This is a genomic window from Nitrospinota bacterium, assembly GCA_027619975.1.
In the GTDB taxonomy this organism is placed as follows: domain Bacteria; phylum Nitrospinota; class Nitrospinia; order Nitrospinales; family VA-1; genus JADFGI01.
The window spans coordinates 1-57,671 of the sequence record JAQCGX010000004.1; the positions used below are offsets into that span (position 1 = coordinate 1).

The following is a 57,671-nucleotide window of genomic DNA, read 5'->3' on the forward strand; positions in this document are numbered from 1 at the left end:
ACTAAAACAAAAGACGCTTCTTTGAATTGGCGATTCGGCGTCGTTGTCAATTTTTAGAGATGCCCTTAAGAAATACCCAATGGAACGTTTAAAAAAAGAACGAACTGTAAACAATGTATTCGTCGGCAACCAATCTGATAGCCACTGCCAAACGTTTTCGTGCCCCGAGAGACCGCTATCGGCTAGGAGCGGACATTAATTAAGTCGCCATGGCACGAACTTACGAGCACCTAGCGACCTTAGGCAACGAATTTAATAGCTTTGCAAGCGTCGAAATGACTAATCAAAAATAGACGATTGTAAATCATTAAACACTTTCATATTTTTTGTAACGTATTCTGAAAGGTTGAGCTTAAATGTTTCAGGGTTAATGCTTGTTTTAAGGCCACAAATATTTTTAATTTTCCCCGTTGCATCCTTTAAATTTTGGTTTTCAATGTCAGTTACCAGCGCATCATAAGACTTTCCGTCAAAAACTAGGCTGTTTTTACTACAGTAGTTAACAAGAACTTCTTTATCGTACAGGTAGTTTTCAATTTCCCACCTTTTTAGAACTCTATGGTTTTTAGGATTGTTTTTAAGGTATTGAAGCCTATCCATCTCGGTCGTCTTTTTCCCTGACGCCATATCTCTATCTTTTAGAACAAGTATCTCTAACTCAGAAATCACTTTGCTAATAATAGAAATAGCTATTTCACTTCGTTGGTCAAGCTCTGTATTCCCTCCACTAGATACAAATAAAGTGTCATGATGTGAATCAGAAAATATCTTATTATATACTTGAGCATCCAATCCTCTCTCCATCCCGCCAGCAGCAGGTGCATCTCTCCCCTCGCAATATACGATCACCTTAGGACATACGAGACTGGCTAGGTCATCAAGTGCTATTTCAAAAATATCTTTCCATGCTACTCTTGATGTTTTCATTGGAGTTAATGTACATGGCTTTGAGGCAAGTTCTTGGTCATCATGAAACTGAATAACCTGACACTTACCTTTTAACTCATCTTGCAGTGCGCGTAAGAACCCTATGCTATGAGTAGTAATCCAAATTTGACAGTCCTCACCTACTAAACGGTCAATTTCAATTAGCAGGTTTTTCTGGATGCTCGTATTAATATGTAGCTCAGGTTCATCCAATAAAAATATTGTCTCACTATACTCTTCCCGTCTTAAGTAAAGATCTAACAATATATCCACTACCTCTTTTTCTCCTGAAGAAAGAACATTGAATTCGAATTCTGTGGGGTGATCAGTTTTTTTAAAGTACAAGGTGCCCTGGGAAGCTTCAATACTGCCAATACTAGAAATTTCCAATGATAGGCATTTGCTTAAGGATGAATTAATATCACCGATTATTTTTGATTTCGCAGAGCTCGGGGCGCAATCTACATCATTCATATATTTATTGTACTTTACATAAAGTCGACGGTAGTTCTCTTCCATTTTATCGTCAAGATCAGAAGCAGAGGTTGCGCCATAATTATTCAACCTTATTTCTGGAGTCGCTCTTGTTTCCTTAACCTTCAAGTTATTGTTTTACCGATAGGGACTACGAAATGAAAAAAGTGTATTTTCTTTCCCCTTTGCCGCCTTCAAATTCCTGACAGTCTGATAATTACCGGTATCAAACTCAATCTCTACATTTGTGTAGTCGTAATTGGTAGTTTGATTCATAGAATGGTAATTATGATCTTTATTACCTTTGCTTCCAATACATCCATGCGCATTATGGTGAAATAATATTCCATCAAGCACACTACTCTTTCCGCAACCATTTGGTCCGACAAGTGCAACAACTCGCTTAGGGGTGCCAAGGTCGATCGTCAAATCAAAAAACCTTTTGTAGCCATTTTTCAATCGTAATTTCTTAATCTTCATCTATATTCCCTAACTTTTAGATTTAGCTTTCGTTTATGGTTTGTTGGGCAGCATTTGTATTTTCAGGTGACTGGCCGGATGTTGACTATTGCCTGTGTCCGCTTCTAGCCAAATCCGGTCCTTCGAAATCTAACACTGTCCATCAGATAATGCCTGAGTTATTGCAAATAAAACAGGGGACAGCCTTCAAAAGGCTCCCCCCATTTTTTTCAAACTATTTTTTCTGCGAGCCTGCAATTCTTACGAACACCCCGATGTCGCGCCGCAGGTCAGGCACTTGAGGCAGGTCCCATTGCGCACCAGGGTCAATTGACCGCATTCATTGCAGGGGTCGCCTTCATATCCTTTCAACCGGGCAATGGCCACTGTGGAAACTGTTTTCACTTTCACCTGCACCCCGTTTCCGGCCAGCGGCGCTTTGTCAAGCAGCTGACTGCCGTTCCCGGTTGTTCTTAGAACCACCTCAGGCACTGCATGGCCATTACCGTTGCCTGCGCCGTTGGAAATTTTAGGTTCATCCTTCTCCTCAGCCTGTTTATCTATTTGTCCGATGGCATCGCTGCGGAGATCGTCCGGGGTCACTTGCGCCAGATCATTCCGGCCCAGGTAGTTGATGGCCAGTTCCCTGAAAATATAATCAATGGTGGAAGTCGCCATGGTGATTCTGTCATTCCCCGTGACAAAGCCGTTCGGCTCGAACCGGGTGAAGACAAAAGCGTCTGTAAACTCTTCAAGCGGAACGCCATGTTGCAGACCCAGCGAAATGGATATGGCAAAACAGTTCATCAGACTGCGGAAGGCCGCGCCCTCCTTGTGCATATCGACGAATATTTCACCCAGAGAACCATCTTTATACTCACCGGTTCGCAGATAGACCTTGTGACCGCCGATGGATGCCTTTTGCGTGTATCCCTGCCTGCGATGCGGCAGAGGTTTGCGTTTATGCTCTCGAACCATTTGCACGATCTTTTCGGCAATGACTATCGGTTCCTTTTCTTCCACAAGCTCCATTTTCAAATGACTGAAATCTTCGCTGGCCATGCTGTTCAAAGGCTGACTCAATTTGGAGCCATCCCGGTAAACGGCGGTCCCTTTCAGCATCAGTTTCCAGCTCAGCATATGCGCTTTCTCCACGTCCTTGATGGTCGCGTGGTTGGGCATATTGATGGTTTTGGAAATGGCGCCGGAAAGGAACGGTTGAGCGGCGGCCATCATGCGGATATGGGCTTCAGGCCGGATATAACGCTCGCCATATTTCCCACATTTGTTGGCGCAGTCAAAAATGGGATAATGCTCCTTTTTGAGGTGCGGCGCGTTTTCGATGGTCATGGTCCCGCAAATCGCATCGTTGGCAAGTATGATTTCCTCTTTACGGAAGCCCAGATGCTCAAGCATGTTGAACTCGAACGAATTCAATTGTTCATCTGTCAAATGCAAAATGTTTTTACAAAACTCTTCACCCAATACATATTTATTGAAGGCAAAGGTGATGTCGAACACCTTGGGAAGCTCGGCCTGAATCCTGTCGAGCACATCCTCCGTAAAGCCTTTACCCTGGAGCGTTTCGCGGTTGATGTGCGGCGCCGAATCCAGCCGCCCTGTGCCGACACAATAGCTGATGATCTTGCGGATCTCTTCCTCGCTGTACCCCTGGCGTTTCAAGGCAACGGGAACCGACTGGTTGATGATCTTGAAATAGCCGCCGCCTGCAAGTTTTTTGTATTTGACCAGGGCATAGTCGGGCTCAATTCCCGTCGTATCGCAATCCATCAATAATCCAATAGTGCCTGTTGGGGCGATGCAGGTCGTCTGGGCGTTCCGGTAACCATAGCGCTGGCCAAGTTCCAGGGCATCGGCCCATTCCTTCACCGCGGCCCTTTGCAGATAGGCCGGACAAAATTCGCTGGAAACGCCCTGCGGATAAATCGTCAGCCCCTCGTATTCGTGCACCTCGCTGTTTTGAATCGCCCGACGATGATTGCGTAACACCCGCAACATGTGTTTCTTGTTGTTTTTGTATTCCTGGAACGGTCCCAGTTCCTGTGCCATTTCAGCGGACATGGCATAAGCGGCTCCGGTGGTCAGCGCCGATATAGCGCCGGCAATCGCCCTGCCTTTTTCAGAATCATAGGGTATCCCCAGCACCATGAGCAAAGCGCCCAGGTTGGCGTACCCCAAGCCAAGCGTGCGATATTCATAGCTCTTCTTGGCAATACTCGCGTTGGGGAATTGGGCCATCATGACGGAAATTTCCAGAGTCAATGTCCAGAGACGACAGGCATGCCGGTAATTTTCAACTTCAAACAGGCCCTGCGCCTCGTTATGAAAGCGGATCAAATTGATGGACGCCAGGTTGCAGGCGGTGTCATCGAGAAACATATACTCCGAGCAGGGGTTGGACGCCCGAATGCGACCACCCTCCGGGCAGGTGTGCCACTCATTGATGGTGGAATCAAACTGCAGTCCCGGGTCGGCGCTCGCCCAGGACGCTTCATTAACTTGGTCCCAAAGCTCCCCCGCTTCCAGGGTTTTAGCTATCAACCCATCGGTACGACGGATGAGGTTCCAGTCCCCGCCACACTCCACCGCCCGCATGAATTCGTTGCTGAGGCGGACCGAGTTGTTGGAGTTTTGCCCCGAAACAGTGGTATACCCTTCCGAATTCCAGCAGGTGTCGTACTCCTCAAACTCCATATCCTTGGCTCCCTGCTGGGCGAGCTGGATGACGCGGTAGATGTAGTTCTCAGGAACACATGCCTCGATGGATTTCCATACGGCCTTCTTTAATTCTTTGTTCTTTTTGATATCGAAGCGGGAATCATCATTGCCTTCCGGCGCCCAGCACGCTTTGAGGACACTTTTCAGCATGCGCCGACAGATGCGGCTCCCGGTGGCTAACGCGGCGACCTTGCCCTCCTCGCGAACTTTCCAGCCAATGAATTCCTCAATGTCGGGATGATCGATGTCGAGCGTGACCATTTTTGCCGCTCGCCTCGTGGTTCCACCGGATTTTATTGCGCCTGCGGCCCGGTCCCCGATCTTGAGAAAACTCATCAACCCGGAAGATTTCCCGCCGCCGGACAGCGACTCGCCCGAACCCCTAAGCGTGGAAAAATTGCTTCCGGTTCCGGAACCGTACTTGAATAACCGGGCCTCCTGCCGCCACAAATCCATGATGCCGCCGTCACCTACAAGGTCGTCTTTAACGGACAGGATAAAACAGGCGTGGGGCTGCGGGTGTTCATAGGCGTTTCTGGATTTTTCCAGTTCACCCGATTCCGGGTTGTAGAAATAATGCCCCTGAGCGGGACCGCCCAGACCGTAAGCCCAATGCAGACCGGTGTTGAACCATTGCGGCGAGTTGGGAGCGGCGTATTGCCGGGCCAGCATGAAACACATTTCATCGTAATAACTTCGGGCATCCTCTTCGCTTTGGAAGCATTTATTCTTCCATCCCCAGTAGGTCCAGCAACCCGCCAGGCGATGAAACACCTGACGCGAATCGGTCTCCCGCGCAATCCTTTGGGAGTCCGCCAATTGATCTAACGCTTCCATATCGGGCTCGGACGGACACAACCATTCCGGAACGCCGCTTTCATATTTCTTTTTTAACCGCGCCGGGACCCCGGCCTTGCGGAAATATTTCTGCGCCATGATATCAACAGCCACCTGGGACCAGAAATCCGGCACCATCACATGTTTGATCTCGGAAACAACCGAACCATCCGCATTGTTGATTCGGGAGGTCCTTTCGGTAAAATCGATCCCCTGGTATGGCCCCTGGTTATCTTTAGAAAAAACACGGTTGATTCGCATAAAATGACTCTCCGGAAAATATAAATTAGTAGGTATTTATTATTAAGGAATTTTGGCTTTCTTAAAATACACGGCTAATTCTTCATAAAACAATATGAGGCGTATTGAAAAAAAAGGAAAGAACCAACTCGCTCACTTTAAAGAATTGCGCAATACCTTGCAGGTATTTGTTTTTTAAGCAGAAAATACTATATCTAGTGCTAACTAGACGCCTATAATACAATATATTGTGGTATGGTCAATAAAATTTTGATGATTTCCCCAGCCTTTTTTCGGAGCTCCAATATCTAAAAGGGTTCAGCGAAAACTGTCTTCAGAAAAACCGCTAGATTTAGCTCTTGCTCTAGTGTCCTAAGTTTGGATTCTAAAATTTTGTGTCAGTAAGTTGGGATTGCGGGGAAATTCAAAAATAAGGTTAGATATCTACGTTCAGAAAGAAGGTGAGCTATAGGGAGGAGCCTAGGAAACGCTTGTATGGTTATTGCAAATGTTGCCAAGGTGGCTAAGGATGTGGAGGGGGAAACCAGATCTTATGAATTTGAGGACATTTTTTAGGGACAGAGGTAACTTCTCACCTTTGAAAAAGTAAACGGGTTAACAAAATAAAAAAGGCGAGGCTATATAGCCTCGCCCAATTCATTGTGGAGAGAAAATCACTCGTCTTCAAGCAAATTATCGTCAGAACCAGCTTTCATCATTTCCTCACAGCCTATGCAGACATTTTTTAATACGCCTACTCCTTCGACAAAAACCAATTGCCTTGAGACTGTGATTTTCAATTCTCCACATATTTCACAAAATCGTTCAACATCAACCATAAAATGACTCTCCGGAAAATATAGGTGCTAGATATCTAGCGTTCAGAAATTATGAGTTACTTACAGAGATAATGCAGGACTATTGAAAAAAAAAGAAAGGTCCACCGGGTTCCCTTTGGCGGGAAAAGACATTAGCTCTTAGGTGTTTGTTTTTTAAACGAAAAGCACTGTATTTAGTGCTCATGACGGTGACTATATACAACATATTGGGGTAGGTCAATATAATTTTCTCGCTGAATTTTGATAAAGTTCGGAATCCCAATATCTAAAAGGGTCTGACCCAAAAAAAATTATATCTTAGCGGTAAGCGAATATAAGGCGAAAATTAATTTCAGCAATTTTTTCTGTCGAATCCAGAGGAGAAACGCTCAAAAGAAGGGGGATTTAGGAGGGAGAAAATACCCATCGCAGACTTACAAAATCTTAATTTTCAATCAATTCAATCTGCACCTTGCCGACAAACTCCATCAGCTTGAACTGATCGTCCTTTTGCCCTTCGGAAAGTTTGATGTGGGTGGCGTCCACCACATCCTGTCCAAACGTAGGGTCGAGCGCCCGCCATTCGCCGACAAACACTTCCGGCCAGGCGTGATAAAGGAACCCCTGGTAGGTTGGGGAATATACCAGGCCGTTGACGATTTTCGTCGGAATACCCGCCGCCCGCGCCAGAGCGGTGAACAAGTAGGTGTGCGACTGGCATTCGCCTTTTCGCGTTTTAAGCGCATTGAGGGCGCTGGCGGAATCAACCAGCACTTTTTCCAAATTATTGAACACCCATTGATTGATCTTGCGCGAGGCTTCCCAGGCGTCAGTCGTGTCGCCCACCAGCTCTTTCGCCAGAGACCGGATCAGGGGATGTTTGGATTGCACTTCCGCCGAGTCTTCCAGATACTCCGGCTGAGCAAATGCCGCAACCGGGCGCACAACAGCTTGCTTCACTTTCTGAGGCTCGGCATTTATCAACAGCACCGAAGCGTAGGTCCCGTCCTCCGCCTTTTCCGACTGCATCACCTTCTGCCGATGGTCCTGGGGGATCAAATCGGACGAACGCATTTTCGACAGCTTCATTTGCATTTGCCGCTTTTTGCCCGGTTGGGAAATATTCTTGCCCGGTTTCACCAAACTTAATGTAATCAGACTGCTGACCGTCATCGCCTCGTCGCCGAGGTCTATGGCAATGTGTTCCGGCTCCTTGCGCGATTCAAACCCTTGCGTCGTCACTTCCTGCATCACACTGCCACTTTCGGCCACCCACAGGGTCGATTCCATCCCCGCCACCCGGTGGAAAATCACAAACGTGTCCACCGGCTTGCCCTCATACACAAACGGCTCCTTACGCAGGATGTTGTATTCCACATCCATCAGCATCTGGAACGGTTCCATGAAGATGGGGATCTTGCCCTTTTTGCCGACTGTCAGCCCATCGCGAACGATATTCAGCAAAAACGTCGCGGAGGGCGCCGTGGCTGGAGAAAACGCGATGGACTTGGTCTTGTCAAAACCCAATCCCTTGATGCGGTAAACGAGTTTTTCATTTTCCCGTCGCGCCTCCACTTCCTGCCGGCTTCCCATGATCATCTGCACCAGAGAAAAATCCTTCAAACGCAAATCGGGGGTCAGGTGAGTGTTCTGGGAAAAGGTCGTGGTCTGATCCGCACCGCCCGCCTGCAAGCGAAAGAAAACTTTGGAGTCCACCGTGATCTCATCTTCGGTGACGCGCATTTTGGCAAAGGTGAAGCCGAGCTTCTTGCCTTTATAATACGTGCCCATCCACTCGGTGGTTTCACCGGGAGCGAACAGGGGGTGCATCGGTTCCACAGCAAACGCCCAAAGCGGCCACGTCAGTAATAGGATGAAAGCGAGAACTGCGGGAGTGATTTTTTGTGTGAGTTTCATGCCTAATAGCGTAGCACAAGATTGATAAGTAAGGCCCTGATTGTGTAAATTTTTTCACAAGAAATTACAAAAGGATTGAAAAATCGTATCTTTAAATATGGGCTTTCACCGCAAAGACGCAAAGGACGCAAAGAAACCCAAACCCCTTGGACAGGACTGACAAGATGAAAAGAAAATCCCCCTGACCCCCTTTAATAAAGGGGGGAAATTGCTCCCCCTTCTGTGAAGTACCCCTGCGGGGCATGAAGGCAAAGGAGGGAATATCACATACCCCTTCGGGGTATGAAGGCAATGGTGAAATATAACAAGCTCAGGGAGGCCGCAGATCGAGAAATCCCTCCTCACCTCAATCCTCTCCTCCCTTGGAGGAGAGGAGGAAACGCCTTCTCTCCCATGAGGGAGAGGGATTATTGAACTAAATCTCCCCAGTCCCCTTTAAAAATGGGGCACAGGCTTTCCAGCCTGTGCTACTGCCTTTTTATTTTTCCCATCTGTGTTTATCTGTGGTTTCTTTGCGTCCTCTGCGCCTTTGCGGTGAAAAAGTCTTGGCTTTTTTTCCCTCCATCCTGTCCATTTCCCGCCTGTTGCCGGGGCTAAAGCGCTTTTTCGCAATTATTGCGTGAATTCCACTTTTCGGACGTGATATATTGTCTCATTCACCCAATGTATATGATATAAAACCATCTCTAGCCCTTTTAACTTCCAATAAAACTTTATGCTGGACCCAGATAAAATAAAAACTTACCTCACTTTTGATGATGTTCTGCTGCTACCGGGGCATTCCACGGTGTTGCCTAACGAGGTGGATGTTTCCACTCTGTTGACGCAGAAAATCCGGCTGAACTGCCCGTTGATCAGTTCGCCGATGGATACGGTCACCGAGGCCAGCCTCGCCATCGCTCTGGCACAGGAGGGCGGCATCGGCATCATCCACCGCAACCTGTCTCCGGTCAAGCAACGCAAGATGGTGGAAAAGGTCAAGCGCTCGGTCAGCGTCATGATTCCCGACCCCATCACCATGCAGCCGGACCAGAAGATCCACGAGGCGCTGGATGTGATGGAAAAGTACAACATCTCCGGCATTCCCATCACCCAGGGCAAAAAGCTGGTCGGCATTCTGACCAACCGGGACTTACGGTTTGAGACCGATATGGAGAAATCCATCCGCTCTCTGATGACCAAGGACAATCTGGTGACCATCCCGGAAGGCACGCCTCTGGAAAAATCCAAACAGCTCCTGCATGACAACCGCATCGAAAAATTGTTAGTGGTCAATGACGAAGGAAATCTTAAAGGCCTGATCACCATCAAGGATATCGAAAAGGCCGGGCAATACCCCCGCGCCGCCAAGGATGCCAAGGGCCGTCTGCTGGCGGGTGCGGCTTTGGGCGTCGCCAAAAGCCCGATGGACCACATAGAAACACTGATCAAGGTCGGGCTGGATGTTCTGGTGATCGACAGCGCCCACGGGCATTCGGAAAAAGTTCTGCAGACGATACGCGACATCAAGAAAAATTTCCCCGATTTGCAGGTAATCGGCGGCAACGTCGCCACCGCCGAAGGAACGCTGGCCTTAATAAAGGCCGGGGCCGATGCGGTCAAGGTCGGCGTGGGGCCAGGGTCAATCTGCACGACGCGCATCGTCACCGGAGTCGGCGTGCCGCAAATCACCGCCATCGCCGAGTGTGTGAAAGCGGCGGCGAAACATGGCATTCCCGTTATTTCCGACGGCGGCATCAAATTCTCTGGAGATATTTCCAAAGCCATTGCCGCAGGAGCCCATTCGGTCATGATCGGCTCGCTGTTCGCAGGCACCGAAGAAAGCCCAGGAGAAAAAATTCTCTATCAGGGACGCAGCTACAAGGAATACCGGGGGATGGGGTCTCTGGGCGCCATGTCCAAGGGGTCCAGCGAGCGTTATTTTCAGGACCGGGAATTGTCGGAAAGCAAGTTGGTGCCGGAAGGCGTGGAAGCGAGAATCCCCTACCGGGGGGTTCTGTCATTCACCGTTCACCAGTTGCTCGGCGGGCTGCGCGCCGCGATGGGTTATTGCGGATGCAAGGATATTGCAGAGATGCGCGACAAATCCTCTTTCATCCGCATCACTCCTTCCGGTTTGCGGGAAAGCCATGTTCACGACGTGATCGTGACCAAAGAAGCGCCCAATTATCATATCGAATAGTTAATAAACTCCAAATAGATTCAAGCCCGAAATTTCGTTACCCTTAGCCGAGTCTTCTGAAACATGACAACTGATAAACTGCATGAACAGAAAATCCTCATCCTGGATTACGGTTCCCAGTACACCCAGAACATTGCCCGCAAAGTGCGGGAATGCCAGGTCTATTGCGAAATTCACCCCTGCACCTGGTCCCTGAAAGAAATTCTGGACTTCAAGCCCAAGGGAATCATCCTGTCAGGAGGACCGGCCAGCGTCCTGGCTGAAGGCGCGCCGCATTGCGATCGCGGGCTTTTTCAGGCGGGGATTCCCATACTGGGAGTCTGCTATGGAATGCAGTTGATCACCCACACGCTCAACGGCAAAGTCGCTCCTTCCGAGCACCGGGAATACGGACGCGCGGAGTTGATGATCCGTGAATTCTCCCACCTGTTCGCAGACGTCAAAAATAATTCCACCGTGTGGATGAGCCACGGCGACAAAATATCCAAACCCCCGCCAGGGTTCACGGCTACCGCTTTCACCACCAACTCCCCCATCGCCGCGATCGAAAATCGCATCGACAAAATTTACGGCCTGCAATTTCATCCTGAAGTCGTTCACACGGCGGAAGGCAAAAAAATTCTGCAGAACTTCCTGTTTAAAATATGCCGCTGCAAAGCCAATTGGAAAATAGAATCGCTGGCGGAATATTCCATCAACGAGGTTAAAAAGAAAGTCGGCAAATCCAAAGTTCTTTGCGCTCTCAGTGGAGGGGTCGATTCCTCGGTGGTGGCCATCCTGGTGCATAAGGCCATCGGTGACAACCTGACCTGTATTTTTATCGACAACGGGCTCCTGCGTTCGGAAGAACGGGAAAAAGTAGAAAAAACCTTCCGCGACAATTTCAACATCAACCTGGACGTGATCGACGCCTCCGACCAATTTTTGTTGCGTCTCGAAAACGTGACCGACCCGGAAGAAAAAAGAAAGATCATCGGCAATGTCTTTATCGAAGTGTTCGAAAAAGAAGCCAAACGGGTGGGGAATTTCAAGTTTTTGGCTCAGGGCACCCTGTACCCCGACGTCATCGAATCGGTTTCCTTCAAGGGGCCGTCCGCCGTGATCAAGACCCATCACAACGTCGGTGGCCTGCCGGAAAAAATGGATCTCAAACTTCTGGAGCCGCTGCGCGAACTGTTCAAGGATGAAGTCCGCGTCATGGGGAGAGAACTGGGAATTCCCGAAGAAATTATCGGACGGCAACCTTTTCCCGGCCCCGGCCTCGCCATCCGCATTTTAGGGGAAATCACCGGAGAACGACTGACCATCCTTAGAGCGGCGGACAAAATCATCATCCAGGAAATAAAAGCGGCGGGATTGTACGACAGCATCTGGCAGGCATTCGCGGTGCTTCTGCCGATCAAAACCGTCGGCGTCATGGGCGATTCCAGGACCTACGAAAACGTCATCGCCATCCGCGCGGTGTCCAGCAGTGACGGCATGACGGCGGACTGGGTGCATCTGCCTTACGACCTTTTGGGCAAACTCTCCAACCGCATCATCAACGAAGTACAAGGCGTCAACCGCGTCGTCTACGACATCAGCTCCAAACCCCCCGCCACCATTGAGTGGGAGTAGTTCCCGTCTTTCCCTAACCTATATTTCTCTTCTTTTTCCGCCGCAGATAAACGTACAGCGCCCCCTCGCCGCCGTGTTTGGGTTGCGCCTGAGTGAACGTGATCACCTTTCCCGCAAGCGGCCGCTCGGCAAGCCAGCGCGGGACCTCTCCTCTCAGCACTCCGGTTTTGGACTCAAACCCGCCTTCTCTTCCCCCGCCACTGCCTTTTCCCGTGATCACCAGCAGACAACGTTGCCCCTGCGCGAATCCCTTTTCAATGAACTGAATCAGCTCGTTGTGCGCCTGGGCCTGGGTGTGGCCGTGCAGGTCGAGGCGACTTTCGATAGGAATCTTTCCCTGACGCAGTTTTTCCCCGGTGCGCCGGTCGATGCCGGCTGCAGGCGGCGGCTCCTTTGCTGACTCCGGGTTTTTGGAAGGTTGGGTCTTTGTCTCTGCTTCTTCAGGCTCACCGGCAACCTCAGCGGCGGGTTTTCCGGTTTCCTCCGGGTCCACATTTTTTTTCAGGAGCTTCACATCCTGCATGGCGGAACGCCACAGCGTTTCGTCTTCTGTGTCCGGCTTTTTCGCCGGCCCTTTTTTGCCGCGCTCCGTCACGGGAGTTCACCTCGGGCTGGCGGCGATGTTGCCGCCGTCGATGGTGATGACGCTGCCGGTGGTTTTTTCAGCCAGCGCGAGATCGAGAAAACCCTGCGCCACGTCGGTGTCGTAAACTTCCTTCTCCAAGAGATTGTTTTTGAAGTAATCGTCCGCCGTCAAGCCGCGTGCCGCCGCGCGTTCCTTGATGACATCACCGGTGAACAGCCCCGTCCGCACCCGGTCGGCATTCACCGCATTGGCGCGGACTCCCTCTTTGCCGTAATCGAGGGCGTATTGTTTGGTGAGCGCGACGACGGCGGCTTTCGGTAATGCGTAGGGGCCGAAATTTTTACCGGGATTGAACGCCGCCTTGGAAGCGTTGAATAAAAGTACGCCTCCCGTCCGTTGTTCAAGAAACAGTTTCACCGCCTGGGAAGCCAGTGCCTGATGCGCGAAAAAATTGAGATCGAAACTGGCTCTTAAAGCGGCGGGATCGACATCCCCTATTCTTCCCTGAACCGCGTTGCCGGCATTTGAGATGAGAATATCCAGCCCGCCAAACTCACGCACCAGATGACCGAAGGCTCCCCGGATCGCATTGCCGTCGGTCACATCCAATGCACAGGTGACAACGCTGGCTTTTAAATCTTTTTGCAGAGCGTCTTTGGCCGCTGTCAGTTTTCCGTCATCCCGGTCGATCAGAAACAAATTGGCGCCGTGTTCTGCAAACAACCGGGCGGTAGCCAAACCGATGCCGGACGCCGCGCCGGACACCGCGACGATTTTGCCCTCCAGTTTTTTGGGTTGGCTTTTCCCTAATTTCGCCTGCTCCAGCGACCAGTATTCCATGTCGAACAGATCGTCATCCTGGATCGGTTGATACTCTCCAATGGAGAACGCCTGGTGAATGATGCCCAGGGTGTGCTGGTAGATATCCGCCGCGATCCCGGTTTCCTTGGTGGTCTTGCCGATGGTGATGAGCCCCACGCCATTAAGCAGGATGACGCGGGGAAGCGGATCGAGTTCTTTTTTCTCCACTCCTTTAGCCTGGCTGTTGGTTCGAAAATAATCGTGATAGTTTTCGCTGTACTGCTCCAGGGCCCGGGACACTTCTTCCCACAGGGCATCGGCATCGTCCAAGTTTATAAGGTTCAACAACAACGGTTTTTGTTTGGTGCGGATGACGTGGTCAGGGGTGGCGGTGCCGATCTGCGACCAGGTGGAACACTCCGCACTGCCAGCAAACTCGTATGCAAAAGCATCTTCGCGGTGATGGACCGTCCACGCAACACCCGTCTTCTCGGCATACAATCCGCGCAATACAGGAGCGATTTTAACGAGAAGTTCTTCCTTCCTCAGGCTGGACTTCGAACCATTGATTGGCGATAGAGTTTTTTGCTTTTTTCCGGCGATGAATTTTTCGGCAAGAGTGACCGCTTCGATGTGGCGATCGTAGCTTTCTTTTGCTGTTTCTCCAAAAGTGAACAGGCCGTGATTGATCAGCACCAGCCCCTTGACGTCGGGATTTTTCTCATAAGCTTCAGCGGCGGCCTTGGCCAACAGGAATCCCGGCATGATGTAGGAAACCAGTCCAAACGTATCGCCAAAAATCTCCCGGCACATTGCTTCCGCGTTTGGCTGGTTGGCGATCACCAGACTGGCGTCGGCGTGGGAATGGTCGATGAATTTGTGCGGCAGAAAGGCATGCAACAACGTTTCCACCGATGGGTTGGGCGAAGACGCGTCCAGCAGGTTGATCCGCTGTTCGTTGACCATGTCTTCATCGCTGAGACGGTCCAGTTGCCTCAGTTTGAGAAGAGGGTCGAGCTTGACTCCCGGCAGGCCGGGCGGTTGCAGGGTATCGAGGTCCCAGCCACTGCCCTTGACGTAAAGCACGGGGACTTCTTCCCCGACTCGGGTCTTGGCCGTGGACTTGACGGACGTGTTGCCGCCGCCGTGAATGACCAGGGCCGGGTCGGCTCCGATCAACCGCGAGGTATACACGCGAAGCGCCAGGTCCTCTGAAACATCGTTATAGGTTTTTATCGCCGCTTCGGCATCTTTATCATTCCATCTATTTTTCATAGCAAATTTTTTATTCGTTGAGGTTAACCGCCAAATGTTTTGGCAAAAATTATCTGCCGCATATTCTAAATTCTATCTTCTTGAGTTTTATATAATTTATACCCGCAAAACAGGCTGGTGGACAAGAGAACAATGGCCGGGACAAAAGTGAGGTAGGCAGGATAACCGAACAAAATCATGAATACCCACCAGAAATTAGGCGCATTGACAGCGAGTCCTTTTTCAAGAACTTCTGCATCAGAAGTCCCCAAAAATTTTTTACCGGCCTGAGCCTGGGTCACCAGTCGGTCCATGAACGCCTTGTCATTCAGGCGCGCAAAAACTTTGGCCACCTGCTGAACCTGACCGATGAGCGGCGAGTGCGCCGGGGAGTACAACAGCATGTCGTGGGCCTGATCCTGATACTGTTGGCGCAAATCGTAATAGTAGCGGGAAATATTGACCGTCACCGAAGGGACCTGAATGCAAATCCCCACAATCATGACAGCGATGATTCCTGCCTTACCTTTGGCTCGCTGCAATAGAAAACCCACGGGCAAAATCAAATAAGGCAGCGCCACCAGCATCAACCGGGGCCGCCAGCCCGAGCCGCCATACCAGCTGTGCCAGAAAGAAAAAAGAACAAGGTGGACCCCAACGATCCATCCAAAAAGCCAGGCCATTTTGCTTTTGGTTTTAATAAACGCCGGAAGCGCCAGGCAGCCGACTATGAGGAGGGGATTATATAAAAAAACCGATTTACCGGGGGAAAAAAGAATGCCGAGCAACCCGGTCCATCCCTCAGTTCCAAAGCCTTTTTCGTACCCTGTTTCAAAAATATTCTGGAAACGAACGTAATTGTATAAAAAGATCAGACAGATAAAGCAGGCGACGGGAATCAGAAACCTAGCAGTATTCATAATAAGGCTTCTGATCTTCCAGGCGGGAGCGTTTTCTCTGTTTAGAATCATATAAAGCAGAAAACCCGGAACCGTAACCAACGTGGCCAACCGACAGGTCAGGGCCAGGCCTATAAAAACTCCCGCCCACAGCAGGTTGCGCTTTTTTTGGCCTGCATCACTTCCCGTCACTGAAAATACGGCGGCCAGCAGAAACAGCGAAGTGGCCGGTTCGCTCATAAAATCCTCGGAGTAAAACCAGGCGATGGTGGACAACCCATAGCCAATCGCCAGCAGGACGGACGTTCGATGGAAAAAACCAAACCGCTCACGTCCCAAACGGTAAATGAGCAGGCAAGTCAGAGCGCTGATGAATGCATTGACCATGCTCACGCAAAATAGAGTGGCGTAAGACGGCTCAACAGGAAGCACTGCAGACAGGGCTTTTCCGGTAATATAAAACGGCACCGCCAGCACACTCATGCCAATTCCGTATTTGGAGAATTTTGCCCCTTCCAGATCGCCCTGGCTGACCCGCTCGGTGAAACTCAGGCTGTGGTTTTCCACCATGCTCTGGGTGAGAAGGTACATGATTTTTCCATCCGCCGATTGAATGGACCCCTGGCCTGTAAACAGGTAAATGGATAGAAAAAAAAAACCACCCATCGATTTTTTCGTTCGGACCCCGAATTCAGGCTGATGGGCATTTTTAGGTTCATCCGGTTCGACGGGGGAAACTTATTCGAGGAAGGAAACGAGGCCCTCAGAGGAGCCTCAACTCACTACCATTTAACATAAAAAACACTGGCAGTCAAAACCTGCGCCTTGAATGCATTTCTTATCACAAATCCGCTATGGATTTTTACAGGTTCTATGTTAATCTCTCCCCATCATGCTCGCAAAAATTCACGTTACATACAAAAAAGGTGTCCTCGACACGCAGGGTCAGGCCGTTCATCATGCTCTCACCGGCCTTGGCTATAGTGAAGTCAAGCAGGTGACTGTGGGCAAATACATGGAAGTCCAGATGGAAGGCCTTTCTGAAGATGAGGCTCAGGTCCGGGTCCAGGAAATGTGCGAAAAACTATTGGCCAATACCGTAATCGAATCCTACCAGATCACGCTGTCCCCTACGGAATAATGATTTTCTTGTCTGAAAAAACTCTATGAAGTGCGGCGTTGTTGTTTTTCCAGGGTCCAATTGCGACCACGATTGTTATCATATCCTCAAACACATTTTTGAGATCGATACCCGGTGGATATGGCATAAAGATGATGCCGCTCTCGATGATTATGATTTCATCGTTCTTCCCGGTGGTTTTTCTTATGGGGATTATCTCAGAGCAGGGGCTATCGCCAAATTTTCCCCGGTCATGAAAGCCGTGATCCACTATGCGAACAAGGGAGGCCGGGTTTTAGGGATTTGCAACGGATTCCAGATTCTTGTCGAATCGGGTCTGCTTCCCGGAGCGCTCATTCAAAACCGATCGCGAAAATTTATCTGCAAAACCGTATCCACTCGCGTGGAAACAGCAGACACGCCTTTTACAAGTCTCTGTAAAAACCAACCGGTTTTGAAAATTCCCATCGCCCACCAAGATGGCAATTATTTCGCGCCGCCGGAAACTATAAAAGAAATGACAAAAAATGGCCAAATTATTCTCAGGTACTGCAATGCCGAAGGAAAGGTCTCTGACGCATCGAACCCCAACGGCTCCATCGAAAGTATTGCCGGGGTCGCTAATAAAGAAAAAAATGTACTGGGAATGATGCCTCATCCCGAACGCTGCGCCGATCCGCTCTGGCCCAACAGGGACGGCCAACTCATTTTTAAATCACTCATCCAATCACTCTGACCGAACCCGTGCCACAATCACAAAACCCCCAACCCACACCTGAAATCACCCCGGAAATAGTCAAACAACATGGATTGACCATTCAGGAATACCAACGGATTCTCGATCTATTGGGGCGGGCTCCCAATTTCACCGAGCTTGGAATTTTTTCGGTCATGTGGAGCGAGCATTGCAGTTACAAAAGTTCACGGCCTTATCTAAAAAACCTGCCCACCAAGGGCCCGCGCGTCTTGCAGGGACCTGGGGAAAATGCAGGAGTCATTGATATTGGCGATGGGTTGGCAGTCGTGTTCAAAATAGAAAGTCACAACCACCCCTCTTTCATCGAGCCGCATCAGGGCGCGGCCACCGGGGTTGGCGGCATCATGCGCGATATCTTCACTATGGGCGCGCGTCCCATCGCTCTATTGAACTCCCTCCGGTTCGGCGACCTTGAAGACCCCCGCACCCGTTATCTTTTAAACGGCGTGGTGGACGGCATCTCCAGTTATGGCAACTGCACCGGCGTCCCCACCGTTGGCGGAGAAATCTATTTTGACTCCTGCTACAACGGCAATATTCTCGTCAACGCCTTCTGCCTCGGGCTCGTAAAATCAGATAAAATTTTTCTTGCCAAAGCCGGCGGCGTGGGCAATCCGGTGATCTACGTTGGGGCCAAAACCGGCAGGGACGGAATCCACGGAGCCAGTCTTCTGGCCTCCTCGGAATTCGACGAAACCACCGAGGAAAAGCGCCCCACCGTGCAGGTGGGAGACCCGTTTACGGAAAAACTTCTCATCGAAACCTGCCTGGAACTGATGACAAAAGACTGGGTCATCGGCGTTCAGGACATGGGAGCGGCAGGCTTGACCTCATCCTCCTTTGAAATGGCGGGCAACTCTGGAACCGGTATCGAGTTCGATCTTTCCCAGGTTCCCCTTCGGGAAAAAGGAATGACGGCTTACGAAATTCTCCTGTCTGAATCCCAGGAGCGCATGTTGTTCGTGGTCAAAAAAGGTCATGAAGAAGACACACTGCAAATTTTGAAGAAATGGGGTCTCGATGGCGCCGTCATCGGCCATGTGACGGAGTCCCTTAACGTCCGCATCAAGTATCAGGGAGAAGAAGTCGTCAACCTGCCGATTTCACCGGTAGTGGAGGGCGCTCTGGATCTTAAACGTCCCAAAAGTAGACCGCAGTATCTGGAAGCGGTCCAGCATCTGGATCTGACCGAGCTTGCGTCCCCCGCACGCGGCGATGAAGCACTCAAAAAACTGTTGGCCTCTCCCAACATCGCCAGCAAGGAGTGGGTCTATGAGCAATATGACCATATGGTGCGTCTCAACACGCTGGTTTTGCCGGGGTCCGATGCCGCCGTCATGCGCATCCCCGATACCCATAAAGCGGTGGCGCTCTCCGTAGACTGCAACAGCCGCTACTGTTATCTCGATCCCTTCATGGGAGCGCAAATTGCGGTGGCCGAATGCTCCCGAAACGTGGTCTGTTCTGGAGCCACCCCCATCGGCTTGACGAATTGTCTGAATTTTGGCAACCCTGAAAAACCCGAAATCATGTGGCAGTTTGAGCAGGCGGTGCTGGGGATTGCCGAAGCCTGCAAGTATTTTGATATTCCTGTGGTCAGCGGCAATGTCAGTCTTTATAATGAAACCAAAGGCGTTTCTATTTTCCCGACGCCCACCGTCGCGGTGGTTGGGCTATTGGACAATCTGGAACACCGTTGCACGCAGTGGTTTAAAAATTCAGGAGATCTGATCGGCCTGTTGGGATTGACTCTGGAGGAAATCGCGGGCAGTGAATATCTCAAACTGGCTTTCGATTTGTGTCAGGGGAAGCCCCCGTATCTGGATAAAAAACAGGAAAAAGCCGTTCAGGAAGTTTGCCTGCAATTGATTCAAGGGCAATTAGTTCATTCAGCCCACGATTGTTCCGAAGGAGGATTGGCCGTAGCCATTGTCGAGTCCTGTATCACCGGACCCGAGAATGCTTTGGGCGCAACATTGAATCTGGATTCCACACTCAGAACAGATGCGCTGCTATTCGGTGAATCCCAGTCCCGTATTCTCATCTCCTTCGCGGCAGAAAACAGGCAGGCCATTGCAGAGATGGCGCAGAAAAAGGATGTTCCGTTTACTGTGATCGGTGAAGTGGGAGGCTCTCATTTCACAGCCAATATAAATAGCACTGAATATATTCGTCAGGATATTCAGACCTTGAAAAATATCTGGAAAAACACCCTGGGGAATTATGCTCGATAAGTTTCATGATGAATGCGGAGTGGTCGGAGTTTTTGGCCATCCAGAAGCCGCAAACCTGGTTTACCTCGGACTCTACTCATTGCAACATCGAGGCCAGGAAAGCGCGGGCATCGTTTCCAGTCGCGATGGAAAGTTGCATCTGGAAGTGGGGATGGGACTGGTAGCGGATGTATTTCAAGGGAACCGCCTGGAAAAACTTACCGGTAATATGGCCATCGGACACAACCGCTATTCCACCGCCGGTGATAGTGCCCTGGCAAACGCCCAACCCTGCCTGATCAATTATTCCGAGGGATCGTTATCTCTGGCCCACAACGGGAATCTGGTGAACGCCATGACCATCCGCCGGAGACTCGGCGCTTCGGGGTCGATATTCCAGTCCACGAACGATAGCGAAGTCATCGTGCATTTGATGGCTCAAGCCAAGGGAGATACTTTTGTCGACCGTGCCGCCACCGCACTGAACGAAGTGAAGGGAGCGTATTCTCTCCTCTTAATGACCGAAGATGAGATGATCGCCGCTCGTGACCCGCAGGGCTTTCGGCCTTTGTGCCTCGGAAAACTGGATGGGGCCTACATCATCGCTTCGGAATCTTGCGCCTTTGATTTGATTGAAGGAGAATTCATCCGCGAGTTAGAACCCGGAGAATTGCTGCTCATCAATAAAGATGGCTTGCAATCTTTTTTTCCGTTTCAAAAAGCGCCAACCCGGCAATGCGTCTTCGAGCATATTTACTTTTCCAGGCCCGACAGTTTTCTGTTCAACAAATCCGTTTATGAAACCCGGAAAGAGATAGGCCGGGCTTTGGCCCAGGAATGGCCTGCGGATGCCGATCTTGTTGTTCCCGTGCCCGATTCAGGCGTGATTTCAGCTATGGGATTTGCCGAAGAATCCGGACTTCCCTACGAGATGGGCCTTATTCGCAACCATTATGTAGGACGGACATTCATCGAACCCCAGTCCCAGATCCGCCATTTTGGAGTAAAAGTAAAATTAAACGCCGTCCGGCCGGTGCTTGAGGGCAAGCGCGTGGTGGTTATAGACGATTCGATCGTACGCGGAACCACAAGCCGTAAAATCGTAAAAATGATACGCGATGCAGGGGCAAAGGAAGTCCATCTCCGCATCAGCTCGCCGCCGATTCTGTTTTCCTGTTTTTATGGAATCGACACGCCCACAAAAAACGAGTTACTCGCATCTAAATATGATCTTAAAGGAATCAAAGAATTTCTGCAGGCCGATTCGGTTCACTATATAAGCATTGAAAAAATGCTGTCCGTTTTCAAGGACCAAAAGGGAAACTTCTGCACCGCTTGTTTCGACGGAAATTATCCGGTAAAGATTGAAGACCATGAACCCGATTTGGAACAGTTGAACCTGTTCATGGCCCCCCAACAGTAATCCAGACGACTCTGAATTACTCCGAACCGATTCCCTGTGTCTCTGTGGCGTGGTTTTTTTGCATTTCTTTCTTCTCCGCTTCTCCCAAAATCTCCCCCAAAGACTGAAGATCTTTTTTGTAATTGGACAGCGTCTGATCCAGTTCCCCTTGTGACGCCATCACCCGGTCAAAGATTGTTTTAATTTTCATATAATCGGATTGCCGGAGCACTACTTTTTCATCGCCAGGACTTTGAGTTTCAGGAAACTCCAGCTTCTCACCCACCATCCGTTCCACTTCTTTAGATTCCTTTCCCATAAGACCGCCGAATATTTTTTGCAGAGCTTCCTCCAGAGTTCTCTCCATGGCGATGCTGTCCTCATAGCCAACAATGACTCGCTTCAATTCAGGGATTTTTCCAGCATCCGCCTTGAGATACAAGGGGCGCACATAGATCAAGGCTTCTTCAATGGGAATGACCAGCAGGGTTCCCTGAATGACGCTGGACCCGCGTTGATCCCACAGTGAAACCTGGCGGGAAATTTCCGCCTCCTGATTGATGCGGGCGACGATTTGGCTGGGACCATAAACCAGTTTCTGTTTGGGGAAGGTGTAGGCCACGAGTTTGCCATAATTCTCGCCGTCACTGCGGGCCACCATCCAGGCGGAAAGGTTGCTCTTTCCCTGCGGAGTGAAGGGAAGCATGAGAATGTATTCTTCCTTTTTCTTGGAGGGCAGTTTCATGATGGTGTAATAAGGGCGCATGACCTTTCCATCGATCTCTGGAATCTCCCACTGATCTTCCTTGTTATAAAATATCTGCGGGGTTTTCATATGGTAGGTGGCATAAATAAACGTTTGAATGGCAAAAAGATCCGACGGATAACGAATATGTTTTCTCAAATCCTCAGGCATCTCCTTGAGATCCTTGAACAGCTCGGGAAAGATGCGCTGATAAGTAAGAATGATCGGGTCTTTGGGGTCGGAAATATAAAAACTCATGGAGCCTTCGTAGGCGTCGATCACGATTTTGACGGAATTTCTCACATAGTTTCCAAACCGCGGAATCATTTGTGAATAGGGAAACCGGTCGCTCACAGTGTAGGCATCATAAATCCAGTGCAAACCGCCATTAGATATAACCATGTAGGGGTCATTATCCAACCTGAGAAAGGGAGCCACTTTTTGTACGCGCTCGGTGATGTTCCGGTACATCAACACTCGGCTTTCATTTTCTATATCTTCTGAGAAGAGCATTTTCATGGTTTTGAAACGGGCGGCCAGAATTACCTTGCGGATGAAGGAACCGACAAGGACCCCACCAGTGCCTTCGTAATTTTTATAAACGTTCTTTTCTCCTTCGGGATAATCAAATTCCTTTGTGCCCGTATTGACAAATACATGGTCACTGGGAAGCTCGCCAAAATAAATTTCCGGGCGGGTGATGGTCAAATCCACCTGTGACCGGGGAGGGATGTCCTTAATAAACAGAACCGGCAGGCCTTCGGGAGTCACCTGGTTCACAGGGCTGAGAGACACTCCATAGCCGTGCGTAAAAGTCAGATGTTCGTTGATCCAGGTGCGGTTGGGCAAACTGCTGGATAGAAGTTCCCTGGGCGACAGCAGGGTCTGCCGATAGTTGCCGTTGATCAAATAACGGTCGTTGTCCACTGAGTTAAATTGATAATAAGTGCGAATTTCCTGGATCTGCCCCAGGGTGTCTAAAAGAGGCTCCTGATCCCAAAGCCGTATATTTTCTATAGTCGCAGAGTTGGCTTTGATGCTTTCAGCGGTGAGCGAGGTCGAACCCTCCAGGGCATTGGTTTCCGTTTGGTCCAGACCATAGCCCGCAAGCGACCCGGCAATGGTGTGTTCGATATACGGGGTTTCCTTTATCAGTTCGTTGGGGCCAACGATCAATTTCTGCAGAACGGTCGGAACAATATTTCCACCAAAGAAAAGGATCGCCAACCCGCCGGCGGTCCAAACGACCTTCTTGAATCCGCCTTTAAAAATACTTAGAAAGCTTATCAGGGCTCCTATGACCGACACAAAAGACATGATATCAAGAAGAGGAAGCCGTCCGTAATCATCGGAAAAACCGATTCCCGTCAACACGCCATTGCCTCCGGTCAGCAGACCAAACCGTTGAAAATAGAAATCAACCGCCAATAATATAAAGAAATAACCGATGAGCAAAAGGAGGGTCCGGCGCGCTTCAGGAAGAATCACCACCCCTGATGGGCCAAGATAAACAAACCGCTTGAAGAAAAAAATCAAACCCACACCAATAGCGGAAACAATCAGAGCTTCCCATAAAATCGATTTGAACAGGGCCCAAAATGGCAAGACAAACAAATAAAAGGAATAATCCCTTTCAAAGATCGGATCGACCCTGCCAAAGGGAACGTTATTGAAAAAAATTAAAAAGGTGTCCCATTTCTGGGCCATCACCAGCCCGGTCATGGCGGCAATCACTAACGGACCAAAGAGAATCAGGGGTTTTAAATTGTTGGCCATCAAATCCAAAAACGGAAGCTCTCTTTTCATCTGATCGGAAAGCAATACGGGAAGATGGGAGGTTTTATTGAAGGTATGGCGAAGGAATAAATAAGTGACCGCAAAAAACGAAAGTCCCACCAGCAATCCCAAACCCATTTGCGAGCCGACGGTGGTTAATAAAACCGATTCAAATCCAAGGTTTTGAAACCAGAGCCAATCAATATAAAAAACCAGAATTTTATCGGCAAACAATGAGCCGGCAACCACCGCACCCGTTAAAATGAACAGCCATTTTTTTACAGTATTCATTGATTCCTTTTCAATTCTGTTTCCATTTAATGGAACATCCCATAGACGGGATCTGCTCCTCTGAAATTTTATTTTCGGCAAGAGCCGCGTCGATTGCGTCTTTAAGATCCCTCTGCGCTACTCTTTCCGGGCGTTCCCAATTGTCATCGATCCGCCCTCGATATAACAAAGTCCGTTCCTCTCCATAAACATAGATGTCCGGTGTGCAAACCGCATCGTAGGCCCTGGCAATTTCCTGGGTGGCATCGAACAGGTAAGGGAAAGGGATTTTCATTTCCTCGGCAATTTTTTTCATATTGTCGAAAGAATCATCAGGGTAGCGCGAGGCGTCGTTGGAATTGATGCCCACCAGTTGCACGCCCCTGTCCGCCATCTGATTTTGCAAGTCGATCAGCCGGGAAAGAACGGCTTTCACATACGGGCAATGGTTGCACATGAAAATAATGACTAGAATGCGCTTATCCGTAAAGCTTTCGAGAGTGTATTCCTTCCCATCCACACCGGGAAGGGAAAATGCGTGGGCAGGCTCTCCAAGCGGCACCATGGTGGAATGCATCAACGCCATGAATGATTTCCTTTAACCGTTAGGATGATTGTATCGTGACGCGGTTCTTGCTAACAACAAACCGTTGAATGATGATCTGGAGTGACAATGCAAATGCTATCAGCTTATTTAAGCCAACTCAACCTAAAACGATCCCTCCAAAGCATTGTATTCGATAGCAATTTATGGCCAAACAGTCACTTCCATGAGAATAACTGCGAGTGGATTTGAACCCATCGAATGCGTATCTGTTCCCCCTCCCTGGTAAGGGAGTCAGGATTTGCAGGTCATGCCGGTGACGCGGCAAGTATAGCAGGCGGATTGGGTCAGGGGAAACGGACGCAGGGTGTCCTTCAGCGTGTCTCCCATTCGGGCTTCATCGTGCTCCACGAGAATGGGGCAGACATAAACGCCTTTGCCTGTCGCCATGCGGGATGAAGAACATTGCAGGTTGGTGATGTCGTAGGATTCAAAACATTTTTCGGTGACGTGCTCGTCGCCATCGTACTGCCGGATATTTTCCGCCAGTCGGCCTAAAAGAAAACCGGGAAGAATCTTGATCCGGGGTTTCGGCACATTGTTTCGACGCAAAAACTCCAGAAACTTTCCTTCCATTGCCGCGTCCTGTTCCTCCTCCCAACTGCGGGTGATCGTCAGAATGGGCGAGAATCCGGCTTCAGAAAGGTTACGGATTCCCTCCACCGCCCGATGGTAGGTGCCTTTGCCGCGAATTTTGTTATTTTCCTCTTCATCAAAACTTTCCATGCTGACGCGAAACTGCAAAGGAAAGCTCGAGCGGTTCTGAATATCTTTGAGTTTCGCGGATTTTTCCGGAGTGATCAACGTCCCGTTGGTGAGCACATCCAGTGGGCCAAAAGAAAGGATGGCTTCCAGGATTGCAAATATCTCCGGGTTGATGAACACCTCGCCGCCGGTGATGTAATAATCCTGAACGCCCAACTCTTTCGCTTCTTCTAGAGTTTTCTGCACCTGCTGAAGGGTCATCATCTCGTGACTGTGATTCTGCGGACCGCAACTGATAAAGCAATGGGTGCATTGCAGGTTGCACAGCGTGCCCCCCACCTGCATCCACAACGTCTCAAGCCGGGTGAGAGGGACTTCAGGAATTTTCTCAACGGGTGTTTTCACCGCCAAAGGGATTTCTTCATTGATTGATTTCATCATTCAAGCCTAGCAAAGGATAATGCGCATTGCAACCGATACCCAACCTTGGACCAGCGTGAATTTCTCAGTCGGATGAGCCTTATATTCCTAACAAAGAAGATTAGAGAAAAGCCCAATTTTCAGGAGAAAACAAGGGTCCAGTGACGCTGACTAAGATGAGAAGAACACATTTCCGGCAAGAATGCGTTTAGATGAAAGACAGCTGGAACCTAACTAAGAAGCGTTACACGGCGTGAACAAACTCGCCCTCCGCGTAGGAGCTACAGCCCCGCCGATTCATAAGAATCGCTGATGTTCTTGATGCGTAGTTTTCGGCGGAAGGCCGCAAAGCCTTCCGAGGCTTTTTTGCCCAGTCGGGACCGATAAATGGGTTTGGTCGCCAATTGCGCGGACTTAGGCGCCTCCGTGAAATATTGCGTGTCCAGTGGGCTCACACAGCGGCAATTGGGATACAACCATTTCAAATTCAACCGGTCGCGCTCCGCCGCTTCCCGCAAATGCCGCGCCACTTCCTTCACCCGCCAGTAATCCTTGCTGGTATGAATGCTGGTGGTGAGCAATTTCAACTGCGGAACAATGCCCCGCTCTGTCAAATGGTCGATTTTTTTCTTGATCAGATCCAGAGGTTCCGCCCCCAATATCAATTCCGTCCACACCGTTCCCTGAGGAAAAATTCCCACTGCATATTCCAGCGCGTCATGCACCTGATGCGCCGGTATCAGTTCTTCCTGCGATTCAGCCCCGGCAAACCCATCCAAAGGGAAATCCAAAAGATCGAACCCTGCGGCATACATCAGGTCGATCGTTCGTTTTTCCTGGGGAGGAAAACCTTTTAGAGCCACAAAAGTCTTGAATTGCTTTTTGATCGCATCCACGACAGGAGCCAGCAGTTGAAACCCCCGGTCCTTGTCGTCGCAATAATCCATGTTGAGTTGAACCAGGTCCGCGGCCCCTTCCTCAAAGGCAGACTGAACAATGGAAATGATATAGTCCTTCGACATGTTCAAACTTTTTCCCTTATCAACAGCGCGTAGGAAAATGTTCAGACAATATCCGTCCAGGCAAATGTTCTCGGACAGCGGCGTTCTCTGTTTCATCAAATCTTTGAGAAACGTCGGTAAGGGAATGATCCCCACCTCCTCTTCGCCCCCGTCTCCAGAGTTCAGAAACAAACCGCCATCCCGAACTTTCATTTTTATCTGCGCCTGATCTTCCGTTTTCAGGAACGTTTTAACGATAAAATTTTCCGCCAGAGCCAACGCCACTTCCTCACCCGGCGCACCGGGACACACCCCACAAGCCACATCGGGCGATTTCAAAACTTCGGGTGGAATGAACAGTCCATTCTGGATCAGCTCCAGCTTGAGCTGGCCGTAGGTTTTAACCCGCTGATCGGTTGGCACTCCCTGAGATGAGCTCAAGACATTCACAATCTTTAAAAGAATCTCAAATAATTAAAATTGATTTTTGGGATGCTCCCAAATTTCACAAACGGTCCAACAGTTTCTGATGAATTCCGTAAAACCCGCCGGATGACATGATGAGCACCACATCCCTCGACTGATTATTTTTTGCTATGTAGTCAACAATATCCTCAACGTCCGGGATGAAATGCGCCGCAACACCTGCCCGCTCAATATCCTGAACCAGCCGGTCCGGGTCCAACCGCTCGTTCGGCGGAATTTTATCGGTCGCGTACGGTCGGGCGATGATGACTGCATCCGCCTTCGCAAAACTCGGCGGAAAAATTTCCTGGAAGGTATTTCTGCGTGAGGTCGCCGAGCGCGGCTCAAAAACCGCCCAAATACGCAACCCCGGATACGCCTCTTTCACCCCTTCGAGGGTCAATCCGATGGCGGTGGGATGGTGAGCAAAATCATCGATCACCACCACACCGTTTTTTTCTCCGACCACTTCCTGCCGCCTTTTGATTCCCTTAAAAGTCGAAAACGACTTGCAAACGTCATCGGCGGGAAGGCCCAACTTTACGGCCATCGCGGCTACTGCCACGGCGTTTTCCACATTGTGGCGCCCGACCATAGGCAAGCGAATCTCGCCAACACCTTCGCCCTTGTGACGAAGCCTGAAACAACCGACGCCAGCTTCAAAATGGTAGTCGACTGCGCACCAGTCCGCTCCAGCGGTCAACCCGTAGGTTTCCACCGGGCAGGAAGCCTGTTGCAATACATCGGTCACATTTTCATCTGCAAATCTTACCAGTAAAAAGCCCGCAGGGTCGATTATTTCTACAAATTTTCGGAATGCAGACTTGAAATGATCCAGGTCGTCGTAAATATCGGCATGGTCAAACTCGATTCCCGTGAGGATGGCGGCCAACGGACGGTAATGCAGAAACTTGGGTCCCTTGTCAAAAAAGGCGGTGTCGTACTCGTCGCCCTCGGTGACAAAATAGTCGCCCTCCGGGACCCGGTAATTGCGATCGAAGTTTTTCAGCCAGCCGCCGACCATGAATCCCGGTTTTTTCCCGCAGGCATGCAATACCCAGCTGAGTAATGACGTGGTCGTGGTTTTGCCATGCGTCCCGGTCACTACCAGTGACTTGCGACCTTCCAGATAAAACTGCGCCAGGGCATCGGGAAACGACGTGTAAGGAATGCCCAATTCCAAAACCGCCTGCACTTCTTCATTGGTTTTGGAAACCGCATTGCCGACGATGACAAGATCAATGTCTTTGCTGATATTTTCGTGCTTGAAACCCGGCATGACAGGAATGTTGAGGTCAGCCAGTAGCGTGCTCATGGGTGGGTAGATATTGGCATCGGAGCCTGTCACATCATACCCCGACTCCTTTAAGAGCCCGGCGAGCGAGGCCATGCCCGTGCCACAAATCGCGATAATGTATATTTTTTTAATATCTTGAGGATTCATTCGGATGGACGATTTTAGAGGCAGACGGCCCCAAAGTCAAGTTTTGCCACAAGTGGGACGGGAAGTTGGCAGAATAACTTGATAGAATAAGAAAAAAATTTTCACCGCAAAGACGCAAAGGTCGCAAAGATGGACGAAAATGAATGGTCAAACAAAATAATTGGCGCGTGTATTGAAGTTCATAAATCCTTGGGGCCGGGATTATTGGAAAATGTTTACCAGAATTGCCTGGCACGAGAATTTTCTTTGCAAAATATTCCTTTTCAAAAGGAAGTGTCCAAGCCAGTTGAGTATAAAGGTGTGTTAATGGATTGCGATCTTCGTCTCGATTTCCTGATAGATAATAAGGTCGTCGTTGAACTAAAAGCGGTTGAAAAGATTTTACCCGTCCACAAAGCTCAGGTATTGACCTATTTAAAACTAACAGGTTGTAAACTTGGACTGCTGGTAAATTTCAATGTCTCGGCTCTTAAAGATGGCGTTGAAAGAATTGTTCTTGGCCTTTAACCCTTTGCGTTCTTTGCGTCTTTGCGGTAGAAATAGGGTTTAGTCTTCATATTTGCCCATAAACACTTCTTCATTAAAAGAAGAAAACATTCAAAATGGTCATTTTTAGAACATCTAAAGAGACACTTTCAAAAGTTGTGGCGAATTGTAAACATGCTCTTGAAGTGAGGCCTGCAAAATTAAATTTTGGAGATATTATTCTAATTGCCCAGACGATAGACTCCTTGGACTGTGGCAAGAAGCCAATTCGCTACCGAATGGAGTTTGTAAATTGTTATGAAGATAGAGAAGGGTTGAGTGAGAGAATTTGGGGAAGGCGTTGGAAGTATATCATTGAAGGGAAAAACTGTTGCGAACTAAACAAACCATTTGATATTAGAAAAATCCCACATCTCAATACAAAAAAATATGAACGGGGTGGACCCATCGTTTATGTTGACCCTGATGATATAAAAAAATTAGAAGACTTGGGCTACTTGGAAGTTAAAAGCTAGCACAAAGATATATAAAAAATCACTCCCCAGGCAGGATGTTGGTGAACTGGTACTCTTCCACAGGAAAACCGATGGTCATGTCGAATTTGGTTTCACCCCATTGCTCGATGGATAAAAACTTCGTACTTTTTTCATCGCTGAAGTCCCACACCACAAAAGGCATTCCCTCCTCCGCATCGCCCTTAAAATACTCGCCGATATCGTCCGTCTCGACATAAAACGTTTCCCCCTCGAACACCACTTCCTCCGGCGGGTCTTCATGTTCGACGATGTGCCCGGCAATGTCGCCATCCAACTTGAAGATGGGCTTTTTCTGGCTCAGAGACCATGCGACCTCGCCGTCTTCTTCCCCGCGTTCGAGGAACCAGGATTCGGACCCCAGCTGCAATTCCCACTCATCGGTCACTCCGCCCTCTTCCCACTCGTAGTGATTACAGGCTGTGACCCGATACGTTTTCATATCGTAGTCCACCAGGAAACCGGGCTTGAGTTTGGAGAGCACCAGGTCCTCCAGCTGAGGTTGCTCCTCTTTTTTCTTTTTAAAAAAGTCGAATGCCATGTCAGGAGATATTCATTTTGGCTTTCAAAGCGGCCAGACTGTCGGACACCGCCGGCAGTTTTGACCCCGAATCGAGCGCCTTGTTAATTTCATCATCGATGCTGGTGCTGGTGTCCGCAATTTCTCCGTAGGCCTTGGCCAGGGATTCATCCTCTTCCACCCGGGAACGCATTTTTTCCAGCATGGCAATGGTTCCACCCGCATCGACCTGGGCGATTTGCGCGTTCAGCTTTTTAGTGGCGGCGGCGGTTTTGGCACGGGCTCTCAGGGTGATCAGATCGTTTTCATAACGCTGGATGGTGGACCGCAATTTATCCACATTTTTCTGCAGTTGGTTCGACATCCCTTCCTGCGCCGTCATTTCCGTGTGCAACCGGACGGCTTCTTTGGAGGCGGTTTCTTTTCTCGACAACGCTTCCGTGGCCAGACGTTCGGCCTCGGCGGAATCCAGAGAACCGCCCTGCCCTTGCTGTAACAATGCCATCGCTTTATGCTCGTAATCCGCCGCAAGTTTTTTCTTGTTCTCGGCGTCGTTGCGCATACGGATGACGATGCCTTTGACTTGCGCCAGGCTCTGCATGGATATGGTCAGATCTTTTTTCAGATCGCGGATGCCCTGCTCGGTCATTTTGATAGGATCTTCAATCTGATCCACCAGCGAATGAGCTTCGGCTTTGCCCATCCGGAAAATTCTGGAAAGTAATCCTGCCATGTTGAATCTCTCCTTTTATATCAATTTATATCGATGAATTCGGTTTTATTTGGATGCGGCAAACGCAAGCAACTCTCCGCCATATTCTCCCAGCGCCAGACTCAAAGCATCAATGCTACCTTCCAGCTCGTTGCGGTCGAGGTTTTCCAGTTGCAGGGTGTCGCGAAACAGGAGGGTGTTGCCGCTGTCATCCAGAACAAAAGCGCCGTGGACCAGAGTGCGGTTGATTTGCAATAAGCGTTTGTAGATTTCAGCGGTTCCGTTCGGTAACGGCAGAATCACCTGTTCTAAAATCACGATCGGATCTTCGCAATCGATGACCAGATGCTTGACGCCTCGATCTTCATCATTCACGACCACCAGTTCTTCGGCGGCATCTTCCTGGTCAATGGTGAACCCCATGTCCAGCAAATACTCTTTAACGTTTTCAAAATTGGCCATTCTTAACTCCTCATCCACGTTTTGACAGTTCTTTGTCTAATAGTCGGTAACTTTCGGTCAACCGCAGGGTCAATTCTCCGGCGACTTTTCTTTTCTCAGGATCGGCATCGTGCAGATCCGGATGATATTTTTTCAGCAATCGTTTCCAGGCGGACTTTACCGCTGTACGGTTAGAACCCGGCTGGATTTCCAGATTCGCGTAATATTGGATGAACGGGTCTGAGGTCACAGGTGCTGACTCAAACGCTTCCCGCGTATCAAAATTAAAAGGCGTTTCGTTCGGATTGTAGACAGTTTTTTCCTCTGTCCGCTTTCCCATGAAATCGTTCAAATTGGCACGGGCGATATCGACCAGTCGTTTCATCATGATAGCGTTGCCCCGGCGTGAACATACAGATTGGTTTTACTGATGATGGACAACCCATCTTCCGGGTAGGTGTGAATGGTAACAAACCCGTTCGCGGCCAGATCGACCGCCACCCCGGTGAAAGGTTGCGCCGAGTTTGAGAGTTTTGCGGCCTCAAAACGGTGCGTCAATATTTCCATGGGTGGAATCTCTCCCAGCGAGGAGAGAAAACCCTCCATATCCTCGAACAACCGCGGGACCATTTCGATCGTCACCGCATACTGAATGTTTCCCACTTGATATTCTCTGCAATAATTTTCCCCGGCCTGCAAGGGGAAATGGTCCAAAGGCTTGTCCGTCGTTTCATCGGATGAACAGGCGATGAATTCTGTCAGCGCCACGCCGCCCCCCCGGCTGATCACCCGGTGGCTCTTCCCTATAATACAGGTGTCGAGAACAACACGGTTGTCCAGGGTCCACTGGCCCTGATTGAAAATGGTGACCGGGCAATCCGGGACGCCTGCAAACAGGCTGAAATAAACGGGGTCAGACATAAACGAGCAAACAATAGAAAATCAATAGGGCTCCCAAGCGATAATGGGTGTATCAAGTTAAAAATCCTACTTGTCGGGGATGGTTCTGTCAACATCAATCCGTGCCCGATAAAATCCCGGCGCAGAGCCGAAAGCGGTACCCATGTCGATTTTGCTTGAATCGGTGGTAAACAAGCAACATCTTAAGGGCACCTCTAAAAATTATTTTATTACAGGAAATTGAACATTGTACAAGGATTTCATATATCAGTGGCACGGGCGACCTACCTTAAAGTTTATGCGGAAGTGCGGAATTTAATTCCGCCTTTCTAGCCCGTGCGGACAGGCTGGAAAGCCTGTCCCACTAAAACAAAGCCATCTCCTTAAATTGACGATTAGGAGCATTTAGTCAATTTTTAGAGATGCCTTTAAATTAAATCAGACGTTCTCCCATCTGGCAGGAAATTAAAATTCATGGAATACCGACGCTTTGGCCAAACCAATGAAATGCTTTCCGTCATCACCTTAGGTGGCATGCGCTTCACTCATGGCTGGCTGCCTCCCCGCGACCGCCTGCCTCTGGAGTCTATCAAGAATTGTCTCGAAACCACACGCCAGGCATTGCAGTTGGGAATCAACCACATCGAGACCGCGCATGGGTATGGCAAGAGCGAGCATCTCTACGGTGTAGCGCTCAAAGAATTAGCGGTTCCCCGCGACCAGTACAGGATGATGACCAAGGGAGCGCCGATGACCGCCGACGAGACCAAGGAACTTGTTGAGAGCCAGCTCACGGGCCTGCAACTGGACTTCGTGGATTTCTACGGATGGCATGGCATCAATAATAAAGAACGATTACAAGCGGCTGTACGAACCGGAGGGCCAGTTGAAACGCTCCACCGGCTAAAGGAACAAGGACTGGTTCGTCATATCGGTTTTTCCACCCACGGCCCACTGGATATCATTCTGCAAGCGCTGAATACCAACTTGTTCAGCTTCGTCAATTTACACTTTTATTACTTTTTTCAGCGCAATTTGCCAGCGGTCCAGTTGGCTGGCGAGAAGGATATTGGCGTTTTTATCATTTCTCCCAATGAAAAAGGCGGTCTCTTGTGGAAACCTTCGGAAAAGGTCAAGCAGGCGACGCAACCGCTAACGGCCATCCAATTCAGCGGCCGGTTTTGCCTGAGCCACCCTGCAGTCACCACCCTGAGCATGGGCATGCACGAGCCGGAACATTTCCCTCAGAACCTGGCGATATTGAACGATGAAACGTATTTCTCCGAAGAAGATACAACAATTAAAACCACAATGGACGCCTCATTAAGCTCTGTTCCCGGCCTGTGCACCCTTTGCGACCAATGTCTGCCCTGCCCTGAAGACATCAATATTCCGGAAATTCTCCGCTTCAGAAATCTGCTGAAAGCCTATGACATGGTGGATTACGGTAAATTCCGCTACAACATGCTGGAGGGCAAGGGCCACTGGTTTCCTGGCACCTTTGCTTTTAATTGCACCGAATGCGGCGACTGTCTGCCCCGATGCCCGGAAAACCTGAAAATTCCGCAATTGTTGCTTCAAACCCATCATGAGCTGTTTGACCGCAAGGCCTATATCAAGAATAACATCATGGGTGTTGCACGCGTTGCCTATCAATTTCTGCGAAAAATTTTTAGCCCGGTTAGTTCTTGAAAAACTGGGATCTCTCCCTCCAAACCAATTAGATTTACCCATTGTGTGCAAAAAACCCATTGACCCGCGCAAATTTTTAAGATAACATCCTATTCTCATGCAAGTTAATGTAAATTAAAAATTCACGTTAGCTTTTAAATCATTGATTGCTCCTTCACTCTCCCCTGGGAGGCAAAAGCCCTAATGTTGAAAAGTAAAATCGAAGACGGAAAAATTCTCATAATCGATGATGAACCCGGCAACGTAAAGATTTTTGAGCGCGTGCTGAAAGGAGCTGGCTTTAAAAATGTCACCAGCATCACCGATTCTCTCAAAGCGGTGGAAACGTACAAAAAAATCCGCCCGGACCTGATTCTTCTGGATTTGAAAATGCCGAAGTTGGACGGGTTTGGAGTCATGCAAGCACTAAAAGAGGTGGAAACCGAAACTTATCTGCCCATTTTAGTTCTGACAGCCCAGCGCGACGATGCCACCCGGCTTCTCGCTCTGGAGTCCGGGGCCAAGGATTTTATTTCCAAACCTTTTGAAATGACCGAGGCGCTCACCCGGGTCAGAAACATGTTGGAAGTGAGCCTGCTTCACAATGAAGCCCGTAAAAATAATATCGAATTGGAATATCGAGTCCGGGAACGTACCCGTGAACTTGAAGAATCCCGAATGGATATCATTCATCGATTGGTCCGGGCCTGTGAATATCGAGATAACTCCACCAGCATGCATGGACTCCGCGTCAGTCATTTTTGCTCGATTGTGGCCGAGGAATTGGGTCTGCCTCAAGAGCAAATCAATCTCATCCATTTGGCCACTCCGTTACACGATATAGGACAAATAGGAATCCCGGATAACATATTGCGCAAGAAGAACGATGAGTTAAACGAAGGCGAATGGAAAGTCGTGAAACTGTCGCCGATCATTGGGGCGGAGATTTTATCGGGAAGTGATTCCAAGCTATTGCGATTGGCGGAATCCATTTGCATCACCCACGAGGAAAATTGGGATGGATCGGGGTACCCTTATGGTTTGAAAGATGAAGAAATTCCCAGAGAAGGAAGGATCGTTGCGGTATGCGATAAATTCGACAAGATGGTCAACCCAAATTTTCAGAATCAATCTCCAGATTCAATAGACTCCATCGAAACGGCTATGGAAAAAATTGAAAAAATGAGCGGGACCGCTTTAGATCCTGAAGTGGTTGCGGCATTCAAGCGGGTGTTGCCGGAGATCAAGGAAGTGGCGGAACAATATCACGAACAGGACCATGCGGCCACCCTCAATCAATTCCGGCCGACGCCAAATTGAGCTGTATTTTCCGTTGTCACCAGAAAAAAAATATCTTTTTCACTTTTTCCCCTCATGAAGGCTTTGAACAGCCATATAAATCTCATCCAGCTTTTTCTCTAATTTTTTCACCCCAACGCTATTTCTATAAGTCATTATCATAAGCTTTGCAAAATGAGAAACACGGCGGATTCTATCAAGAGATCATGGGTAAACCCTGTGACGAAGAAAGACTTCCCAGTTTTTCAGGAAACCAGATCCCTGGTCGTTAAAATCCCCACAATCTCTCCATGTTTAGTTACAACGAGATGCTTGATTCTTTTTCTCAGCATCAACTCATTGGCTTCGCTTCGGGGAATATAATAATCTTGTGTCAAAATGGGCTTTGTCATGATCGAGTAAACCCGGGTCGCTTGTGGGTCCAACCCCTCGGCCAATACCTTTTTGACCAAATCCGTCTTGGTCACAATTCCCAGATATTCGTCATTTTCTTTCACCAGAAGCGAGCTGATTACCTTTTCTCCCATTAATTTAGCGGCTTCCTGAGCGGTCGTTTGCGGGTCGACACTGATTACCGGGGAGCGCATAAAATCACGAATTTCATCCATCTTCTCTTCTCCTTTTGATTACAGACTCTTATCAGGATAGCCGTTTTTATTGTCGGGAGCAATGCCAACTTACAGTTCCCTCCCAGGCTCCGGCGAAATCGGGCAAAAAAAGCGTTCACTGTCACGCCGGAGATTGTTGTAGCGATTAAAAACCGAGGGAAGACAAAAGTTCAAACGATTTTCCAATGCGCTTCACCGATAATTGGTAAACGTCATCGCGACCCCGAAATCCTTCTCCTTAAGCCTGGACATCGCCTCCTGAAGATCGTCCTTATTCTTTCCCGTCACCCGCAACAGGTCGTCCATGATCTGGCTTTGCACCTTGAGTCCCATGCCTTTGATGGCCTTGGTGATTTCCTTGCCTTTATCCTGAGAAATGCCCTGCTGGACAAGGATGCTTTGCCGCACGCTATCGCCCGTGGCGGGTTCTACTTTGCCATAGTCAAGGCCCTTCAGAGATACTTTTCGTTTGACCAGCTTGCCCTGCAGCACATCGATCACGGAATTTAACTTGGAATCGTTGTCCGAGAGAATGGTGATCTTGTTTTCTTTTTTATCCAACGTGATTTCGCTTTTACTGCCTTTAAAATCGAAACGCTGGCCGATTTCCGCCATCGCCTGATTCACCGCATTCTGGACTTCTTCCATGTCAATGACGGATACGATATCGAACGAACTGTTCTTACTTGCCATTGAATTCCTATCCTCCTTTTATATATGAAATTTATCTGTCTAAAAAAGCCTTAAAAAATACTTTTGAACAAAAGGCTGGCTTACATTACCATAATCGCCAATCCATGCCAGCCGGATGTTTATTGGCAATAGATACGCGGGCGTTCCCTTCTCCGAATTTCTCCGGGTTGAACAAAAATGCCATTCGAGGTATAATTTCATCATAGGTTCGGAGGTGGCAGTCCGAATGTAGAACATCGTTCAAAGCCCACACAACGTTGAACTCGCTCCAATACGTTGCGGCGGGAGCCTTGGTCGGCGAGACAGTCCAAAGGCAAGCCGTTCACCTTCCCCATATCAACAAGCCCTTTCTCAAGCTTTAACACATCTGTTGCATATAATCGTAGAGACTTTTTCCTTTCTCATCCCGAAAACGCTCTTCCGTTATTTTCATATCCTGAATCCTGTCCAGACGAAAATTACGAAAATCATCCCGCATTTCACACCACCCGGAAATCAGCCATACCGGACTGAAAAAAGCCAAACAGAGAGGACGAACCCTCCGGGTTGAGGCCTCTCCATCTTCCCGTTTATAGCTGAATTCTACTATGTTTTTGCCGCGAATGGCTCGACGAAGAGCTGTAAAGTCGATGTGAATTTTCACCTCATTCTTTGAGGCCATGGAAAACAAGAAAGTTTCCGCTATTTCTTTTCTCAGGCTTTCGGGTAGTACCGAAGTGATTTTGTCGAGGGCTTGATTGGCGGCTTTTGCCAGCTCTTTATCCCCCCAGCTCTGAACCATTTGTGCACCGAGCATGAGCGCATCCAATTCTTCAGTATCAAACATCAAGGGGCGCACCACGTAGTTCTTATGGAGCATATAGCCCACTCCCGCTTCCCCGATGATCGGCACACCGGAGGCTCCCAAATCCGCAATGTCGCGGTAGATGGTTCTGACGCTCACTCCCAGCTCTTCAGCAAGCGACCCTGCAGTCACGACCTGTCTGCGGGCTTTTAAATACTCTACAATACGGAACAATCGGTCCGCTCGGCGCATGGTGATTTCCTGTTTTTGATTTTAGTTTTACCATACTGCCACCCTACTGACAATATGCTGTCAGTAGGGTCGTGAATAATGGGAAACATCAGTGACAGGCAATTGAGTTTAACTTTTAATGAATGAATGGAGACTATTTATGAGCACGATTCCCGAAGGATTCACTTCCATAACCCCATATATCGTGATGGACGATGCGGCGGCGGCAATTGAGTTTTATAAAAAAGCGCTGGGAGCCGAAGAAATAATGCGTTTTCCTACACCGGATGGTGGGGTGATGTATGCTGAGATTCAAGTGGGCAATGCCCGCATGATGATGGGCCACCCTTGCCCGGAATGGGGAGGAAAATCTGCAAAGAGTATGGGAGGCTCCCCGGTTTCTTTTTATCTTTACGTTGAGGATCTGGAAGCCACCTTCAGCAAAGCCAAATCTGCCGGCATGTCGGTCAAAAAAAAGGTTGAGGACATGTTCTGGGGAGACCGCATGGGAACACTCACCGACCCATTTAATATAGACTGGACCATCGCACAACATGTTCGTGATGTTTCACCGGAAGAAATGCAGGAAGCCATGAAGAAAATGGGTTGCTAATATTCTGTAAAGCAGTCGGTGAAAATACATGCCGACTGCTTTTTTTTAAATGGCGCACACAAGGAAATTATTATGAGGGCATCTCTAAAAATAGACTAAATGTTCCTAATCGTTAATTTAAGGAGATGGCTTTGTTTTAGTGGGACAGGCGACCTACCCTTAAAGGTTATACGGAAGTGCGGAATTTAATTCCGCCTTTCTAGCCTGTCCGCACGGGCTAGAAAGCCCGTGCCACCGATATAAGAAATCTTGTGCAATGTTCGATTTCCCGTAATAAACTAATTTTTAGAGGTGTCCATGAGTAACAAAGACAATAGCATCAATTATATTGAATTGCCGATGGTCAAAAATGCAGAGACAAAAAAATTCTACCATCATGTATTTGGATGGGAATTTACAGATTTGGGGTCCAATTATATCAGTTTTTCCGGGGCAAATATTGATGGTGGTTTTAATGGAGAAGGTGACGCCAAGGTGTCCAGTTCCGGTGTTCTTGTGGTTCTATACGCAAAAAACCTCAATCAAAAATTAGAAGAGGTGACAAAAGCCGGTGGAGAAATCACAAAACCCATCTTTGAGTTTCCGGGCGGAAAACGATTTCATTTCCGCGACCCCAACGGGAATGAACTGGCCGTGTGGTCGGAATAATTTTTTGGAGATGACTCGTGAAAAAGAAAAGATGTGCGTGGCCGAGCTATTCAGGAAAAGAGACAGAACTGGACACAAAATACCACGATGAGGAATGGGGGGTCCCTGTCCATGATGACAGACTGTTATTTGAGTTTTTGATTTTAGAGGGAGCCCAGGCCGGCCTCAGCTGGACGACGATTTTGAAAAAACGGGATGATTACCGTAAGGCTTACGATAATTTTGAGCCTGCAAAAGTTGCAAAATATACAGAGGCGAAGCAACAGAAACTTTTGCAAAACGCAGGCATTGTCCGCAACCGCCTGAAAGTGGCGGCTTCCGTCACCAATGCAAAAGCGTTTTTAAAAGTGCAAAAAGAATTCGGCAGTTTCGATAAATATATCTGGGGCTTTGTTGGCAACAAACCCATACAAAATAGTTGGAAATCGATGCAGGAAGTCCCTGCTACCACGCAAGAATCTGACGCCATGAGCAAAGATTTAAAAAAGCGCGGATTTAAATTTGTCGGACCCACCATCTGCTATGCGTTTATGCAGGCCGTAGGCTTAGTCAACGATCACACGACTGATTGTTTTCGGTATAAAAAACCGAAATGGTTTAAAAATTCCATTACCTCAACTAGAATCTAACTTACAGGATCGACGCTTCTTTCAGCAAGAGCATACGTTTGCAACCCTCCAGCAGTTGCTCGGTGTTCTGATAAGAATCATTTTTTTTGAGGACGGCCTGTAAATGCGGGATGGCTTTTTGGCACCGAAGGGTCTTGGCGTACATCTCGCCCAGAACATATTGAAGATGCATATCTTCCCTATCCACCATACTGTAACGGGTCGCATAATCCAGCACGTTGCCCGGCTCCCCCAGAGCGCGGTAACTGAACACGATGCTTTGCAGAACCGGAATATTCAAAGGATCCTTATCCAAAGCGACCAGTGAATATTCCAACGCTTTCAAATAATCCTTCTTCATGTTGTAATACTGGGCTGCTGAAAGAATCAGGCTTGGGTTTTCCGGATCTTTTGCCAGTTTCTTCAAGAGTTCGATCAGTCCTATTTCCTGCATGACAGAACTCACTTGCCGAGGGTCTTTTTTGGCGACGTTTTCAAAACTTTTCTTGGCTCGATCGATTTCGCCCAGCTCCAGCAGATTGTATCCCATATATAAATCCGCAAAGCTTCGGTTGGGAGCGCTCTGGGGAACTTTTTCTAAAATATCCATGCTGTTTTTGTGTTGACCCATCTGGTAATAGGCATGGCCAAGGTTCAGCAGGGCTTCGATATTTTCAGGATTTCTATCCACTTCCTGGGCCAGACGGGCGACCTGCCGTTTTCCCGCCTGCAGGTGATAGCGAACGAGGTTATTGTCATCCGCCAGGGAAAGGGCCTTCAAGAGTTGCCCGCGATTGCTGTACATAACCCCGCGCTGATACAGGTCCATCATCTCATAGTAGCGTTTCAGGGCCGCGCGGTCGCTCTCTGAAAGATGGGTGATTCGCCGGGCAATATCTTCAAAGGGGGTTCGGTTAAAAACATATTTCTCTTTGCCCGCCGTTCCAATGGTGGCGTCAAGGTCGAGGTAAAATTCAATGCTGGGACGGTTGTCGGTGATCTCGTCATAGCCTGCTGAAACGGCTTCGATCTGGTCTTCAAGGAACCAGATATTGCTCAGAAAAGAATACGCGTTTTCTATTTCGATGTCGGCGAGAGCTTCCCGGACAACGGGTTCCTGCAACCGTTGTTGCAATTTTTTAAAATCCAGGTTGATCGGCTGATCCGAGCCAATGATGAGCATTTCGTTGGCAACCGACATCCAGGCGATCGCATGCGGAAACACGTCATGAAAGGTTTTAAAATGCATCGCGACTTCTTTTTCTCCCTGACTGTGCAACGGAATCCATTGCGCCACGATGCCCCCTGGTTTCAGCCGTTTTTGGGTCGCTTGATAATATTCCCTGGTGTACAGGTTGACTGTAAATGCCGTACGCGGCGGCGGCGGTTCCGAGGTGATGACGTCATACTTTTTGCCCGTGGTCAAAAGATGGTTCCTGCCATCCTGTAAAATAAATTTAACCTTCGGATTGTTGAGCACATCGTGGTTCTCCGAGGCGAATATCTTTCCGGCCCGAATCACGCCGGGGGACAAATCCACACTGTCCACGGAACGCACGCGGGGATGAATTCCGGCGGCGCCGGTCGTCTGCCCCGTGCCAAAACAAACCACCAGGACATCTTCCGGCGCATCGACCAGTAAAATCGGGACGTGGGCCAGGAGCTTCATATAGCGCGAGGCGATGAAGTTCGACGCCGACATGGAAATCCCGTTGGTGATCAATCGCTTGGCCTCCGGGTCCAGGATGCCGTAATTGTCTCTGAAAACGGCGACCGTATCCGTCAACCCCTCTTCGAAATACATGAGCGCCTTGGGGCTGCGCTGTCCCCCACTGTCCCGCATGAAGAACTTGTCCAGCAGATTGTCTGGAATCGCAAAGTTTAGAAAAAGAATGGTGACGGCAAAAACGACCGCAAGCCCCCGGCGTATCGCCGTTCCCAAATAGGAACCCTTAAGAAAAAGTAAAACTCCAAGAAGCAGGTTCAACGAAGCGACGAGCATCAGACTTTTTTGACTTCCCAACTCGGGCAGAACCCAAAAACCCATAAATAACGAACCGAAAATTGCGCCGAGAGTATTGGAGGCGTAAATCTGCCCGGTGCCCTTGCCAACATGTTCATAGCCGCCGGAAACGATTTTAATCAGAATGGGCAAGCTCATGCCAAAACACAGAGTGGGGATCAGCATCAGGCTTGCGGAATCTACAAAATAATGCCACAGGGTGACGGCAGGGTCGGTCAAGCGATAGCTGTCCCAAGGCGCAGAAAGCAGGCTTTCCATATTGTAGAGAGAACCGATCACGAACAAACCGATCACGACTTGCAGGCAAATCAGAACGGTTCTCAAGTTGGTGACACGGGAAACCACCGGAATGACCAGCAAGCTTCCCAGGACGATTCCCAACAGAAAGACCGCCAACATCATGCTGAAGGAATACACCGTGCTGGAAATGCTGAACACCAGAAGCCGGGTCCACACCACCTCGTAAGCCAGAGCGGTGAACCCGCAAATCAAGCTGACGCCCATCCAGTATTTTTGTTCGCAGTTTACGGAAATCGAGGGCAAAGAAAATTTTGGCAGCCTGACCTTGAACACACTCCCGCCTCCCGAGTCCTGGTAAACACGCAGGGCGCTGACTCCAATAAACAAATTCACCAAAGCCGCCAGCAGGACCGTCTGCAAAACACCCAGGACACTGATCAATAAAAATCCCGTGAGCAGACATCCCACCGCCGCTCCGAGAGTATTGATGGCGTATAAAATTCCGATTTGGGTTCCTAACCGGGCGTTGTTCGTCACATAGTATTTACTGATGATTGGCAAGGTGGCGCCCATCAGGGTGGTCGGAATAAAAATCAGCAGGAAGGCCAGAACCGCTTTAATTGCATTCTGAATAATTATGGAATCCGGGAGCCAGACGTGAATCCAGGCATAAAAAGAGGAAAAATTCGCCAAAAGCAAGGACAGAAGACCGCAGATAACGAATAGCGCAATCTCGACCCATCCATAGATCAGGAGCGGCGTATGAGCCGAGCCTTGAGACGGACGGATATCCATTTCACCCGCCTTTTCAACGGGTTCTTCCCAGGGGCCGGGCAGTCTGTCGATCGCCGCGCCAAACAGGTAACTGCCAAAACCCAGGCCCGCCATGAACGCCGCCAGCACCACGGACACGGAGAATACCGTATGTCCGAACACCAGGGTGAGCATTCGGGTCCAGACAATCTCATAGATCAGGGCAGTAATACCGGAACAAAAGAAAAGAAAATAGATGACCGGGGAACGTTTCATGAAATACTAATTTATACCTCTGGCTTTCGTTATTGGAAAACCCCCAAAATAATTGACAATGGAGGCGGTATCAAGTAATTTTTTAATAGTAGGAACTCATTGAAAATCTTTTAATACCCCCCTGATAGGGGTTTAAATTCATGGAAAAACCAAACATAGAAAAAATCGACCACCCCTACGCCAAAGAAAATGGCGTCGAATGGACCGAAGAAGCGTGGGAACGCGTCAAGCACGCTCCGGAATTTGTGCGTCCCGGTATCAAAAAGTTGATGGTACAAAGAACCGTCAAGCGCGGGTTCAAATATGTCACCTCTGATTTTCTGACCGAGATTCGCAACGAATCGATGATGCTGGTTTCCAAACGGGTCAAGCAGTTCGGATTTGAAGAACTGTCTATGGGTGCTTTCGATCAGGCCAAAGAAAAAATGAAAGAAAGCCCCCGCAAGATCGAAGTGATCGAAGAGATTCAGGATTTTCTCGCCTTAAGAACCGAGAAAAAAGACGACATCATCGAAAAATTCAAAAACTATATGGACGTTGCCCCCACTTCAGGGATGCCCTGGAGCAAGGAAGCGTTGGCGAAAATGGAAAAAGTTCCGCCCTTCGTCCTCGGCATGGCCAAACAAACCATTGAAGGACGCGCCCGTGAACGCGGCGACAAAATGATCACCCCCGATATGATCGAAGAAGTGTTCACCAGTATCATGCCTGCATCCGCTAAAGAAGCCATGGGCATGGAAGTGACGGAAGAAGACTTCAAACGCGACGCAGAAAAAGCCAATGAACCGGAACAACCCCCGGAGCTCACGCTGAACTGGGATGACGATGCGCTTGATAAAGTGAAACGCATTCCCATTGCCTTTATCCGTAATATGGCGATCAAGCGCATTGAGCAGGAAGTTGCCAAAGAAGGAAAAGAAGTCGTTACCGAAGAATTATTTCAGAAATATCGATTCACCTTTTAACTCCAAGGTTTTTATGACTCTCACTACAGATTGGATCGTTCCCATTGGTATGGGCATTTTAGCAAGTATTATCGTATTTTTGACGAAAAGCCCTAAACCGGTTCCCATCCGCATCAAGGCTGACCGCAAGCGAAAATAATTCGTTCGGCAGGTGTGCTTTACATTCCGGTGGGATAATCGAGGAATTCCGTTTGCAGATTGAATTTTTCTTCGAGGTGGCGGCCCACCGCCTTCACGCCTCCGGTTTCCGTGGCGTAATGGCCCGCCAGCATGAGAACACAGCCGCCCTCTATGGCCTCATGAAAGTGATGATTTTCGCCTTCCCCCGTTATGTAGCAATCCAGCTTTTCCTCCTTGGCCTGACGCAGAATATCCGCCGCTCCGCCTGTCACCAACCCGACCGTTTGCACCTCGCCCTTGCCGATGACTTTGACAACAGCTCCTAATTGGGTTTCCAGCAGTTGCCCTAACGCATCGGCGGATTGCGGCGCGATGCGACCCTTCAAGCCGATTTTTTCGCCGTTGTATTCGCCAAAAGGTTCCAGATGCTTAAGCCCGATGAGGTCCGCGAGGGTGCGATTGTTGCCGAGCACCGGGTGCATGTCCAGAGGGAGATGCGCGGAATACAACCCCAGGTTGGCGCGGAATAGGGCCGCCAGTTTGTCGTATAAACTGCCGCGAATGGGCTGTACACCGGCCCAAAACATCCCATGATGAACGAACATCATGTTACAATTTTTATCGACCGCTAAATCTATGGTCGCCTGGCACAGGTCAACGGCAAGCCCGATTTTTTTGATTTCCCCAATGTTTTGTACCTGGAGCCCGTTGACGGCGTTGGGCGAGTCCTTTATGGACTTGATATCCAGTAAATCATCGAGATAATGGCTGAGTTGTAGAATGTCCATAGCCGTGAGTATAGCGAAGAAATTCTAAGAGGGAATCTAAAATTTTTCATAAAAAGTTTAAAAACTGTCACCCTGAGCCTGTCGAAGGGTGGTAATAGTCGTAACCTGGGTTTTAGCATTTCTTTTTTCCAAAGAATAAATGATCCCCGCCCCAAGGGGCGGGGTATTTAAAGGTAGTTTTTTTTATAACCTCCCCTAACCCCTCCTTGCAAAGGAGGGGAATGTGAAAGGAAACCCCGTAGCAGAGCTACGAGGAATTCTTTTGATTAAAGGATGGTCACGAAAGAAAAAGGAAGCCCTGATAAAGGAAAATTTTGATTTGCTATCAAAATTATCGAAAAATAAAACTGATAGTTTAGATCCCCCTTCGACAAGCTCAGGGTGACAATAACGAAAATGACCAACTTTATTTTAAGAAACACTTTCAAAAAATTCATATCGTTGATCCTTATTTCGATCATCTCCCACGCTATGGTGCATCTGGCGCCGGGCGAGCCCAGCCTGGTCGATCCCTCCAATCCGCGCATGAAGGCGGAAGACATCCAGCGCATCCGCGCGGCATTTCATCTGGACGAGCCTTTGCACATCCAGTACGTGTATTGGATCAAAGATCTTTTCACCGGCGAACTCAAATCGTTTAAAGACAACCAACCGGTGCTTGGGAAAATATGGGACCGGTTCCTCAATTCCCTGCCGTTGTTCATCCTGGCCACGTTGATCACCTGGTTGCTGGCCTTTCCCGTGGGCATTCAAGCCGCCATTCACCGCGGGTCGCTGTTTGATAAAACCAGCACTTTTCTGTCTTACGCGATGATTTCCATCCCCGGTTTTTTTCTTTCTTATATGGTCATCATTTTTATGGTCAAAACTTTTGATGTGCCGGTAATCGGCATGCGCACCTTTGGCCTGGAGAACTCTCCTTTGTTGCTTCAGTCGATGGACCGAATATGGCACCTGACCATTCCCGCATTAATGTCCGCAGTTGGCGGAATCGCCGTTCTTTCCCGCTATGCCCGTTCGCAAATGCTGGAAGTCATCAATCAGGATTACATCCGCACCGCACGGTCGGTGGGCTGGTCCAACGATGTGGTCATTTACCGCCATGGATTAAGAAACGCTCTGCTACCATTTATCACTCTGTTTGGTTTGACGATTCCCGGTTTGATCGGCGGGTCGGTCATTTTTGAAACCATTTTTGCCTGGCCGGGTATGGGTCGGTTGGGCTACGATGCCATTTTGTCCCGCGATTTTCCGGTGATCTTAACCCTCACTTTTATTTCCGCCATCCTGGTGCAAGCTGGAAACTTTGTTGCAGACATTTTATATGCGGTGGTCGATCCTCGCATAAAATTAGGATGAGTCCTTTATGAATCAGCAAGCCCAAATCATAGAAGCCGATTTCATGCCTCCGCAGATGGGGCTTTTTCAGGAAAACTGGAAAATTTTCAAACGCAACCGCATGGCGCATTTGAGTTTCATTTTCCTGGCGGTGTTGCTGGTGTTTGCGATTCTTGGAAAAGTATTGACCCATTATATTGTGGTATTCGATCCCCATGTGGTGCGGCTTTCGGAGAAATTTCTGCCTCCGTTCACGCCTTTCACCAGCGAAATCACTCCTAAGGACGATGCCCCGGCTTTTAACATTTATTTGTTGGGAACAGATGAACTGGGCCGCGATGTGTTTGCCCGCATGCTGGAAGGGACTTCCGTGTCGCTGACCATTGGATTTGTGGCTGTCGGCATTTCCATTACGGTGGGCGTATTTTTTGGCGGTCTGGCAGGATATTATGGCCGCGTCAAGTTGGGCTTCATTACCGTCGACACGCTCATTATGGAGTTTGTGGATATGATGCTCAGCTTCCCCACATTCTTCTTAATTTTAGCCGCTGTAGCGCTTTTACCGCCGAGTATTTACACTATCATGATCATCATCGGACTGACCAGCTGGATGGGGACGGCACGCTTTGTACGGGCCGAATTTCTCTCGTTGCGGGAGCTGGACTACGTGGCGGCGGCCAAGAGCCAGGCGATTCCCGAATGGCGGATTATTTTCATCCACATGCTACCGAACGCCATGGCTCCGGTATTGGTTTCGGCAACCATCGGCGTGGCGTCCGCCATTCTCACTGAATCGTCCTTGAGCTTTCTCGGGTTCGGCGTGCAACCGCCGGACGCCACCTGGGGAAATATCATGGCAGATGCCAAGAATTTTATTTTTGATGCCCCCTGGCTGACGTTCATCCCTGGCATCAGTATCCTCATTGTGGTGCTGGCGTTTAACCTGTGCGGCGAAGGGTTGCGCGAAGCGTTCAACCCCAGACTGCGTGAAACCCGGTGACCATCCACTCCTCATGATTTATCTGCAAAGCCTTAACAAACAGTACTGTAGAAAAATTCTCTTCAAGGATGTGAATTTCCATCTGCGCCCCAGCGAAAAAATTGGACTGGTGGGTGAAAACGGCATGGGCAAAACCACGCTATTTCGAATTTTCACGGGAACGGAATCTGCCGATTCAGGAAAAGTGGTGCTCAGAAAAAACGCACGCATCGCGCTGCTGGCCCAGGAAATCGTCAGCAGCGGTGAATCCATTCTGGAGCGCGTGGTGATGGGCGACGAACACTTTGCCCAGGTGCAACGCAATATGAATTCACTGGAAAACAACACCCACCTGCACGAGAACTCCCCTGATGAATGGGGCCGAAAATACGGGGCTCTTCAGCACGAGTTTGAACGGTTGGGAGGCTACGAACGGGAGGCCAGGGCGAAGACGATTTTATCCGGGCTGGGATTCAAATCGGATCAATGGGAAAAACCCATGGAAGAATTTTCCGGCGGCTGGCGCATGCGGGTGGAACTTGCCAAGCTGTTGCTCCAAAACCCCGACGTTCTGCTGCTCGACGAACCCACCAACCACCTGGATCTCAGATCGGTCATCTGGCTGGAGTCGTTTTTAAAATCTTATGAAGGCAGCATGGTTCTCATCTCTCACGACCGGCGCTTTTTAAACAGCATCGTCGAAAACATCGCAGAACTCGACCAGGGAACGCTGACCCGCTATGCCGGCAATTACGACGCTTTTGAAGCGCAGAAAAAATCCCGCCTGGAACAACTGGAAGCGGCGGCGACGAACCAGCAGAAAAAAATCGCCGAAACCGAAAAATTTATTGAGCGTTTTCGCGCTAAAAACACCAAGGCCGCGCAGGTGCAAAGCCGCATCAAAATACTCAACAAGATGGAACGGGTAGAGACCGGAACACAAACCAAAACCATCCACTTCCGCTTTCCACAACCTGCCCGCACAGGCAGAATGGTGATCGAGCTAACGGATATCGACAAGAGCTACGGTCCGATTCAGGTTTACAAAGATTTCTCCGCCCGCCTGGAACGGGGCTGGAAAGTGGCGCTGGTGGGCGAAAACGGAGCGGGAAAATCGACCCTGCTCAAACTCATGGCTGGAATCATCCAATGTGAAAAAGGCAAAATCAGCCTGGGCGCCAACGTCACTCAAGCTTACTATGCCCAGCACCATTCAGAAGCGCTGGACCCCAAGCACACCGTACTGGAGTCGTTGGAAGAGACCGCCGGGCATTTACTGCGCACGGAGAAACACAATATCCTGGGAGCCTTTTTATTTTCCGGCGACGATGTGGAAAAAAAAGTCGGGGTGCTGTCAGGCGGCGAACGCTCGCGCCTGGCCCTGGCGCGGATATTGTCCAACCCTGCCACTTTTCTTCTGTTGGACGAACCCACCAACCATCTTGACATGCGTTCCACCGAGTTTCTGGCGGCGGCTCTTGCCGAGTTCGAGGGCAGCTTGTGCACGATTTCCCACGATCGCTATTTCCTCGATGGCATCATCAACCGGGTCTGGGAAATAGAGAATCAAACGGTCAAGGAATATGTCGGAAACTACAGCGACTACGAATATTATAAATCCCAGGAAGTAGAAAGTGCTGCGGACGCGGCCCTTGCCAAGGGGGCAAAAGTAAATCATACCGTTTCCCAGCATGATAAGAATCGCAAACGCAAGGAAGCCTCAGAAAGAAACGAGCGGCACCGCCAAATCAAACCGCTTAAAGCCAAGTTGGAAAAGGTCGAAAAACGCCTGGAGCAAGTGATGGAAGAAAAAAGCATTGCCGAGCAGGAACTTTCCGATCCCGCAATTCATCAGGACGATCAGAAAGACCGTCTGTTGAAAACTTTGAAACTGCAAAGTGATCTGGCCCGTGAAGAGGACGGACTCATGAAGGAATGGGACCAACTTCATACCGCCGTTGAACAGGCATCTACGGAATCTATAATATAGTGGGTCGAACAGTAACATTCGTCAACTGATCTGGGATCATGATCGCAACAATTCTTTCCACATTAGTGATAGGTTTTTTCCTGCTGCTATTCGCCATGGTGGTGTTTCCAGCATTTTTCGGGTCCCCTTGGCACCCATTGATGCCGGGCACAATCAAGGAAATCCTTGAGTTTTCGGCCATCCAGCCGGGAGAAAAAATCTACGATCTGGGATCAGGAGACGGGAGGGTGTTGATACAGGCGGCCCGTGATTATGAGGCGGTTGGGATGGGGTTGGAAATCGACCCTTTGAAAGTCTGGGTTGCCAGAAAATTGGCCCGCATGGCGGGGGTTTCCGACCGTGTTCAATTTCTTCGTAAAAACTTCAACGATTTTGATTTCCGCGATGCGGACATCCTTTACGTTTATTTAACCCATCAAGCGCTGGACCGCTTGTTCCCCAGAATCCTGCCTTATTTGAAACCCTCCACCCGCATCGTGTCTTACCGGTTTTGCCTGCGCAACCTGCAACCCTGCAAAATTAATAAAAAACAAAATCTTTTTATGTACCGGCTGGATAAGGGGATGAAAGTGGATGGCTATTCATAAGGGCACTTCTAAAAATTGACAACGGCACCGAATCGCCAGCTCAAAGAAGCGTCTTTTGTTTTAGTAGGACAGGCTTTCCAGCCTGTCCGCACGGGCTGGAAAGCCCGTGCCACTGATTTAAGAAACTTTTGCACACGATTCTATTTTCTGTGAAAACTAATTTTTAGCAGGTTGCTGAAAAACTATTTTTTCTACTCGCAACTGTCACACTGAGCTTGTGATATTCGACAATTGCCTTCATGCCCCAGAGGGGTATGTCGAAGTGTGAAAACAGCCCTTATTATTAAGGTCATACTTCGACAAGCTCAGTGTGACAACAGTGGAAACCCTCGTGGATGGGACTTTTTCAGCAACCTGTTAGAGATACCCATAAAAAAGAATTCAGAAGATGAGAGCGAGAAAAAATTTCAATATAAAATTTTACTCTTCCTTAAAAGTATTCTCGATTCTAACTTCTTCTTTCTTCTTTATTCTACTTTAACCAATCCTTCCCAGACATAGGCCAACTGATCCCCTGATTTCACAACCAACCACGGTTTATCATTAAAAAGCACTTTGGTTCGCCTGACCAGGGCTAACCGATCGCCTTTATTGGCTTTTCCCATTTCCGGGAAAACCGCGCCGGGGCCTTGTTTCAAGGAAACTCCGTCGATCAACACGCGGACAAATCCCCCTCCGGCTGTCGGTTGCGGAGGACTTTGCACTATTGGGGCCTGAGGCGCCGCAATTTCAGCCGGGGGAGTGGGAACAGGAACAGTCACCGGGGCTGGAGTCACCACCGGAGCCGGGGGGGGCAAGTCGGCGACTTTCGGAGTCACCGGGGGTTCCAAGCTCGCCACTTGCGGGTTCTCAATAATTTCAGGTTGGGTGATTTTTGGAACTTCCGGAGTCACCGTCTGCGGTTGCGCCGGCTTTTCAAGAGCAGGTGGATTCGTTTCAGGGGAAGTCACCACCGATGCAACGGAGGCTGTTTTGCCGAATTTCACAAAAACGGGATTCGAAACAAGATGATCTACCGGGCTGACGATGACATTCAACCGATAATAAGCCGGCCCGCTCATATCCACCTGGGAATCAATCATTTTAAGTTCATAGGGGAGAACAACACTTTCCCGCTTGATCACCGTTCCATTACGGATGAGAAACACTTTGGCTCTTTTTTCATTCCCATCCGTAGAATGAATTTTCACAGAAATCTCGGGGAATGCGGTAGCGACCAGTTGCTCACCTAAAGTGGCTATTTTCCCGGAATCAACATCCTTGACAACAAATTCGTCCAGGGAGAGGCGATGCGGACCCGGTTGACGCACCGCGTACATTCGGCCAGTACGCATCGCATCCAGCACCGCATCCTGTTGTTTTTCGCGAACCAGGAAAATGGTTCGCACCGCTCCCAAAATAGGTCCGGATTCTCCTGCACATTGAAAATCATTCGTTCCATATCCCCAAACCGGCTGTTGTCTCTCCCCGCGAACGTACTGCATCAACACATGATCCCAGACATTTCCAGGCTCGGTTAACGAGACGGGCCCATCTGCGACTGCCTGGAACCCCGTATAATTTTGAGACAACACAAGATCTTCAGGGTGCGGCTGTGTATCCAGTTGGATCGTTCCCCATTGTCTCTTGCCATTGACGGCCTCGACATCATTCCAAAACACCATCGCCCCTTTAGAAATGGCATAATCAATCACCTCCTGATAAGGGGCGACGCCCCGATCCTCATGATATTGATCAAATAACGAACTTCTAAAGGGATGATTATTGAATATCAATAATACAAAAAAAACAGCCAGCGGAAGGGTCGCTTTCCGGTAATAGCCCTTAAAAAACATCGACAAAGCGATGGCTAAAAGAAAACCATACCCGATGACAGAGTTTTGCAATTTGCCCGCATACTTCGTCGAAAAATTACTGTCGAGAACGGGAAGCTGCTCGAAGTCTTCCCCATACTTCAACCCGATAATGGAAAGGCGCTTGTCCCAGTTGTGGGCCACCAGATTTTTCTTAAAAACATTCCCTGTCCAGTAATAAAAAGGAGAAACATCGGTACCTGGAATCAGCAGAGTTTCACGAAATTGCTTGTTTTTATTTCTAATATTGGACAAGTAAACATTGGAACTGGTGCTGAGGATGGAGGGCCCCGCATTGGTCTTTTTAATAATGCGTTTTAAAGGGAAAATTCCGTATTGGATGGAATTTCTCACCTGGTCGTTGAAAATAACTATGTCCAGCCCCGCTTGTTCTGCCATCGTGGCGGTTTCCTGGAGGTTCGCGCATCCCGAGCTGTATTTGGTTTTTATATCCGCGACTCCATCCAGCTGAAGATATTTGCCAAAAGCCGGATTGGAAGCAAACAAGACCAACCCTATGACGAACAGACCCAAAGCATGGGTAGGACGGAGAATTAGGCTCACTCGGGTCAAAAGGCGTAAAGCATTCAGCCCGCTTTTTGAACCCTTCGATATTTGGGGACCGGTTTCATTCATCATTTCGAAAATAAAACAGATTATTACATAATTTCAGCATAGGGATATTTTAGGTTTATAGTAGCATTAAATAAATCAAAGCCAAAGAGAGCTTTCTAAAATTAGTTTGGCAATCCTGAGTTTTGCGCTTCAGACGCGCTTAAGATTCACTGTTTCAAATATTGAGAGGTCATTTTTGATTGTGACTTGATACTACTCAAACTGTGATATAATATAAAACTATTATAAAGAATAAGTTATCCTTCCAATAAAAATCCAGAGCAAGCAATTACAGGACCGGATACCTTTCCTCGGGCTCGTTCGTGATTGCTTATAAGGAAAATCTAGATGACTTCCAGAATTTTGGTCGTGGACGATAGCATAATGATCCAGAAAATCGTGGCCATGGCTTTTGAAAAGGAAGATGCAACCGTGGAAGGCATTGGTAACGGTAGCGAGGCATTGGTAAGACTTAAAAAGTTCAAGCCGGATATTGTGTTGGCGGATGTGAATATGCCTGGACTCAACGGATTTGAACTGAGTAAAAAAATTAAAGAATCCAGCGAATTCGATTCCGTATCAGTTCTATTACTGACCAGCGACTTTGAAGATTTTGATGAGGACCTTTTTCACGACTCTCTGGCAGATGATCATATCACCAAACCTTTCAAATCTGAGGACATTGTACGCCGGGTCATGGAATTGCTGAACGGAACCGGTGGCTCAGACACCATTGAAGACGATGAAGATGTGATCACACTGGCGCCAACAGATCGGATGGAAGAGGAGTCCTTTGTGGAACTGGGGAAAAGTCATCTCGTGAGCCCTCCCGAGGAAATCTCTCTTGATCTTGATGAAGATGAGATGCAATTGGAACTTTCAGACGAAGACATGCTGGTCACTTTGGAAAACCCGGAAAACGAAGAGCTGGTGGTGGATTTGGAAGAGGATATTGTCGACACGGTCGATGACCCTGCCGATGTGGCTGAATCCCCTTGTGCAGACTCTCAGGAACGTGTTGAGGCCCCCTCAGTAAAACAGGTTCCGGAAGAATCCCTGGACGAGTTGGTCCGAAGGGTCACAGAACTTTCCCGGAAATCGGAAGCTATTCGAGAGCAGAGATCCGCTGAAGAAGTGCGTCCTCTCGAAGCCCTGGATGAAATGATAAGGGAAGTCAACGCTCTTAAAAGGGTTTCAACCGCTGTGAGCGGGGAAGGCAACGGTATTCCTAAAAACTCCGCACCTCCTGACACCACTGAGGTTAATACATTGATCGCCGAACTGAATTATTTCAGCGAAGAAAATGCTGAGGAGCTGGAGGCGGCTTTTAACGAAATTCTCCGAGGGAATAAAAATTTTGCTCCCCCTTCAACATCCGACCCGGCAGATGAAATCGCCGCCGCCGATGAGGGCAATGAGGATGAGAATAACGAAACCGTTTTTGAACCCGATACGGTTCATGAAGACCTGATAATTTCCCCAGTGAAGATCTCACCCGCTAACTCCGTGGAGACTCAAGAGATCGAGACACTTCCTGAAACTTCAGAGGAGGTTGATGCGTCTCTGGAAGAAAACAATGTAGAGGTCGAGGAGGAAATTTTTGCAGATATCAGCGCCTTCCAGAGTTCTCAGGAGGATCTATACGCCCGGTTGATGGGAGAAGAATTCAGAGAAGTTCTCGAGCAGTCACTGGCCGCTTCCATGGAAAAGGAAATCTCCGGAATTTCTGAGAAGATCATTACATCTGTAGAAGAAGCCATCAAAGCAATTGTTCCTGGTTTGGTGCAAGAGATGATTGCCAAGGAAATAGAACAACATAAAAACGAGAATAATAGCTAAAGGGTATCTCTAAAAATTGACTAAATGCTCCTAATCGTCAACTTAAGGAGATGGCTTTGTTTTAGTGGAACAGGCTTTCCAGCCTGTTCGCACGGGCTAGAAAGGCGGAATTAAATTCCGCACTTCCGCATAAACTTTAAGGTAGGTCGCCCGTGCCACCAATATAAGAAATCCTTGTACAGTGTTCGATTTCCTGTAATAAACTAATTTTTAGAGATGCCCTAAAGAATAACTCAAGCCGGATTTTGCTTTTTCTAAAGTGACAACTCCCTTCATAAGCATAGAAAAATTAAAACGCGGGTAGGGTTCCCTTTCCCGATCGTTTTTAATCAACCCTATTTAGTTAATGATGCCTGGAGAATAGTTTAGGTGAGGCGGGAAACTGCCCGGAGGTTCTGAGCCTTCTGTTCGCAAATACTGGTTTCGCCCTTTTACATTATTACAATTGACGCAATTTGATTATGATTCAACTCGATAAAAAATACGATCCCAAGCAAGTTGAAGAGCATTGGGGTGCTTTCTGGCTCGATAACAAGCTGTATCACGCCGATGAAACTCTGGACCGAGAAACCTATTCCATCGTGATTCCCCCGCCTAATATCACAGGGTCCCTGCACATCGGGCATGCTTTCAACAACACCCTGCAGGATATCCTCATCCGCTGGAAGCGCATGTCCGGGTTCAATACTCTATGGCAACCGGGAACGGACCATGCCGGCATCGCCACTCAAAACGTCGTGGAACGGCAACTGCACGCCGAAGGCACGCATCGGGAAGCATTGGGCCGTGAAGATTTCATCAAGCGCGTCTGGAGATGGCGCGACGAGTCTGGAGGAACCATCGGCAACCAGCTCAGAAAACTGGGATGCTCCCTCGACTGGGAAAGAGATCGGTTCACGATGGATGAAGGCTTGTCGCGGGCTGTCCGGGAAGTGTTTGTCTCTTTGTATGAAGAAGGTTTGATTTACCAGGGTGACTACATCATCAACTGGTGCCCAAGATGTCATACTGCGCTTTCGGATCTGGAAGTCGAGCATGAAGATACCAAGGGCCACCTGTACAACATCAAATACAAATTCAAGGATGAAGACCGGTTTCTCACCGTCGCCACCACGCGACCGGAAACCATGCTCGGCGATTCCGCCGTGGCGGTCAATGGCACGGACGAACGCTATCAGGGGTTAACAGGCAAAACCCTGCTCCTGCCTCTCGTGGGCCGGGAGATCCCTCTCATCGAAGATTCTTATGTGGACGCCTCGTTCGGTTCCGGCGCTCTCAAAGTCACCCCCGCTCATGATCCGAATGACTTCGAGATCGGGCAACGTCATCAACTTGCCATACTGAACGTCATGAACCCGGATGGGACCATGAACGAACTGGCGGGTCCGGATTACCAGGGACTCGACCGTTACGATTGTCGGAAAAAACTGGTGGCGGACCTTGAAGCGAAAGGATTGCTCGCTGGCATCGAAGATCACATGCATTCGGTCGGTCACTGTTACCGGTGCCAGACAGTGGTCGAGCCCTATCTTTCCAAGCAATGGTTTGTGAAGGCCAAACCGCTGGCCGAACCGGCAATTGCGGCGGTGAGAAGCGGCGCGATACAAATCGTTCCTCAATTCTGGGAAAAAACTTATTTTGAATGGATGGAGAACATCCGCGACTGGTGCATCTCCAGGCAAATCTGGTGGGGACACCAGATCCCGGCCTGGCATTGTTCTGAGTGCAAGGGCATCACCGTCGTCCGAGTGACACCGGAAACGTGCAGTCAATGCGGATCGAAAGACATTGTTCAGGAAACCGATGTCCTCGATACCTGGTTCAGTTCGGCCCTGTGGCCGTTTTCGACGTTGGGATGGCCGGACCAGACGGAGACGCTTAAAAAGTTTTACCCCACATCCGTCCTGTGCACGGGCTTCGACATCCTGTTTTTCTGGGTCGCCCGCATGGCCATGATGGGCCTCAAAATGATGAAGGAGATTCCCTTCCAGCAGGTTTATATCCATGCCCTGATCCGCGACGCGGACGGCCAAAAGATGAGCAAGACCAAGGGCAATGTCATCGACCCGCTGGTGATGATGGAAAAATACGGGACCGATGCGCTCCGATTCACCCTCGCCGCCTTTGCCGCTCAAGGGCGGGATATCAAGCTTGCCGAGGAGCGGATTGAAGGCTACCGGAATTTTTGCAATAAATTATGGAACGCCTCACGCTTCGCTTTCATGAACCTTGAGGGTTATCAGGGCACCTGTGAACTGAATAGTAACTTAACCCATTCCCGTGCGGATCGATGGATTTTAAGTCGCCTCAATTCCACCTGCCGGGACGTCAACACCGCTCTTGAAGAATTTAAATTCAACGAAGCCGCAGCTGCGGTTTATAAATTTATCTGGAACGAATTTTGTGACTGGTACATTGAATTATCCAAATCCAGTTTATTCAAAGAAGGTCCGGAAAAACCAGCCGTGCAAAATGTTTTGGTTCACGTTCTGGAAACCAGTCTGAAACTTCTGCATCCGTTCATGCCGTTCATTACGGAAGAGATCTGGCAAAAACTGCCTGCTGAGGGAACAAGCATCATGAACGCCCCGTTTCCGAAGTTCGATATAACCAAGGTGGATGAAAAAATTGAAGAGGAACAAGGACTGGTGATGGATATTGTGACCAGCGTCAGAAATATCCGTGGAGAGATGAACCTCAATCCGGGACTCACCCTTCCCCTGTTGATCAAAACCGAAGATGTTAAAAAAATAAACTCTATTCGATTCAGTATACGATCTATCAATGAGTTAGCGCGGGTTACGCTTGGCGACATCGGCGGCTCGGTGGTCAAACCCAAGGTCGCCGCTTCCTCTGTTTTAGATGGGATGGACCTCATCATTCCGCTCGATGGCATCATGGATTTTGCTGAAGAGCAAAGCCGTGTAGAAAAAGAGTTGAAAAAAATTGAAAAAGACCTCATATTTTTAGGCAAGAAGTTATCCAACCAGAGTTTCGTCGCGAAAGCGCCTCCCGATATAATCGAAAAAGACAAACAAAGGAAGCTGGCCCTTTCTGAAAAGCAATCGAAGCTCAAGGCCCACTTGCAAACAATAGGACAAACAACTTCCTAGCAGGTTGCATTACCTAAAAAAGATTCTCGCAGAGTCAAAATCATTTATGGACGCTAAAGTAGAACTCGTGACACGAGAAGAAATTTCTGAAGATTCCACATGGGATCTTTCCGGCCTGTATTCCGCCAGTGAAGCGTGGCAGAAAGAATTCGCTACCCTGGAAATAGAATCTCAGGGTTATGCCGCGCATCAGGGCAAGCTGGGGGACTCGACAGCCGCTCTCAAAGCCTGCCTGGAATTTGATATGAGCATGTCCCGCACCCTTGAGAAACTGTACACGTTTGCTCATCTCAGAAATGATGAAGATAAGACCCACACCATTCATCAGCAAAATTTCGAGCGCGTGGTGCGTCTGTCCACGCAAATTTCCCAGGCCAGAAGTTTTATTGAATCTGAAATCATGTCCATTCCTGAAAGCCGGATCAATGACTTTCTTCAGGATGCGGAACTCGAATTTTTTAAATTGCATCTCGAACGGATGTTGCGTTATCGACAGCACACCCTGTCCGAAAAAGAAGAGGCTCTTCTGGCTTCCAGCGCAGAAATCGCCCGCGCGGCAAGAGAAGGTTTTGACATGCTGGACAACGCCGACTTGAAATTGGGCGTGATCAAGAATGAAAATGGCGATGAAGTCACCATCACGCATGGAAATTTCCAGAGTTTGTTGCAAAGCTATGATCGTCGTGTCCGACGCGAAGCGTTTGCAACACATTACTCCGCTTATGAGGACCACCAGTTCACTTACGCATCGCTCCTGTCCAGTAGCATAAAAA

Annotated in this window: 46 protein-coding genes (1 of these 46 running past the window's edge); 22 read left to right on the plus strand and 24 right to left on the minus strand. The window is 48.9% G+C overall.

What is annotated here, in order from left to right; all coding sequences use genetic code 11:
* Positions 1–279: 279 nt before the first annotated feature.
* The 5 genes from O3C58_01995 to O3C58_02015 all read right to left on the minus strand — a co-directional run bounded on the left by O3C58_01995 (position 280) and on the right by O3C58_02015 (position 8,411).
* Positions 280–1,530, minus strand: a complete 1,251-nt coding sequence (locus tag O3C58_01995; GenBank protein ID MDA0690636.1) for an AAA family ATPase — start codon at positions 1,528–1,530, stop codon at positions 280–282.
* Positions 1,531–1,539: 9 nt separating this feature from the next.
* The gene (locus tag O3C58_02000; GenBank protein ID MDA0690637.1) at positions 1,540–1,881 is read right to left on the minus strand and encodes an AAA family ATPase; all 342 of its coding nucleotides are present in this window, start codon (positions 1,879–1,881) and stop codon (positions 1,540–1,542) included.
* A gap of 240 nt (positions 1,882–2,121) precedes the next feature.
* Positions 2,122–5,697, minus strand: a complete 3,576-nt coding sequence (locus O3C58_02005) for a vitamin B12-dependent ribonucleotide reductase (protein MDA0690638.1) — start codon at positions 5,695–5,697, stop codon at positions 2,122–2,124.
* Positions 5,698–6,350: 653 nt separating this feature from the next.
* Positions 6,351–6,515, minus strand: a complete 165-nt coding sequence (locus O3C58_02010) for a hypothetical protein (GenBank protein MDA0690639.1) — start codon at positions 6,513–6,515, stop codon at positions 6,351–6,353.
* A 423-nt stretch (positions 6,516–6,938) separates the two neighbouring features.
* Positions 6,939–8,411, minus strand: coding sequence for a transglutaminase-like domain-containing protein (locus tag O3C58_02015; protein ID MDA0690640.1), 1,473 nt, complete (start codon positions 8,409–8,411; stop codon positions 6,939–6,941).
* Positions 8,412–9,126: 715 nt separating this feature from the next.
* On the opposite strand from O3C58_02015, the gene guaB reads away from it, so the two are divergent.
* Together guaB and guaA are read left to right on the plus strand one after the other, a co-directional pair.
* A complete protein-coding gene (guaB, locus tag O3C58_02020) occupies positions 9,127–10,593 on the plus strand; it encodes an IMP dehydrogenase (GenBank protein ID MDA0690641.1) in 1,467 nt (488 codons plus the stop codon).
* A 63-nt stretch (positions 10,594–10,656) separates the two neighbouring features.
* Positions 10,657–12,210 carry a glutamine-hydrolyzing GMP synthase gene (guaA, locus tag O3C58_02025; GenBank protein ID MDA0690642.1) on the plus strand — a complete coding sequence of 518 codons (1,554 nt, stop codon included), beginning with the start codon at positions 10,657–10,659 and terminating at the stop codon, positions 12,208–12,210.
* A 13-nt stretch (positions 12,211–12,223) separates the two neighbouring features.
* On the opposite strand, the gene O3C58_02030 is transcribed toward guaA, so the two are convergent.
* The 3 genes from O3C58_02030 to O3C58_02040 all read right to left on the minus strand — a co-directional run bounded on the left by O3C58_02030 (position 12,224) and on the right by O3C58_02040 (position 16,416).
* Positions 12,224–12,805, minus strand: coding sequence for a Smr/MutS family protein (locus tag O3C58_02030; protein MDA0690643.1), 582 nt, complete (start codon positions 12,803–12,805; stop codon positions 12,224–12,226).
* 6 nt (positions 12,806–12,811) lie between these two features.
* Positions 12,812–14,872 (minus strand): bifunctional aldolase/short-chain dehydrogenase, encoded by a 2,061-nt coding sequence (locus tag O3C58_02035; protein ID MDA0690644.1) that lies wholly within the window; start codon positions 14,870–14,872, stop codon positions 12,812–12,814.
* Between the two features lie 65 nt (positions 14,873–14,937).
* Positions 14,938–16,416, minus strand: coding sequence for a glycosyltransferase family 39 protein (locus O3C58_02040; protein ID MDA0690645.1), 1,479 nt, complete (start codon positions 16,414–16,416; stop codon positions 14,938–14,940).
* A gap of 226 nt (positions 16,417–16,642) precedes the next feature.
* Between O3C58_02040 and purS the strand changes: the two genes are divergently transcribed.
* The 4 genes from purS to purF are packed head-to-tail and all read left to right on the plus strand — an operon-like array spanning position 16,643 to position 21,263.
* Positions 16,643–16,891, plus strand: coding sequence for a phosphoribosylformylglycinamidine synthase subunit PurS (gene purS / locus O3C58_02045; protein ID MDA0690646.1), 249 nt, complete (start codon positions 16,643–16,645; stop codon positions 16,889–16,891).
* Between the two features lie 25 nt (positions 16,892–16,916).
* Positions 16,917–17,606, plus strand: coding sequence for a phosphoribosylformylglycinamidine synthase subunit PurQ (gene purQ, locus O3C58_02050; protein MDA0690647.1), 690 nt, complete (start codon positions 16,917–16,919; stop codon positions 17,604–17,606).
* A gap of 8 nt (positions 17,607–17,614) precedes the next feature.
* A complete protein-coding gene (gene purL / locus O3C58_02055) occupies positions 17,615–19,861 on the plus strand; it encodes a phosphoribosylformylglycinamidine synthase subunit PurL (GenBank protein ID MDA0690648.1) in 2,247 nt (748 codons plus the stop codon).
* The gene (gene purF / locus O3C58_02060; protein ID MDA0690649.1) at positions 19,851–21,263 is read left to right on the plus strand and encodes an amidophosphoribosyltransferase; all 1,413 of its coding nucleotides are present in this window, start codon (positions 19,851–19,853) and stop codon (positions 21,261–21,263) included. The genes purL and purF overlap by 11 nt, the downstream gene beginning before the upstream one ends.
* 16 nt (positions 21,264–21,279) lie before the next feature.
* Here the strand turns inward: purF and O3C58_02065 are convergent, their stop codons facing one another.
* The 5 genes from O3C58_02065 to mpl form a co-directional block, all read right to left on the minus strand.
* Entirely contained in the window at positions 21,280–24,054 is a 2,775-nt protein-coding gene (locus tag O3C58_02065; protein MDA0690650.1) for a UPF0182 family protein, read from the minus strand.
* 10 nt (positions 24,055–24,064) lie between these two features.
* Positions 24,065–24,619, minus strand: a complete 555-nt coding sequence (locus O3C58_02070) for a thioredoxin family protein (GenBank protein ID MDA0690651.1) — start codon at positions 24,617–24,619, stop codon at positions 24,065–24,067.
* A gap of 252 nt (positions 24,620–24,871) precedes the next feature.
* The gene (locus O3C58_02075) at positions 24,872–25,783 is read right to left on the minus strand and encodes a radical SAM protein (GenBank protein ID MDA0690652.1); all 912 of its coding nucleotides are present in this window, start codon (positions 25,781–25,783) and stop codon (positions 24,872–24,874) included.
* Between the two features lie 260 nt (positions 25,784–26,043).
* On the minus strand, positions 26,044–27,204 hold the full coding sequence (locus O3C58_02080) for a hypothetical protein (GenBank protein MDA0690653.1): 1,161 nt from the start codon (positions 27,202–27,204) through the stop codon (positions 26,044–26,046).
* A gap of 64 nt (positions 27,205–27,268) precedes the next feature.
* Positions 27,269–28,672: a UDP-N-acetylmuramate:L-alanyl-gamma-D-glutamyl-meso-diaminopimelate ligase gene (gene mpl, locus O3C58_02085; protein MDA0690654.1), complete on the minus strand. Its 1,404-nt coding sequence runs from the start codon at positions 28,670–28,672 to the stop codon at positions 27,269–27,271.
* Positions 28,673–28,801: 129 nt separating this feature from the next.
* Here mpl and O3C58_02090 point away from each other — a divergent pair, with 129 nt between their 5' ends.
* Together O3C58_02090 and O3C58_02095 are read left to right on the plus strand one after the other, a co-directional pair.
* Entirely contained in the window at positions 28,802–29,179 is a 378-nt protein-coding gene (locus O3C58_02090) for a GxxExxY protein (protein MDA0690655.1), read from the plus strand.
* 95 nt (positions 29,180–29,274) lie between these two features.
* Positions 29,275–29,673 (plus strand): hypothetical protein, encoded by a 399-nt coding sequence (locus O3C58_02095; GenBank protein ID MDA0690656.1) that lies wholly within the window; start codon positions 29,275–29,277, stop codon positions 29,671–29,673.
* A 19-nt stretch (positions 29,674–29,692) separates the two neighbouring features.
* Here the strand turns inward: O3C58_02095 and O3C58_02100 are convergent, their stop codons facing one another.
* Genes O3C58_02100 through O3C58_02120 form a run of 5 tightly spaced genes read right to left on the minus strand, consistent with a single transcriptional unit; the run spans position 29,693 to position 32,285 of the window.
* Positions 29,693–30,232, minus strand: coding sequence for a DUF4178 domain-containing protein (locus tag O3C58_02100; protein MDA0690657.1), 540 nt, complete (start codon positions 30,230–30,232; stop codon positions 29,693–29,695).
* A gap of 1 nt (position 30,233) precedes the next feature.
* A complete protein-coding gene (locus O3C58_02105; protein MDA0690658.1) occupies positions 30,234–30,944 on the minus strand; it encodes a PspA/IM30 family protein in 711 nt (236 codons plus the stop codon).
* A gap of 45 nt (positions 30,945–30,989) precedes the next feature.
* Complete coding sequence (locus O3C58_02110; GenBank protein MDA0690659.1) at positions 30,990–31,385, minus strand: YbjN domain-containing protein; 396 nt, start codon at positions 31,383–31,385, stop codon at positions 30,990–30,992.
* A 10-nt stretch (positions 31,386–31,395) separates the two neighbouring features.
* Entirely contained in the window at positions 31,396–31,752 is a 357-nt protein-coding gene (locus tag O3C58_02115; GenBank protein ID MDA0690660.1) for a DnaJ domain-containing protein, read from the minus strand.
* Positions 31,749–32,285: a DUF2617 family protein gene (locus tag O3C58_02120; protein MDA0690661.1), complete on the minus strand. Its 537-nt coding sequence runs from the start codon at positions 32,283–32,285 to the stop codon at positions 31,749–31,751. Before O3C58_02120 ends, O3C58_02115 begins: the two co-directional genes overlap by 4 nt.
* 453 nt (positions 32,286–32,738) lie before the next feature.
* Here O3C58_02120 and O3C58_02125 point away from each other — a divergent pair, with 453 nt between their 5' ends.
* Complete coding sequence (locus O3C58_02125; protein ID MDA0690662.1) at positions 32,739–33,956, plus strand: aldo/keto reductase; 1,218 nt, start codon at positions 32,739–32,741, stop codon at positions 33,954–33,956.
* 183 nt (positions 33,957–34,139) lie between these two features.
* The gene (locus O3C58_02130; protein ID MDA0690663.1) at positions 34,140–35,255 is read left to right on the plus strand and encodes a response regulator; all 1,116 of its coding nucleotides are present in this window, start codon (positions 34,140–34,142) and stop codon (positions 35,253–35,255) included.
* Positions 35,256–35,479: 224 nt separating this feature from the next.
* On the opposite strand, the gene O3C58_02135 is transcribed toward O3C58_02130, so the two are convergent.
* From O3C58_02135 to O3C58_02145, 3 genes are all read right to left on the minus strand, one after another.
* Complete coding sequence (locus O3C58_02135) at positions 35,480–35,842, minus strand: CBS domain-containing protein (GenBank protein MDA0690664.1); 363 nt, start codon at positions 35,840–35,842, stop codon at positions 35,480–35,482.
* Between the two features lie 192 nt (positions 35,843–36,034).
* Entirely contained in the window at positions 36,035–36,535 is a 501-nt protein-coding gene (locus O3C58_02140; GenBank protein ID MDA0690665.1) for a YajQ family cyclic di-GMP-binding protein, read from the minus strand.
* 358 nt (positions 36,536–36,893) lie between these two features.
* Complete coding sequence (locus tag O3C58_02145; protein MDA0690666.1) at positions 36,894–37,571, minus strand: YafY family protein; 678 nt, start codon at positions 37,569–37,571, stop codon at positions 36,894–36,896.
* A gap of 139 nt (positions 37,572–37,710) precedes the next feature.
* Between O3C58_02145 and O3C58_02150 the strand changes: the two genes are divergently transcribed.
* From O3C58_02150 to O3C58_02160, 3 genes are all read left to right on the plus strand, one after another.
* Positions 37,711–38,163, plus strand: a complete 453-nt coding sequence (locus O3C58_02150) for a VOC family protein (protein MDA0690667.1) — start codon at positions 37,711–37,713, stop codon at positions 38,161–38,163.
* A gap of 297 nt (positions 38,164–38,460) precedes the next feature.
* Positions 38,461–38,811 (plus strand): VOC family protein, encoded by a 351-nt coding sequence (locus O3C58_02155; GenBank protein ID MDA0690668.1) that lies wholly within the window; start codon positions 38,461–38,463, stop codon positions 38,809–38,811.
* A gap of 17 nt (positions 38,812–38,828) precedes the next feature.
* Positions 38,829–39,440, plus strand: coding sequence for a DNA-3-methyladenine glycosylase I (locus O3C58_02160; protein ID MDA0690669.1), 612 nt, complete (start codon positions 38,829–38,831; stop codon positions 39,438–39,440).
* Between the two features lies 1 nt (position 39,441).
* Here the strand turns inward: O3C58_02160 and O3C58_02165 are convergent, their stop codons facing one another.
* On the minus strand, positions 39,442–42,711 hold the full coding sequence (locus O3C58_02165; GenBank protein MDA0690670.1) for a fused MFS/spermidine synthase: 3,270 nt from the start codon (positions 42,709–42,711) through the stop codon (positions 39,442–39,444).
* Positions 42,712–42,851: 140 nt separating this feature from the next.
* On the opposite strand from O3C58_02165, the gene O3C58_02170 reads away from it, so the two are divergent.
* Both O3C58_02170 and O3C58_02175 read left to right on the plus strand, forming a co-directional pair.
* Positions 42,852–43,676 (plus strand): PCP reductase family protein, encoded by an 825-nt coding sequence (locus tag O3C58_02170; protein MDA0690671.1) that lies wholly within the window; start codon positions 42,852–42,854, stop codon positions 43,674–43,676.
* 13 nt (positions 43,677–43,689) lie between these two features.
* The gene (locus O3C58_02175) at positions 43,690–43,815 is read left to right on the plus strand and encodes a hypothetical protein (protein MDA0690672.1); all 126 of its coding nucleotides are present in this window, start codon (positions 43,690–43,692) and stop codon (positions 43,813–43,815) included.
* A gap of 19 nt (positions 43,816–43,834) precedes the next feature.
* Here the strand turns inward: O3C58_02175 and O3C58_02180 are convergent, their stop codons facing one another.
* Positions 43,835–44,584: a Nif3-like dinuclear metal center hexameric protein gene (locus O3C58_02180; protein MDA0690673.1), complete on the minus strand. Its 750-nt coding sequence runs from the start codon at positions 44,582–44,584 to the stop codon at positions 43,835–43,837.
* A 396-nt stretch (positions 44,585–44,980) separates the two neighbouring features.
* On the opposite strand from O3C58_02180, the gene O3C58_02185 reads away from it, so the two are divergent.
* From O3C58_02185 to O3C58_02200, 4 genes are read left to right on the plus strand one after another with little or no spacing between them, the layout of a single operon-like run.
* Positions 44,981–45,943, plus strand: coding sequence for an ABC transporter permease (locus tag O3C58_02185; protein MDA0690674.1), 963 nt, complete (start codon positions 44,981–44,983; stop codon positions 45,941–45,943).
* Positions 45,944–45,950: 7 nt separating this feature from the next.
* Positions 45,951–46,922 carry an ABC transporter permease gene (locus O3C58_02190; GenBank protein MDA0690675.1) on the plus strand — a complete coding sequence of 324 codons (972 nt, stop codon included), beginning with the start codon at positions 45,951–45,953 and terminating at the stop codon, positions 46,920–46,922.
* Complete coding sequence (locus O3C58_02195; GenBank protein MDA0690676.1) at positions 46,909–48,891, plus strand: ATP-binding cassette domain-containing protein; 1,983 nt, start codon at positions 46,909–46,911, stop codon at positions 48,889–48,891. Before O3C58_02190 ends, O3C58_02195 begins: the two co-directional genes overlap by 14 nt.
* 38 nt (positions 48,892–48,929) lie before the next feature.
* On the plus strand, positions 48,930–49,478 hold the full coding sequence (locus O3C58_02200) for a class I SAM-dependent methyltransferase (protein ID MDA0690677.1): 549 nt from the start codon (positions 48,930–48,932) through the stop codon (positions 49,476–49,478).
* Between the two features lie 467 nt (positions 49,479–49,945).
* On the opposite strand, the gene O3C58_02205 is transcribed toward O3C58_02200, so the two are convergent.
* Positions 49,946–51,895, minus strand: a complete 1,950-nt coding sequence (locus O3C58_02205) for a hypothetical protein (GenBank protein MDA0690678.1) — start codon at positions 51,893–51,895, stop codon at positions 49,946–49,948.
* Positions 51,896–52,294: 399 nt separating this feature from the next.
* Between O3C58_02205 and O3C58_02210 the strand changes: the two genes are divergently transcribed.
* From O3C58_02210 to pepF, 3 genes are all read left to right on the plus strand, one after another.
* Positions 52,295–53,785 (plus strand): response regulator, encoded by a 1,491-nt coding sequence (locus tag O3C58_02210; protein MDA0690679.1) that lies wholly within the window; start codon positions 52,295–52,297, stop codon positions 53,783–53,785.
* Positions 53,786–54,246: 461 nt separating this feature from the next.
* Complete coding sequence (locus tag O3C58_02215; GenBank protein MDA0690680.1) at positions 54,247–56,898, plus strand: valine--tRNA ligase; 2,652 nt, start codon at positions 54,247–54,249, stop codon at positions 56,896–56,898.
* 46 nt (positions 56,899–56,944) lie between these two features.
* On the plus strand, positions 56,945–57,671 hold the start of the coding sequence (gene pepF, locus O3C58_02220; protein ID MDA0690681.1) for an oligoendopeptidase F. 1,082 nt of this gene lie beyond the right edge of the window; the window shows 727 of its 1,809 coding nt (coding positions 1–727); its start codon is at positions 56,945–56,947; the stop codon falls past the right edge of the window.

Coding starts and splice junctions, on each gene's coding strand:
- O3C58_02000 (MDA0690637.1), bottom strand. CDS start 1,881: ATGAAGATTAAGAAATTACGATTGAAAAATGGCTACAAAAGGTTTTTT.
- O3C58_02005 (MDA0690638.1), bottom strand. CDS start 5,697: ATGCGAATCAACCGTGTTTTTTCTAAAGATAACCAGGGGCCATACCAG.
- O3C58_02010 (MDA0690639.1), bottom strand. CDS start 6,515: ATGGTTGATGTTGAACGATTTTGTGAAATATGTGGAGAATTGAAAATC.
- O3C58_02015 (MDA0690640.1), bottom strand. CDS start 8,411: ATGAAACTCACACAAAAAATCACTCCCGCAGTTCTCGCTTTCATCCTA.
- guaB (MDA0690641.1), top strand. CDS start 9,127: ATGCTGGACCCAGATAAAATAAAAACTTACCTCACTTTTGATGATGTT.
- guaA (MDA0690642.1), top strand. CDS start 10,657: ATGACAACTGATAAACTGCATGAACAGAAAATCCTCATCCTGGATTAC.
- O3C58_02035 (MDA0690644.1), bottom strand. CDS start 14,872: ATGAAAAATAGATGGAATGATAAAGATGCCGAAGCGGCGATAAAAACC.
- O3C58_02040 (MDA0690645.1), bottom strand. CDS start 16,416: ATGGGTGGTTTTTTTTTTCTATCCATTTACCTGTTTACAGGCCAGGGG.
- purS (MDA0690646.1), top strand. CDS start 16,643: ATGCTCGCAAAAATTCACGTTACATACAAAAAAGGTGTCCTCGACACG.
- purQ (MDA0690647.1), top strand. CDS start 16,917: ATGAAGTGCGGCGTTGTTGTTTTTCCAGGGTCCAATTGCGACCACGAT.
- purF (MDA0690649.1), top strand. CDS start 19,851: ATGCTCGATAAGTTTCATGATGAATGCGGAGTGGTCGGAGTTTTTGGC.
- O3C58_02065 (MDA0690650.1), bottom strand. CDS start 24,054: ATGAATACTGTAAAAAAATGGCTGTTCATTTTAACGGGTGCGGTGGTT.
- O3C58_02070 (MDA0690651.1), bottom strand. CDS start 24,619: ATGGCGTTGATGCATTCCACCATGGTGCCGCTTGGAGAGCCTGCCCAC.
- O3C58_02075 (MDA0690652.1), bottom strand. CDS start 25,783: ATGATGAAATCAATCAATGAAGAAATCCCTTTGGCGGTGAAAACACCC.
- mpl (MDA0690654.1), bottom strand. CDS start 28,672: ATGAATCCTCAAGATATTAAAAAAATATACATTATCGCGATTTGTGGC.
- O3C58_02090 (MDA0690655.1), top strand. CDS start 28,802: ATGGACGAAAATGAATGGTCAAACAAAATAATTGGCGCGTGTATTGAA.
- O3C58_02095 (MDA0690656.1), top strand. CDS start 29,275: ATGGTCATTTTTAGAACATCTAAAGAGACACTTTCAAAAGTTGTGGCG.
- O3C58_02100 (MDA0690657.1), bottom strand. CDS start 30,232: ATGGCATTCGACTTTTTTAAAAAGAAAAAAGAGGAGCAACCTCAGCTG.
- O3C58_02105 (MDA0690658.1), bottom strand. CDS start 30,944: ATGGCAGGATTACTTTCCAGAATTTTCCGGATGGGCAAAGCCGAAGCT.
- O3C58_02110 (MDA0690659.1), bottom strand. CDS start 31,385: ATGGCCAATTTTGAAAACGTTAAAGAGTATTTGCTGGACATGGGGTTC.
- O3C58_02115 (MDA0690660.1), bottom strand. CDS start 31,752: ATGATGAAACGACTGGTCGATATCGCCCGTGCCAATTTGAACGATTTC.
- O3C58_02120 (MDA0690661.1), bottom strand. CDS start 32,285: ATGTCTGACCCCGTTTATTTCAGCCTGTTTGCAGGCGTCCCGGATTGC.
- O3C58_02125 (MDA0690662.1), top strand. CDS start 32,739: ATGGAATACCGACGCTTTGGCCAAACCAATGAAATGCTTTCCGTCATC.
- O3C58_02130 (MDA0690663.1), top strand. CDS start 34,140: ATGTTGAAAAGTAAAATCGAAGACGGAAAAATTCTCATAATCGATGAT.
- O3C58_02135 (MDA0690664.1), bottom strand. CDS start 35,842: ATGGATGAAATTCGTGATTTTATGCGCTCCCCGGTAATCAGTGTCGAC.
- O3C58_02140 (MDA0690665.1), bottom strand. CDS start 36,535: ATGGCAAGTAAGAACAGTTCGTTCGATATCGTATCCGTCATTGACATG.
- O3C58_02145 (MDA0690666.1), bottom strand. CDS start 37,571: ATGCGCCGAGCGGACCGATTGTTCCGTATTGTAGAGTATTTAAAAGCC.
- O3C58_02150 (MDA0690667.1), top strand. CDS start 37,711: ATGAGCACGATTCCCGAAGGATTCACTTCCATAACCCCATATATCGTG.
- O3C58_02155 (MDA0690668.1), top strand. CDS start 38,461: ATGAGTAACAAAGACAATAGCATCAATTATATTGAATTGCCGATGGTC.
- O3C58_02165 (MDA0690670.1), bottom strand. CDS start 42,711: ATGAAACGTTCCCCGGTCATCTATTTTCTTTTCTTTTGTTCCGGTATT.
- O3C58_02170 (MDA0690671.1), top strand. CDS start 42,852: ATGGAAAAACCAAACATAGAAAAAATCGACCACCCCTACGCCAAAGAA.
- O3C58_02175 (MDA0690672.1), top strand. CDS start 43,690: ATGACTCTCACTACAGATTGGATCGTTCCCATTGGTATGGGCATTTTA.
- O3C58_02180 (MDA0690673.1), bottom strand. CDS start 44,584: ATGGACATTCTACAACTCAGCCATTATCTCGATGATTTACTGGATATC.
- O3C58_02185 (MDA0690674.1), top strand. CDS start 44,981: ATGACCAACTTTATTTTAAGAAACACTTTCAAAAAATTCATATCGTTG.
- O3C58_02190 (MDA0690675.1), top strand. CDS start 45,951: ATGAATCAGCAAGCCCAAATCATAGAAGCCGATTTCATGCCTCCGCAG.
- O3C58_02200 (MDA0690677.1), top strand. CDS start 48,930: ATGATCGCAACAATTCTTTCCACATTAGTGATAGGTTTTTTCCTGCTG.
- O3C58_02210 (MDA0690679.1), top strand. CDS start 52,295: ATGACTTCCAGAATTTTGGTCGTGGACGATAGCATAATGATCCAGAAA.
- O3C58_02215 (MDA0690680.1), top strand. CDS start 54,247: ATGATTCAACTCGATAAAAAATACGATCCCAAGCAAGTTGAAGAGCAT.